The organism is Paenibacillus glycanilyticus, assembly GCF_030161375.1.
Lineage (GTDB): Bacteria > Bacillota > Bacilli > Paenibacillales > Paenibacillaceae > Pristimantibacillus > Pristimantibacillus glycanilyticus_B.
Genome location: NZ_BSSQ01000020.1, coordinates 1 through 57,671 on the forward strand (window position 1 = coordinate 1; position 57,671 = coordinate 57,671).

Annotated in this window: 52 protein-coding genes (1 of these 52 running past the window's edge); 41 read left to right on the forward strand and 11 right to left on the reverse strand. The window is 46.1% G+C overall.

Features of this window, described 5'->3' with window-relative positions:
* Positions 1-301: 301 nt before the first annotated feature.
* Together QQK89_RS25615 and QQK89_RS25620 are read left to right on the forward strand one after the other, a co-directional pair.
* Complete coding sequence (locus QQK89_RS25615; RefSeq protein WP_284241575.1) at positions 302-1,297, forward strand: S41 family peptidase; 996 nt, start codon at positions 302-304, stop codon at positions 1,295-1,297.
* A 431-nt stretch (positions 1,298-1,728) separates the two neighbouring features.
* Positions 1,729-1,920, forward strand: a complete 192-nt coding sequence (locus QQK89_RS25620; RefSeq protein ID WP_284241576.1) for a hypothetical protein — start codon at positions 1,729-1,731, stop codon at positions 1,918-1,920.
* Positions 1,921-2,527: 607 nt separating this feature from the next.
* Here QQK89_RS25620 and QQK89_RS25625 read toward each other — a convergent pair.
* Positions 2,528-2,992, reverse strand: a complete 465-nt coding sequence (locus QQK89_RS25625; RefSeq protein ID WP_284241577.1) for a TspO/MBR family protein — start codon at positions 2,990-2,992, stop codon at positions 2,528-2,530.
* 900 nt (positions 2,993-3,892) lie between these two features.
* Here QQK89_RS25625 and QQK89_RS25630 point away from each other — a divergent pair.
* The 9 genes from QQK89_RS25630 to QQK89_RS25670 all read left to right on the forward strand — a co-directional run bounded on the left by QQK89_RS25630 (position 3,893) and on the right by QQK89_RS25670 (position 14,798).
* Positions 3,893-4,774: a MerR family transcriptional regulator gene (locus tag QQK89_RS25630; protein WP_284241578.1), complete on the forward strand. Its 882-nt coding sequence runs from the start codon at positions 3,893-3,895 to the stop codon at positions 4,772-4,774.
* Positions 4,775-4,968: 194 nt separating this feature from the next.
* On the forward strand, positions 4,969-5,100 hold the full coding sequence (locus QQK89_RS25635) for a hypothetical protein (protein WP_284241579.1): 132 nt from the start codon (positions 4,969-4,971) through the stop codon (positions 5,098-5,100).
* A 198-nt stretch (positions 5,101-5,298) separates the two neighbouring features.
* Entirely contained in the window at positions 5,299-6,159 is an 861-nt protein-coding gene (locus tag QQK89_RS25640) for a phytoene/squalene synthase family protein (RefSeq protein ID WP_284241580.1), read from the forward strand.
* A 32-nt stretch (positions 6,160-6,191) separates the two neighbouring features.
* Positions 6,192-7,679 (forward strand): phytoene desaturase family protein, encoded by a 1,488-nt coding sequence (locus QQK89_RS25645; protein ID WP_284241621.1) that lies wholly within the window; start codon positions 6,192-6,194, stop codon positions 7,677-7,679.
* Complete coding sequence (locus QQK89_RS25650; RefSeq protein WP_284241581.1) at positions 7,672-9,069, forward strand: aldehyde dehydrogenase family protein; 1,398 nt, start codon at positions 7,672-7,674, stop codon at positions 9,067-9,069. The genes QQK89_RS25645 and QQK89_RS25650 overlap by 8 nt, the downstream gene beginning before the upstream one ends.
* Before the next feature lie 26 nt (positions 9,070-9,095).
* Positions 9,096-9,608: a glycosyl-4,4'-diaponeurosporenoate acyltransferase gene (locus QQK89_RS25655; RefSeq protein ID WP_284241582.1), complete on the forward strand. Its 513-nt coding sequence runs from the start codon at positions 9,096-9,098 to the stop codon at positions 9,606-9,608.
* Entirely contained in the window at positions 9,601-11,133 is a 1,533-nt protein-coding gene (locus QQK89_RS25660) for a phytoene desaturase family protein (protein WP_284241583.1), read from the forward strand. The genes QQK89_RS25655 and QQK89_RS25660 overlap by 8 nt, the downstream gene beginning before the upstream one ends.
* A gap of 13 nt (positions 11,134-11,146) precedes the next feature.
* Complete coding sequence (locus QQK89_RS25665; RefSeq protein ID WP_284241584.1) at positions 11,147-12,262, forward strand: glycosyltransferase family 2 protein; 1,116 nt, start codon at positions 11,147-11,149, stop codon at positions 12,260-12,262.
* Positions 12,263-13,085: 823 nt separating this feature from the next.
* Positions 13,086-14,798: a TniQ family protein gene (locus tag QQK89_RS25670; protein WP_284241585.1), complete on the forward strand. Its 1,713-nt coding sequence runs from the start codon at positions 13,086-13,088 to the stop codon at positions 14,796-14,798.
* Between the two features lie 68 nt (positions 14,799-14,866).
* On the opposite strand, the gene QQK89_RS25675 is transcribed toward QQK89_RS25670, so the two are convergent.
* On the reverse strand, positions 14,867-15,151 hold the full coding sequence (locus QQK89_RS25675; RefSeq protein ID WP_284241586.1) for a helix-turn-helix domain-containing protein: 285 nt from the start codon (positions 15,149-15,151) through the stop codon (positions 14,867-14,869).
* 495 nt (positions 15,152-15,646) lie between these two features.
* On the opposite strand from QQK89_RS25675, the gene QQK89_RS25680 reads away from it, so the two are divergent.
* From QQK89_RS25680 to QQK89_RS25695, 4 genes are all read left to right on the forward strand, one after another.
* Positions 15,647-16,252 (forward strand): TnsA endonuclease N-terminal domain-containing protein, encoded by a 606-nt coding sequence (locus QQK89_RS25680; RefSeq protein WP_284241587.1) that lies wholly within the window; start codon positions 15,647-15,649, stop codon positions 16,250-16,252.
* A gap of 2 nt (positions 16,253-16,254) precedes the next feature.
* Positions 16,255-18,309, forward strand: coding sequence for a Mu transposase C-terminal domain-containing protein (locus QQK89_RS25685; protein ID WP_284241588.1), 2,055 nt, complete (start codon positions 16,255-16,257; stop codon positions 18,307-18,309).
* Between the two features lie 3 nt (positions 18,310-18,312).
* Positions 18,313-19,281 (forward strand): TniB family NTP-binding protein, encoded by a 969-nt coding sequence (locus tag QQK89_RS25690; protein WP_284241589.1) that lies wholly within the window; start codon positions 18,313-18,315, stop codon positions 19,279-19,281.
* A 251-nt stretch (positions 19,282-19,532) separates the two neighbouring features.
* A complete protein-coding gene (locus tag QQK89_RS25695) occupies positions 19,533-20,471 on the forward strand; it encodes a magnesium transporter CorA family protein (protein WP_284241590.1) in 939 nt (312 codons plus the stop codon).
* A gap of 85 nt (positions 20,472-20,556) precedes the next feature.
* Here the strand turns inward: QQK89_RS25695 and QQK89_RS29765 are convergent, their stop codons facing one another.
* Together QQK89_RS29765 and QQK89_RS25700 are read right to left on the reverse strand one after the other, a co-directional pair.
* On the reverse strand, positions 20,557-20,814 hold the full coding sequence (locus tag QQK89_RS29765; RefSeq protein WP_434481769.1) for a hypothetical protein: 258 nt from the start codon (positions 20,812-20,814) through the stop codon (positions 20,557-20,559).
* Positions 20,815-20,833: 19 nt separating this feature from the next.
* Positions 20,834-21,595: a hypothetical protein gene (locus QQK89_RS25700; RefSeq protein WP_434481770.1), complete on the reverse strand. Its 762-nt coding sequence runs from the start codon at positions 21,593-21,595 to the stop codon at positions 20,834-20,836.
* A gap of 186 nt (positions 21,596-21,781) precedes the next feature.
* Here QQK89_RS25700 and QQK89_RS25705 point away from each other — a divergent pair, with 186 nt between their 5' ends.
* Both QQK89_RS25705 and QQK89_RS25710 read left to right on the forward strand, forming a co-directional pair.
* Positions 21,782-22,213, forward strand: coding sequence for a MarR family transcriptional regulator (locus QQK89_RS25705; RefSeq protein WP_284241622.1), 432 nt, complete (start codon positions 21,782-21,784; stop codon positions 22,211-22,213).
* Between the two features lie 19 nt (positions 22,214-22,232).
* Positions 22,233-22,667 carry a flavodoxin domain-containing protein gene (locus QQK89_RS25710; protein WP_284241591.1) on the forward strand — a complete coding sequence of 145 codons (435 nt, stop codon included), beginning with the start codon at positions 22,233-22,235 and terminating at the stop codon, positions 22,665-22,667.
* A 157-nt stretch (positions 22,668-22,824) separates the two neighbouring features.
* Here QQK89_RS25710 and QQK89_RS25715 read toward each other — a convergent pair whose 3' ends face one another.
* A complete protein-coding gene (locus tag QQK89_RS25715; RefSeq protein WP_284241592.1) occupies positions 22,825-23,724 on the reverse strand; it encodes a helix-turn-helix domain-containing protein in 900 nt (299 codons plus the stop codon).
* Positions 23,725-23,844: 120 nt separating this feature from the next.
* On the opposite strand from QQK89_RS25715, the gene QQK89_RS25720 reads away from it, so the two are divergent.
* The 5 genes from QQK89_RS25720 (at position 23,845) to QQK89_RS25740 (ending at position 28,445) form a co-directional block, all read left to right on the forward strand.
* Positions 23,845-24,444, forward strand: coding sequence for a maltose acetyltransferase domain-containing protein (locus tag QQK89_RS25720; RefSeq protein ID WP_284241593.1), 600 nt, complete (start codon positions 23,845-23,847; stop codon positions 24,442-24,444).
* A gap of 26 nt (positions 24,445-24,470) precedes the next feature.
* Positions 24,471-25,256, forward strand: a complete 786-nt coding sequence (locus QQK89_RS25725; RefSeq protein ID WP_284241594.1) for a nucleotidyltransferase domain-containing protein — start codon at positions 24,471-24,473, stop codon at positions 25,254-25,256.
* A gap of 374 nt (positions 25,257-25,630) precedes the next feature.
* The gene (locus QQK89_RS25730; protein ID WP_284241595.1) at positions 25,631-26,458 is read left to right on the forward strand and encodes a GDSL-type esterase/lipase family protein; all 828 of its coding nucleotides are present in this window, start codon (positions 25,631-25,633) and stop codon (positions 26,456-26,458) included.
* A gap of 12 nt (positions 26,459-26,470) precedes the next feature.
* Positions 26,471-27,466, forward strand: a complete 996-nt coding sequence (locus QQK89_RS25735) for an ABC transporter ATP-binding protein (RefSeq protein ID WP_284241596.1) — start codon at positions 26,471-26,473, stop codon at positions 27,464-27,466.
* The gene (locus QQK89_RS25740; RefSeq protein WP_284241597.1) at positions 27,459-28,445 is read left to right on the forward strand and encodes an ABC transporter permease; all 987 of its coding nucleotides are present in this window, start codon (positions 27,459-27,461) and stop codon (positions 28,443-28,445) included. The genes QQK89_RS25735 and QQK89_RS25740 overlap by 8 nt, the downstream gene beginning before the upstream one ends.
* 21 nt (positions 28,446-28,466) lie before the next feature.
* On the opposite strand, the gene QQK89_RS25745 is transcribed toward QQK89_RS25740, so the two are convergent.
* Together QQK89_RS25745 and QQK89_RS25750 are read right to left on the reverse strand one after the other, a co-directional pair.
* Positions 28,467-29,435 (reverse strand): aldo/keto reductase, encoded by a 969-nt coding sequence (locus QQK89_RS25745; protein WP_284241598.1) that lies wholly within the window; start codon positions 29,433-29,435, stop codon positions 28,467-28,469.
* Between the two features lie 22 nt (positions 29,436-29,457).
* The gene (locus tag QQK89_RS25750) at positions 29,458-29,892 is read right to left on the reverse strand and encodes a MarR family winged helix-turn-helix transcriptional regulator (protein WP_284241599.1); all 435 of its coding nucleotides are present in this window, start codon (positions 29,890-29,892) and stop codon (positions 29,458-29,460) included.
* Positions 29,893-30,100: 208 nt separating this feature from the next.
* Between QQK89_RS25750 and QQK89_RS25755 the strand changes: the two genes are divergently transcribed.
* The 3 genes from QQK89_RS25755 (at position 30,101) to QQK89_RS25765 (ending at position 32,967) form a co-directional block, all read left to right on the forward strand.
* Entirely contained in the window at positions 30,101-30,727 is a 627-nt protein-coding gene (locus QQK89_RS25755; RefSeq protein WP_434481772.1) for a methylated-DNA--[protein]-cysteine S-methyltransferase, read from the forward strand.
* A gap of 54 nt (positions 30,728-30,781) precedes the next feature.
* Positions 30,782-31,507, forward strand: a complete 726-nt coding sequence (locus QQK89_RS25760; protein WP_284241600.1) for an endonuclease/exonuclease/phosphatase family protein — start codon at positions 30,782-30,784, stop codon at positions 31,505-31,507.
* A 99-nt stretch (positions 31,508-31,606) separates the two neighbouring features.
* A protein-coding gene (locus tag QQK89_RS25765) for an IS3 family transposase (RefSeq protein ID WP_284241601.1) occupies positions 31,607-32,967 on the forward strand; the annotation gives its coding sequence in 2 pieces (ribosomal slippage) (positions 31,607-32,063 and positions 32,063-32,967; 1,362 coding nt in all).
* A 419-nt stretch (positions 32,968-33,386) separates the two neighbouring features.
* Here the strand turns inward: QQK89_RS25765 and QQK89_RS25770 are convergent.
* A complete protein-coding gene (locus QQK89_RS25770) occupies positions 33,387-34,235 on the reverse strand; it encodes an AraC family transcriptional regulator (RefSeq protein WP_284241602.1) in 849 nt (282 codons plus the stop codon).
* Positions 34,236-34,359: 124 nt separating this feature from the next.
* On the opposite strand from QQK89_RS25770, the gene QQK89_RS25775 reads away from it, so the two are divergent.
* Positions 34,360-37,389, forward strand: coding sequence for a glycoside hydrolase family 2 TIM barrel-domain containing protein (locus QQK89_RS25775; RefSeq protein WP_349816748.1), 3,030 nt, complete (start codon positions 34,360-34,362; stop codon positions 37,387-37,389).
* 95 nt (positions 37,390-37,484) lie between these two features.
* Here the strand turns inward: QQK89_RS25775 and QQK89_RS25780 are convergent, their stop codons facing one another.
* Positions 37,485-38,354, reverse strand: a complete 870-nt coding sequence (locus QQK89_RS25780; RefSeq protein WP_284241603.1) for an AraC family transcriptional regulator — start codon at positions 38,352-38,354, stop codon at positions 37,485-37,487.
* A 138-nt stretch (positions 38,355-38,492) separates the two neighbouring features.
* Here QQK89_RS25780 and QQK89_RS25785 point away from each other — a divergent pair, with 138 nt between their 5' ends.
* Positions 38,493-39,314, forward strand: coding sequence for a phytanoyl-CoA dioxygenase family protein (locus QQK89_RS25785; RefSeq protein WP_284241605.1), 822 nt, complete (start codon positions 38,493-38,495; stop codon positions 39,312-39,314).
* 114 nt (positions 39,315-39,428) lie between these two features.
* On the opposite strand, the gene QQK89_RS25790 is transcribed toward QQK89_RS25785, so the two are convergent.
* Positions 39,429-39,782 (reverse strand): hypothetical protein, encoded by a 354-nt coding sequence (locus tag QQK89_RS25790; RefSeq protein WP_284241606.1) that lies wholly within the window; start codon positions 39,780-39,782, stop codon positions 39,429-39,431.
* Positions 39,783-40,108: 326 nt separating this feature from the next.
* Between QQK89_RS25790 and QQK89_RS25795 the strand changes: the two genes are divergently transcribed.
* The 3 genes from QQK89_RS25795 to QQK89_RS25805 are packed head-to-tail and all read left to right on the forward strand — an operon-like array spanning position 40,109 to position 43,702.
* A complete protein-coding gene (locus tag QQK89_RS25795; protein WP_284241625.1) occupies positions 40,109-40,840 on the forward strand; it encodes a hypothetical protein in 732 nt (243 codons plus the stop codon).
* Positions 40,841-40,852: 12 nt separating this feature from the next.
* A complete protein-coding gene (locus QQK89_RS25800; RefSeq protein ID WP_284241607.1) occupies positions 40,853-42,541 on the forward strand; it encodes a vWA domain-containing protein in 1,689 nt (562 codons plus the stop codon).
* Between the two features lie 21 nt (positions 42,542-42,562).
* Positions 42,563-43,702, forward strand: coding sequence for a toxic anion resistance protein (locus tag QQK89_RS25805; protein WP_284241608.1), 1,140 nt, complete (start codon positions 42,563-42,565; stop codon positions 43,700-43,702).
* 84 nt (positions 43,703-43,786) lie between these two features.
* Here QQK89_RS25805 and QQK89_RS25810 read toward each other — a convergent pair whose 3' ends face one another.
* Positions 43,787-45,376, reverse strand: coding sequence for a phytoene desaturase family protein (locus QQK89_RS25810; RefSeq protein WP_284241609.1), 1,590 nt, complete (start codon positions 45,374-45,376; stop codon positions 43,787-43,789).
* A gap of 277 nt (positions 45,377-45,653) precedes the next feature.
* Here QQK89_RS25810 and QQK89_RS25815 point away from each other — a divergent pair, with 277 nt between their 5' ends.
* From QQK89_RS25815 to QQK89_RS25865, 11 genes are all read left to right on the forward strand, one after another.
* The gene (locus QQK89_RS25815; RefSeq protein WP_284241610.1) at positions 45,654-47,474 is read left to right on the forward strand and encodes a cache domain-containing sensor histidine kinase; all 1,821 of its coding nucleotides are present in this window, start codon (positions 45,654-45,656) and stop codon (positions 47,472-47,474) included.
* Positions 47,471-48,976, forward strand: coding sequence for a response regulator transcription factor (locus QQK89_RS25820; protein ID WP_284241611.1), 1,506 nt, complete (start codon positions 47,471-47,473; stop codon positions 48,974-48,976). Before QQK89_RS25815 ends, QQK89_RS25820 begins: the two co-directional genes overlap by 4 nt.
* A 204-nt stretch (positions 48,977-49,180) precedes the next feature.
* Positions 49,181-50,530: an ABC transporter substrate-binding protein gene (locus tag QQK89_RS25825; protein WP_284241612.1), complete on the forward strand. Its 1,350-nt coding sequence runs from the start codon at positions 49,181-49,183 to the stop codon at positions 50,528-50,530.
* A gap of 90 nt (positions 50,531-50,620) precedes the next feature.
* Entirely contained in the window at positions 50,621-51,487 is an 867-nt protein-coding gene (locus QQK89_RS25830) for a carbohydrate ABC transporter permease (RefSeq protein ID WP_284241613.1), read from the forward strand.
* 62 nt (positions 51,488-51,549) lie between these two features.
* Positions 51,550-52,383 carry a carbohydrate ABC transporter permease gene (locus QQK89_RS25835; protein WP_434481774.1) on the forward strand — a complete coding sequence of 278 codons (834 nt, stop codon included), beginning with the start codon at positions 51,550-51,552 and terminating at the stop codon, positions 52,381-52,383.
* A gap of 143 nt (positions 52,384-52,526) precedes the next feature.
* Positions 52,527-53,633, forward strand: a complete 1,107-nt coding sequence (locus tag QQK89_RS25840; RefSeq protein ID WP_284241626.1) for a Gfo/Idh/MocA family protein — start codon at positions 52,527-52,529, stop codon at positions 53,631-53,633.
* A 37-nt stretch (positions 53,634-53,670) separates the two neighbouring features.
* A complete protein-coding gene (locus tag QQK89_RS25845; protein WP_284241615.1) occupies positions 53,671-54,474 on the forward strand; it encodes a sugar phosphate isomerase/epimerase family protein in 804 nt (267 codons plus the stop codon).
* Positions 54,475-54,509: 35 nt separating this feature from the next.
* Positions 54,510-55,910, forward strand: a complete 1,401-nt coding sequence (locus QQK89_RS25850; RefSeq protein WP_284241616.1) for a sulfatase family protein — start codon at positions 54,510-54,512, stop codon at positions 55,908-55,910.
* Positions 55,907-56,911, forward strand: coding sequence for a Gfo/Idh/MocA family protein (locus QQK89_RS25855; RefSeq protein WP_284241617.1), 1,005 nt, complete (start codon positions 55,907-55,909; stop codon positions 56,909-56,911). The genes QQK89_RS25850 and QQK89_RS25855 overlap by 4 nt, the downstream gene beginning before the upstream one ends.
* Positions 56,908-57,495 carry an adenylyl-sulfate kinase gene (cysC, locus tag QQK89_RS25860; protein WP_284241627.1) on the forward strand — a complete coding sequence of 196 codons (588 nt, stop codon included), beginning with the start codon at positions 56,908-56,910 and terminating at the stop codon, positions 57,493-57,495. The genes QQK89_RS25855 and cysC overlap by 4 nt, the downstream gene beginning before the upstream one ends.
* 56 nt (positions 57,496-57,551) lie before the next feature.
* Positions 57,552-57,671: the 5' portion of a sulfatase family protein gene (locus tag QQK89_RS25865; protein ID WP_284241618.1), read on the forward strand. The gene runs 1,317 nt beyond the window's last position; only the first 120 of its 1,437 coding nucleotides appear in the window; the start codon lies at positions 57,552-57,554; its stop codon lies off the right edge, out of view.

A 57,671-nucleotide genomic window follows, 5' to 3' on the forward strand; every position in this document is an offset into this window, starting at 1 on the left:
GGATCAACCAGAAAGAAATGGTTGATCTCATAATACGATGGGCAGTTTAGCGTAACGGCATCATTTCATTGCTGTGTATGGTAAATATAATTACTTCTATGTAGCTATCACTCTGTACCTATTCTGTTTTACTAATTTAGACAACCTGTTTTAATACAGAATATCAATTAAAACAAAGAACACTACATAAAATTTCCATTCTGTTATATACATTTTTTAATCTGTATCATATAGTTAAACAGGGAAATATAGGAATTTAAGAGGGTTAATAAAACTGCCGTGGCGGAAAGGAAGATACAGATTGACCTCATTTAGACTGGATGATGTTTTTATTGAAACTACTGTTGAATCTCTTGGTGCCCTACTACTCGATTATTACATTTTCCCAAACACCGCCGAAGTCATAAAGACTTCGCTGCTTAAAAAGCTATCTGAAGGGGATTATTACAAGGATGAAACTGGCTTCACCTTAGCGGAGAAAATTACGACAGACCTGCAAAAGATAAGTAATGACAAACATTTGGATTTTGCTTTTAGTGAATCTGCCTTACCTCTTCAACAGCACGATCCGATAAATGATGAAAACTTACTATTTCGTCAAAAATTGAATAATTATGGATTTAAACGAGCAGAGAGATTACCAGGTAATATAGGATATCTTGTCATAAACGAGTTTGTGTATCCGGAACATGCTGGTAGAATGGCAGCACACACGATGAGCTTTATTTCGGGTACAGATGGATTAATCATTGATCTCAGAAATAATTACGGTGGTTCTTCAATAATGAGTGCATTTATCGCAAGTTACTTGTTAGATGGCAACTCACCAGTACATTTAAATGATATTTATTGGCGATTCTACGATAAAACTCAGTCCATTTGGAGTTTGCCGTTTGTACCTGGAGAAAAATTTGGTGCAAAAAAGCCTGTTTATATCCTAACGAGTCAGAATACGGGATCCTGCGCTGAAGAGTTCGCATACAGTCTACAAGCAATTCAAAGAGTGAAAATTATCGGCGAAAAGACAGCTGGCAAAGCAAATGCCGGAAGTGTTCATCGCGTAAATGACCATTTTCAAGCCTTTATTCCAAATGCTTACCCGATTAATCCAATAACAAAAGGTAATTGGAATGACATAGGAGTTTTACCCGATATCGAATGTAATAGTAATGAATCTTATGAAATGGCATATCATTTGCTTCTCGAACAGCTTTTGCAGCAATATAGTGAGTCAATGGAGCCTGGACGAGAGCCTTTAATTGCTGATATTAAAAGATTATTAAAAATTAACATTTAGTATGATAGGTTTGAAGATGAAGGAATTATCGATGTCATCTCAACTAATTGATCGTCTTTATTTAAACTAACGAGGAACTAACACAACAGCAGCCGGCATATAATCTTGGCATCATGAAAGGTAGAGTTTAGGCGTCAGAGTATTTTAACCCAATGAAGAGTCTACAAGATAATGAATGTATAGCAAATGTAATTATTTATTGTCCCATCATTTTTGGAGGCTTGTTAATTGTGTTAGGCCTAATTATTTTTACTATAGTTTTTAATAATTGGACAAAGAAGTACCTTTGAATTTATTTCACTAGCATAATACCTAATAATACGGCAACCGGCCTACGTTCGGTTGCCGTTTTTCAACTAAAAGGTAGGATTGTTCCAATATGTGGTAGAATAATTAGATGCTACCGTTTCATTTTTAAAGGAGTGAAATTAATGTTTCGTTTATCAAGCGTTTTTACTTTTTGGGTACTTATTCTAATCGTTGAGCTTGTAATATTTAAACAAAAAATTTTTGATGTTTTGAATAAAAATCAGGAATTATTTTATCTGGCACTGATTTTTGCTACATTGGTAGTTGGTTCAGTGGGCTCAGTTTTAGCATTTCTTAATTCTAAAAGGAAATGATTTTTAACTAAACATGCGAACTGAAACTGGGGAATTTAAGGAGAGTTATTAGTGGAGAATTATAATTATCTAGAGAATTATTTTGAGCATTACATTGTTAGTTTTTCCACAACAGGATAAATTGCAGATGAAGATGGATTTGAAAAATTAGCTAGACAATACATTGATATTGAAGGGTTCGATACTTTTTCAGAATTAATAAAAGAAATAAAGTAATTGATGTTAGTGATGATTGGACTTACTTTGAGCATGTCATTGAAGACTTTGAAATCGAAGGATTGGATATTGAAAAGCTTAAAGAAATGGCTAACATTGCATTAAAGGTATATCAAAATTTTTAAAAGCTTATTGGTAAGCTATTGGGAAATGAGAGTCAATCATATAACGAAAATGATAAGAAGGCGGCTATAAAGAAGACCATTTTGTAGAAGTTATTATGTGCCGTCATTATACGAGGGGGATTAAGTCGTTCTAGACATCATAAATTACTTTTTATAGTCCATGTATTGATGTATCAATATGGTTTTAATTACACTTTTGTAGATGCGATTCAATTAAATTTGTTACCTTTCCGAAATAGCAAAAAGTCTCCATTAGAATAATACGTTTATTCATTAAGCTTAAAAATGGTATGCGCTAAGACTGTGGCAAAACAAGACCAAAGTAAATATGGCACCAAGAGCCAAGCAGCAAGTGTAGAATAAGGCACTGTAAAGTAAATGAGCAAAGCTGTTGTTACAGCTACAATTGCTGTATCTAGAAACGCCAGAGAAGGATTTTTGAGTTTGAATTCGATGAAGACAAACGCTTGATTAGCTACATAATTAATTAACAAGATAACAAGATAAAATATAGAAGCTTCTTTAAACCCAGAAGTATCTAAATAAACTATTGCTACAGAGAGTGAAATAAGCGCATAAATAATTCCCCATACAATGCCAAATAATTGTTTTGGTGGATTCCAATCCGGTTTTTTGAGGTCAGCATAATAGGCAAGGTCGGTAGGAAACAAGATTCCTGAGAGTGAAAACAGTACATAGGTGATTAAAAAAACAGATATAAACGCCAGCAATCAACTATACCTCCTCTAAATGGTTGGCCACCTTTTAATCTATATTAATGATGAAGCTATAACAGAACAGAAGGTTTAGCAAGGAACGTAAATTTAGAAATAAAAAGTATCAGAGTAAGTGTTGTAAGTTTACCATCTCTTTTTTTTTTCTGAACCAGAAATTGAAATGACAAGAATTTCACTCTGTTAAACGGGCAAATAGTCAAAAGTAAAAAGTATTTTTTAACAACGCAGATTCTTATATCTCTAGGGTATTATAAACCAGTCGAGTGGTAGTGGAATTTGATTACTGGAGTTAAGAAAATCGATGATTCAAACATTGATGTATATTTTGTGGTTGAATCTTACTCTTTGTTTAGATACATTACGGTGAACCGTATCATAAGTGACGGCAAAGTTTTGTCACCGTTATCGAGAAATTTTTACGGATGTTATTGGGTTGAAATAGAGGAGTATGGGCACCTTCCCTAAGCTTCCGAGCTTCCTGGAGGTGCCGTTTTTATTGTCGCTCACGTCTTCAATTTAGGATCAGCTTAATTTCATTTGCTTTACCGTCCAGCCTATGAACTGTCTCCGCGACGACATGGAAGGCTTCGATGGCTTGTTGAAGCCGTATTTGGCTTTCGTGCATATCGATTAGATCATGGTAAGGGAACTTTCAATGCTTACATACGGCGAGAAGCTTGGATTCCCATTAGTGCTCTTTCAAAACCGTAGGTTGTTGCCTGTTTATAGGAATAAGCTCCTCAATTATGTGTAGGTTTTTGAAAGCAACTATACGTAATCTATACATAATAAGCAAGAGATTTTAGCAACGGGATAAAAAAGTATAAATTCTCGCGAATAACCCTCCTCATTTTGTATCGATTATGTATAATTGCAATGAGGAGGGAACGAAGAATGTATAGCATGAAGAGGGCATCCGAACTTCTGGACATTCCGGTGGTTACGATCCGTGCCTGGGAGAATCGTTACGGTGTAATCTCCCCTAAACGAAGCAGCGGCGGTCACCGCCTGCTTAGCGAGGAAGATCTTGCCAAGCTCCGTTATCTAAAAGACCATATCGAAAATAAAGGCTTGAAAATCAGCGAAGCGGTGATGCTGCTGCAGCAAAGAGAGTCTGTCCCTCCGGACGAGGCTGAAGAGCAGCAGGTAATCGATCGGTCGTACGACCGATTGGTCGATAAGCTATACAGCGAGTTAATCCATTTCAATTCAGCGCAAGCGGATCAAACCATTGATCTTGCGTTTGCCTTGTACGATTTCCAGGAAACGTTCCGGCAAATCATCGTTCCTGTTCTCTATCGAGTCGGGGCGGAGTGGGAGGCAGGGAAAGTCACCGTAGTCCAGGAGCATTTCGCTTCGGAAACGATATTGCGGAGATTATCGGCTTTGTTTCGGGTCTTTCCCGTCAATCCGAGCCTGCCGGTCGTGCTCGCTTTCTGCCCGGAAGGAGAACGCCACCATCTCGGACTGATGTCTTTCAGCCTGTTCTTGCGCCAACGAGGCGCGAATGTCTTGTATTCCGGCCCGGATACTCCATTACAGGAGCTTGATGGGATTATCGAACGCCAGAATGTTTCGTTCATCGCGGTTTCCGTGACGGACACGCGCTATATAGACAAGCTTATGAATTGGATCGAAAAAGCCGCGCGGAATAATCACGGATTGCGGTTCCTGTTAGGAGGCGCGGCTTTCGACGACCCAGCTGCCAGGCGTAACGTTAAAGCTAACGTGCGCTATCTGACCGCGGATCAATGGGAAGATTGGTACAATGCATAAGCGAATTACCCTCTCATTGCAGGAGAGGGTAATTTTTTTTGGGCAGAGGACTAAATCGATAGACAATCTATACAAAATTAGCTATTATTAACATAAATCTATACATAATCTATACAAAATGAATCTGGAATAAGTGGGATGCGCATTGGAGATGGTACAGGTCTTAACAGATTAGTTGAGGGGAATAATAACTGATGACGACCGCCAACAACGACGTACATACGGATGAAGCCAGCACGAGCAAGCGCAAAGACGAACACCTGGATCTTTGTCTGCAACAGGATGTTCAGGGATTATATTTGCCGGGATCGGAAGCAGTCTGGTAGAGACGGCCGATGGATCGGAAGAGAAGCTGGCATTTGTGTTTCCAACAAGCCGAGCTGGTGCTTAGGCTCGCCATGTTCGGACTCGGTGCCGCCAATATCCGGGAGATTAAGGTTCGAAGAACGTCTCGTTATGCTAAATTAGCCAATCTCAAGCGCATGAAAGAATACGGGAACCCAGAGGGTCGGGAGAGGATCTTAATGAACGCAGGGCAAACGAAAGCTGATTTTGCTTACTGTGAAGCCATTATCAAGAAGCATTCCAAAAGTTTTTACTATGCTTTTTCCCAGCTTCCGCCGGATAAAGCCAATGCCGTCTACGCCATATATGCTTTTTGCAGAACGGCGGACGATTGCGCGGATTCCAACCAACCGCATACGGAAAGGTTCGAGTCTTTGCGCCAGTTGAAACAAGAGCTCGATTTATTCAGGGACCGGGCTGATGTGGATCATCCCTTGTGGCGCGCCCTCAGAAGAGTCTTTACGGACTACGAGATGGACATCCAGCCCTTCTATGATCAACTAGCAGGGCAGTTGGCCGATTTGAATTTTGCCATTCCGAGAACGATGCATGAGCTTGAGAACTATAGTTACTATGTTGCCGGCTCTGTAGGTTTAATGCTATTGCCCGTTCTGGCATCCGAAGCATCTGGCGATTTGCGTCCATCGGCGATTGAGCTGGGCATCGCTATGCAAATAACGAATATCCTGCGCGACGTGGGCGAAGATTTCTATAAAAAGCAGCGCATCTATTTGCCCGAAGAGGAGATGGAGCGCTTCCGATATACACAGGCGGATTTACGCGAGGGTCTCATCAATGAGAACTTCATGAACCTGTGGGAGCGGTTGGCTAAACATGCGGAAGCCTTATACGACCGGTTCTATAGCAGCATCCATCTCTTTGATGCGGATAGCAGGCTGCCGCTCGCTCTGTCCGCAGGCTTGTACAGAGGCATATTGGATGCCGTAAGAGGCAGCGATTATGACTGTTTCTCCAAGCGCGGCTATGTAACCAAGGACACAATGACCAAGATTAACTCTGCCATCGGCAACTGCTCCTAAATCGCTGAAAGGTGTTGTTTGTATTGTCGGATATGAAAAGCGTAGTGATTATCGGCGGCGGGCTTGGCGGCCTGTCCGCGGCTATATCCTTGAGACAAAGCGGCTATCACGTAGCCCTGTATGAACAGAATCGCCATATCGGCGGCAAACTGAATCGGCTCGAGCAAGATGGCTTCGGATTTGATCTGGGGCCTTCTATTCTGACGATGCCACATATCTTCGAACGATTGTTTGCTGCGAGCGGCAGAAGGATGAGCGATTACGTCCCCGCCATCAAATTGAACCATCAGTGGCGATCTTTTTTCCCAAGCGGCAATATTATCGATCTCTATGAAGATATCGAAGATATGAAAGCCAACAATTCCTCGCTGAATGACCGCGATATATTCGAATACAGGCAATTGCTTCAATACTCTAAAAAGCTATACGAGATGACGGAGCAAGGATACTTTAAGCACGGTGCCGACAACACCAAGGATATCGCGCAATATAACGGGGTATTCAACGCTTTGATGAACTTCGACTTGTTCTCTACGGTACATAAGTCCATCGCCAAACGAATTAGTAATCGGGAGCTGCGCGACATGCTCTCTTATTACATCAAATACGTCGGCTCTTCTCCTTATGAAGCGCCGGCCGTATTGAATATGATGATCTACATGCAGCATAAGCAAGGCCTATGGTATGTCCCTGGCGGGATGCACTTGCTCGCCCGCGGATTGGTGAAGCTGGCGGAGGAAATCGGCGTGGAGTTACATATGGGCAAACGGATTGTCCGGATTAACAAGAACGATAGCCGAATAACCCATGCTGTATTGGAGGACGGGACGGAGTTATCAGCAGATTACTATATCTCCAATATGGAAGTCATCCCGTTCTATGAACAGCTGCTGCAGGAAGAGAAGACGTTCGTCCATAAGTTGAAAAAGAAGTACGAGCCGGCTAGCTCGGGTCTTGTCATCCATTTGGGCGTGAAGAAAACGTACCCTCAGCTGGCGCACCACAACTTTTTCTTTGCGGACAATATGAAGCAGCAAATGGATGCGATCTTTCGACGGCATAAGCTGCCCGATGATCCCATCATCTATCTAGTGAATGTGAACAAATCGGATCCATCGCAGACTCGGGAAGGATACGAGAATTTAAAAGTATTGCCTCATATTCCTTACATTCAAGATCAACCTTTGACGCAGCAAGATTATGATCGGTTTACCGAACGGGTGTTGATCAAATTGGAAAAAATGGGGCTCGACGGCTTGCGCGATCATATCGTAACCAAAGACGTATGGACGCCGGAAGATATTAGACGGGTCTATGGATCCGATCGCGGGGCTATCTACGGTACCGTGTCCGATCGCAACAAAAATAGAGGGTTTAAGCATCCGAAGCAAAGCACCCGATATGACAATCTTTACTTTGTCGGCGGTACGGTAAATCCGGGAGGCGGCATGCCCATGGTAACTTTAAGCGGCCAGCAGGTGCGGGACAAAATCGTGCAAAGGGATTCGAACCATGGATGATCGGGAGTTTAGCGAGCTGCGCGAGTTATTGGAAAAGCAACAAACCTATCGTCTACGGCGCTCCGTCCCTTCCGTGAAGGAGCGAAAGCAAACGCTGCTGCAACTAAAACGGATGCTTGTGGACCATGAAAAGGCATGGGTAGAAGCGATTGTGTCGGATATGCGCAGACCGACGTTTGAAGCCTTTTCCTTCGAAGTCGCGCTCTTGTTGAATGAGATTGAGTACGTATGCAAGTCGCTGGCGAGCTGGACGAAACCCGAGCGCTCCAGACAGTTCAAATTCGGATACATAGAAATGATACGTACGAAGAGAAGCCCGTACGGAACCGTACTTATTATCAGCCCCTGGAATTATCCGCTTCAGCTCGCGTTAATGCCGGCCATTAGCGCGATCGCCGCAGGTAACCGTTGCGTGATCAAACCTTCGGAATACGCGCCAGCAACGAGCAAGCTGCTCCGCGAGTTGGTCAGCCTAACGTTTCCGCCGGAAATATTAACCGTGGTGACGGGAGATAGGGATACGGCCAAGCAATTGACGGCACTGCCGTTCGATATGATCTTCTTTACGGGGAGCCAAGAGACCGGAAAGGCTGTATCGCAGCAGGCGGCAAAGCAGCTCACCCCTGTCCTATTAGAGCTTGGAGGGAAAAACCCATGCATCATGGATGAAACGGGTTTTTCGCCCGAGGCCGTTCGGGAAATCGTCTGGGGTAAATTTCTTAACGCAGGCCAGACCTGCATTGCTCCCGACACGTTATTCGTGCATGAATCAGTGTACGAGTCGACGCTATCGGAAATCTCCGCGGCGCTATCTGAGTTTTACGGGGAAATGCCCAAGGAGAGCAAAGACTACGCCCGCATCTGCCATGCCGGACATTTTCAGAAGCTGCTGCGGCTACTCGCGCAAGGCAAAGCTCGGATTGGGGGGGCATACGATGCCGATGATTTATACATTGCTCCGACCGTGCTAACGGATATTCAATCGGGAAGCCCCTTGTTGGAGGAGGAGATTTTTGGTCCTGTTCTTCCCGTCATTGCCTACCGCGACCTGGAATCCCTATTGGATCAAGGGACGATTCAGCGCGATGCATTGGTCGCTTATCTATTCAGCAAGAACAAGCAGCACATAAGGCTGGTCGGCAGCTATATGCGATCGACAACTCTAAGCGTCAATCAAGTCATCCATCATGGCGCCAATCCCCGCGTTGCCTTCGGCGGCGTAGGGCGCAGCGGACATGGTGCTTATCACGGCAAAGCGGGATTTCTGGCTTTTGGTTATGAGAAGACCGATTACAGAGCTTATCGCTTCCTGCATGTTTCCGACAAATATTCGCCTTATACCGATCAGGACATGCGGATCGTGCGAAGGTTTAGAAAATGGTTGTTGTAATTAGAGAATCGATAAGGAGGATTGCCGTGCCGCCCATATCGTTACCTAACTATTGGATCGTGCTGATCGATATCTTCGCTTGGGCATTTTTTCATACCACGATCTCTTTCTTTTGCTTGAAGCTTCCTTCGTCTTCCTTTCTGAAAGAAAGCTTCTGGTTTCGGATTTTTGCATGGGAACAGTCCGGCAAGCTATGGCAGCGATTATTTTACGTGAAGAAATGGAAAGGACGCCTGATAGACGGAACCGTGATTCTGAGATCGGGGTATGCCAAAAAGAGATTGCATGGAACCCGCATTGGCGACCTGAATGGGTTTGCCGCCGAAACTAAACGCGCGGAGCTGACCCACTGGCTGTCGATCATTCCTGCCCCTTTATTTTTTATTTGGAATCCCTTATGGGTCGGATGGATCATGATTATGTACGCCTTATTGTTCAACTTGCCATTCATTATTGTGCAGCGTTACAATCGCGGGCGAATCGTTACGATTACGTCGGCGATGGATGAATTGGGAGCGAGGTCATTCACTTATGAATAAGAAAGTCATCGTTATCGGAGCGGGCGTCGCAGGACTTGCCAGCGCCATAAGATTGCAACATGCCGGATACCAGGTCGAAATCTACGAGAAGGAAGCCTTGCCGGGCGGGAAAATGAACCGTATCCAAACGGGCGGTTATGCATTCGATCTGGGTCCGACGATCGTCATGATGCCGGAATTGTACAGGGAGATCTTCCAGTTTTGCGGCCGCAATCCGGACGATTATATCCCCATGGAGAGATTGGACCCGATGTACCGGGTATATTACAGCGATAAGCCCCACGAACCTTACGATATTACTTCCGATTTTGTGGAATTTACGAAGACGGTCGAGCAAATCAGCGAAGCCGATGTGGAGGGCTTTTTTCTCTATCTGCATGAAATTTATAAACGCTTTATGGTTGCCAAGCACAACATCATCCAGAGACCCTTCCGTAAACCCCGCGATTTCTACAACTTCTCCATGTTGAAGAAAGCGCTGAAGCTAAAGACTTTCGACACGGCCGATCGTTTCATGAGCAAATATATAAAGAACGAACGGCTTAAGCAGATGATCAGCTTTCAGACCTTGTACATCGGGATATCGCCTTTCAGGAGTCCGTCGTTCTATACGATGATTCCTATGCTTCAATTCCTGTACGGGGTATGGTTTATCAAGGGCGGAATGTATACGATGGCTACGGCAATGGAGAGGCTTTTCAAAGAACTGGGCGGGACGGTTCACTATAACGCGAATGTGCAGGAAATCGTCGTGCATAACCGCAAAGCGGAGGGCATTATCGTAGACGGGCGGAGAGTGCCGGCTGATCTCGTGGTTTGCAACGCAGACTTCCCATACGCCATAAAAAACCTAGTGAAAGACAGGGCAACGAAAGGGAAATACACGGATAAGAAGATCGATAAAATGAAATACTCCTGCTCGTGTTTCCTCCTCTATCTGGGCATGGACCGGAAATACGAGGAAATCGAACACGTTCATAATTTTATTTTTACGGACGATCTGAAGAAAAATCTGAATGACATCTTTGCCGGTAATAAATTGACCAACGGGTCGTTCTACGTTTATATTGCATCCAAGATGGACGCGTCGCTTGCTCCGGAAGGCAAAGACGGGCTGTACATTCTAATGCCGGTGTCCCATGCGGCCTCGGCGAAATATGAATGGAACGAACAGACGATTGCGGAATATCGGTCCTACATTCTTAACACCTTAAGGAAGATCCGAGGCTTTGAGAATATCGACCGGGAGATCGTCTCCGAAACTTGCATCACGCCGCGCGACTTCGAGTCGAAATTCAACGCCTATAACGGGGCCACCTTCGGGCTGATGCCGATCTTGTCCCAAAGCAACCACATGCGTCCTCAGAGTAAAGCTAAGCATTGCGACAATCTTTACTTTACCGGCAGCAGCACGCACCCTGGAGCGGGCGTTCCGATCGTGTTGTTATCGGCCAAAATTGCAGTTCAAGAGCTGCTGCAGGACGATCAGGGAATGATATACGACTATTCCGGGAAGCGAAGTTGAGGAGGGAAGACTAATGCTCTTGTCCGAAGGAATCCATCTTATGCTCGGCATAATGGCTCTTCTCGTCGGGGTCTTCATGTTCTGGTCTTTGCCGGTTGTGACGAATACGGAGAGCAAGATTCGTCTCCCCTTCGTATCCATCATTATCCCGGCAAGGAACGAAGAGCGCCGGATTTATCCGTTGCTGCGTTCCTTGCAAGAGCAGCGTTACCGTTCGTTCGAGGTTCTGGTTGTGGACGATCACTCGACCGACCGGACGGCGGCGATTGCTGCAAGCTTCGGGGCGAAGGTGCTCTGCAACGATGCAGTGGAATCAGGATCGGGGAAATCCGCCGCCTGTTGGCGCGGAGCGAAGCACGCAAATGGACAATGGCTCATGTTCTTGGATGCGGACACGTCTCTTGCCGATGCTGACAGCCTATATAGAATACTTGGCTTCTACAAACGGCAAGGCGCCAGAGGCATTTTATCCCTGCAGCCCTATCATACGGTGCATCGGTTATATGAGAATTTATCAGCTATATTTAACGTGATCGTGATTGTCGGGATGAATGTATTCAACAGGTGGGGAGCTCGGTTCAAAACCGCGGGTTCTTTCGGTCCTTGCATTCTATGCGACAAAGACGAATACTTCTCGACAGGAGGCCATCGCAAAATCTTGGGCGCCGTCTTGGACGATCTAGCGCTAGGGCAGGCCTTTATGGACAAAAGTCTTCCTGTCAGCTGCATGGGCGGGAGCGGGGTAATTCATTTCCGCATGTACCCGGAAGGTACGCGAAGCCTCATAGAGGGCTGGTGTAAAAGCTTTGCCGTCGGTTCAAAGTCCACCCATCCGATCGTTATGTTGATGACCATCCTTTGGATTTCCGGAAGTTTTATAAGCGCAGGAGCGCTCCTGTCTTCCGTAGCGTCAATAAATCCCGTTGGCTTGGCGCTTAGCTTTTTATTGTATGCGGCTTATGCTTTGCAAACGATGCTATTCTCCCGAAGATGCGGCAATTTCAGAAGGTGGATATTTGTGTTCTACCCGCTTTTGTTTTTGTTTTTCACGGCCATTCACGCGTACTCCCTATTTCGCGCACGCATCTTACGCTCGGTGAGATGGAAGGATCGTAAAATACAGGTGTAACCGAACGGGCAAGCATTTCGCAGCCTAGGAGAACTGAAGGGGGAGGTAGCCTTCTTAAGTTACTTTCATGCAGCAGCGGTATAACTCTGGAAAATGTAACCTGGTTTAAAAAGGTACAATAAACCCCCGATCTGTAGGATTAGGGGTTTATTGTGGTTTCGTGTATAAATATTCAGACTACCCAATGCGGATATTATCAGTAATTATGAAAATCGGGCCTTAATAAGGTTCTTCAGAAGAAGTCTTCTCATTATTTATGAAAGCGACCCTTGATAAATCTAGCTTTTTCCTTAGTCTTTTCTCATCAATTCTGACGTCACTCATTTACCCGTCTCAAATTGTTTTTTTTTTGCTTCGAATGAGATTAACGGATTAATGACGATGGTTATATACTGGTGCTCATCCAGAAACTGAGCAACAGGACTATGATAATGTCCTGTAGCCTCCATAACCATGGAGGGACGTATTCCTGCAGCAGACTCTACGTCTCTGATATAGTTTTCAAGAAAGGATGACCATACCAAAAGAGGTCAACCAGTAAAAACTGGCTGACCTCATAATACGATGGGAGACGTTAGTTAAATGCTTTTAAAAAAGCACAATAAGAACTTGAAAGCTAATCGAAACAGCCATTCTCCTTGAGTAAGTGGTACTTTTGATTGTTTTATTTTCTGAGAAAAAATGTTTCTTCGTTTCTTACACATAAAAGTAGAATACTTAGTCGCGTAAGCATCCACTGTTTCTATATAACAATAGATACATGTATATAAACAGTTGGAACAAGGGGATAATTACTTTTAAAAAACGAAAGTAGTAGGTTAAGATGCAATTACTCATTAGACCAAGGCCATTTCCAGATGAAAGTTTAAGGGGCTATATAGTTAGACTCTCCGAAGCTAATGGTTACAATGACTCCAAAATGCTTTTCCGATATTTAGGTCTGCAGAAATATAATAAGTTCGAAAATTTGTTAATTCCGAAAAAGAGCTTAGATCTGACGAGATTAAGCATTTTATGTTCGCATCCAATAAGTGTTTTGCAGAAACTTACTCTATATCACAGTTTGTTTGATGACTATGAAAATGAAATTGAAGAGAATATTAAACATATGATTTGGCGTCGTGGTACTTGCGCTCATAAACAGAGAATTTGTCCATTATGTTTAAAAGAGACAAGGTATCATAAAAATAGTTGGGAGTTATCGCTTTTCACTATTTGTAACATCCACAAATGTTTATTAATAGATGAATGTCAAGTATGTCATAAAATAATCGATCCGTATCGAGACAGTCTAAGCAGTTGTAAATGTGGTTTTAATTATGCAGATTCAAAAGTAGTTATTGTAGAATCAGATGATCAACAATTCTTGCATAAGATATTTTACAGAAAAGTAAATCTGGTAAAAGAAAACCTATTAATTAAACTACCACTTAGTCATTCTGTCTATGTGATGATCACTCTTGCAGTACTGATTAGGGGTCAGAGAAGAAAAGACCAGATTAATAAACTTGATGAAATAGTAGAGGTATTCCAAGATTGGCCAAATAGTTTCTTTCAGTTTGTTGATAAGGTACGCATCCAAAAGGGGAATCCAATTGTTTTTTCAAAACTTAAGACTTTCTTTGAAGAACATTATTATAATAAAAAGTTGAAGTTTATTGTTAAGGCCTTTGAAACTTACCTAGAGCAATACTGGAAAACAGGATACTCTAATAAAATACTCATTAGTGACTTTGCCTATAGCAAGGTATCTTCTAAAATAACAGCTACATTAAAACGCCAAAATGCTATTTTGAATAAAACAGGGTTAAACAGGAGAGAGGTTGCACGGAGCTTAGGGATAGGACTAGATCAAATTGAAATGTTACAGGAAAGAGGGGTACTTAAACCTATAGGTGGTGTTCATTTAGATGGGAATCCTAATTGGCTATATGCAGAGGATATGGTGATATCAATTATTGAGGCTTTTGATAACAACATAAGAACGCAGAGTGATGCAAAAGAGGAAATAAACTTCTATAACACGTTAAGTTGGTTTATGAAGTATGGGTTAAAATTGGCCGATCTCGTGGAGAGTGTACTAAATAGCAAATTAGCTGCTTGTAAGAAGTCAACTGGTATAGGGTTAAATCAATACTACTTTGACAAAAATGAAGTCCTTAATTTCTTAAAGAATGGAATGCTGACGATTGAGGATATCTCTAATATATTGAGAATAAAGAGATCCTCTGTAGAGCGATGGGTGAAGTTTGGTTATATTAAAGGGACAAAGACTCTTCGTTCAGGCAACTTCACATTAATATCTCATCAGCATTTTTCGAATTTCAGGGAAGAATATATTGCGGCTGTAGAGATTGTAAGGTTACACCCTTATATTCGTTCAACAGAAAAGTTGTTACGTGAACTGGGGAGGTTTGGTATTACTCCATGTAACGAAAAAATAATACCAGGGGATGTGTATCTCCTTAAGAAATCAGGAGAATTATTAAAGATACTTGAGAGCCAACTTGGGAATTTAGCGAAGCGCCTATTCTAAATAGGCGCTTTTTTGTTATTAGCTACTTTGAAGCTATGACTTAGTGTAACACCGCAAGATCACATTAATTATAGTGAATTGTCAACAATACTATCATTAATTCTCTTCTTTTTATTTCTTCCAACACTTTCGGGGAGCAAGTCATATATAGAAACATTCAATGCCATTCCAATCTGGTATAGAGATATCAGAGAAACTTTTTGAATACCGTTTTCGATGTTAGTTACTGATGGTCTAGATAATTGTATCCTTTTGCTAAATTCAAGCTGTGTAAGTCCCCTAGCTAGTCTAATTGTTCTTATTCTTTTACCAATATTATCATAGAGCATTTCCTCAAGGCTTTGAGAAATCATGTTGACGCCTCCTCATTAATTCAAGCTTTGACGACAATGAATAGCCTCAGCCGTTTCAGCATGACACATTCTTTTAAGACATCAATTATGTAAACCAATATATTAGTATATATATTTACTAATATATATACTAATATATTGCAATCTCATGACTGCTATTTAATAGAGGTTGACAGTTAGAGTGATGATGTTAGTCTCATAAACACATAATAGAAGAAGCTACTGAGAGATATTCTTTTGCAATTAAGAGTTATTTATAACAAAAGGGATTTGTTTGCTTTTCTGGAGGTTTAATCTCCCAAGCATCAGGATATGATTAATTATAAAAGGTAAGTAACATCAACATCTGGTGAGTTGTATGAAGTGGAGATCTCTAGAAGCTTGTATGTAAAAGCAGGGGATGATTACAAGAAATCTTGAATATCTAGAAAAAGAGGTGGGGTTATTCCAGTAAGAAAGATTGGCCCTAAGAAGGGTATAAATAGAAGGTGTCTAGTGGCACGAAGAACAAGCGATGAATCAATGGTTTTCGGAGAAAGTCTTCTTGAACGAGACTTTGTTCGTTTTTGTAACTTTCAACCTGAGATCTTAAAAATCGAGTACCAACCTTTGCGTCTTAAATATAACTATAAAAGGCGTGCCCGAAGCTATACACCAGACTTTCTTCTAACTGATGTCGAAGGGGAGATGACAATTGTGGAAGTAAAGCCCTCACATGAAGTGAATAACCCTGAGAATGTCATTAAATTTGAAGTAGCTAAAATATACTGCCAAGAAAAGGGATGGAGATTCAAGGTAGTAACCGAGCTTGATCTTCGTAAAGGGTGTTTTAGTACCAATATCAATCTCCTTCTAGACGTCATGCGCTTAGAAATTGCTGCTCAAGATATGGTGATTGTGTACGATCAGTTGAAGAAAGTAGCTCCATGCTCAATCAAAGAGTTACGACAACTAATAAACGAAGATGATGGGATTGGTCTGGCGTTGTTCACAGCGATTGTGTATAAATTGCTATTAGATCGTTACATTTATACGGACTTGGTAAGTCAAAGGATTGCTGATCAGTCCGTCCTCTATATTAATGTAGAGAAGGTGTTTTAACCATGTCCCAACATGATTTCTCTCACGGAACAAAGTTCTTGTTATATGGGCTTGAAGTTGTTGTGAAACGTTCCGGACATCGACAAGTTACTGTTGAAAGTGTCAATTACAAAAAACTGGAAACCTATAAGGTTGAGGAACTTCTTCAAGCTTGGATGGATGGCAATTTGGAGTTTCAAATCGATGAGTCGCAGCCGGTTATAGAAACAGATTTTGAATCTTTTCCGCCGGATAAGAAAAAAGAAGCAGAAAGGCGATATGAAATAATTCGTCCTTTCATTAAAAGAGAAAAAAGATTTGCAGATTTGGAGAAGCATCTTGAGGTAAATCAGGTCTCACAAGGAACATTCTATAACTGGATGCGTAAGTGGTTAAGATACAGGGACATTCGATACCTGATATCTAACTATGAAATGAGGGGACCTCGAAGTCGTTTGTCTGACGAAAAAGTCATTGAAATAGCCAAACAGGTAATTAACGACCTAGCTTACGAGGACATCATTCCTAGTGTTAGAGAAATGTTTGATGAGCTCAAGGCTCGAGTTAAAGAAGCCAACGATTTTAGAGAAGCAAGCCAAGAGCTCAAGTGCTTATCCTTAACAACTTTTTGGAGAGTGTACCGTGATGAGCAGGATAAATACAAACAAGATGTAATTCGTCATGGACTCCAAAAAGCAAGGCTATTACGAAAAGGTTCTCGTGGCCGATTATTTTGCGATCGTATATTAGAACGAGTTGAAATTGATTGGACTCAAGTAGATCTGCTTCTAGTTAATCCACGGACTCTCCAAAGGCAACGTCCTTGGCTCATTTATGCGATTGATGTATTCTCTGGTGAACCTATGGGTTTTCATGTTTGTTTCAATCAACCGGATAGTGGTGAGCTAAAACAGTGTTTGCTACACTGCTTTCTGCCTAAAACATATGTGGGTCAGTTGTACCCATTGGTACAAAAAGAGTGGACAGCATATGGCATTCCAAGAGAAATTGTTCTCGATAATGCCAAGGTTAACGAATCGTATGACTTACGAGACGTCTGTCAGACTTATGGTATTGATATCCAGTACTGTAGCATCGCCTCTGGCCATCAAAAAGGAGCAATTGAAAGAGCATTTCGAGCATTGAATCAGAAACTGATTCATCGTTCCCCAGGTACAACTTTCTCAAATCCTTTTGAAAGATCGCAATATGACTCTGAAGGGGAAGCATGCATTACCTTGCAAGCTTTTAACTATCTCGTGCATATCGCATTGGTTGATATGATATCTCACGACTGGAGACATTCGGTCACGAGAGCAGGCGTTCCTCATGATCTTTGGCATAAGAGCCTTAATGAGAACCCGCATCTCAGATTAGCTGTTCCTCGAAATCTTAAGGAGCTGAAAATTGTCATGGGTGCAGGATTAGAATTTAGAAAATTACAAGCCCAGGGAATTAAGCTCGAAAGTTTTTACTTTCAAAGTGCCGCTTTGCAAGATCTTCGTTATGAAATGGATCGGTTAAACCGTAACGATGAATTGCGTATTCGATATGATGTTGATGATTTGCGAGTAATCTATGTTCGGGATCCTCTAAACGAAACTTATATTGAAGCTTATCCGGATATAGAGATTGTTTCTGATCGAAAAATAAGATCGGATCTTCCTATTCCCTATTACGAAGTGCAATTGAGGTCAGTTGAACTAAGTAGTGCCAAGACAAGGCATGAAGACAGTCATGTAGGACAAGCACGTCGTAATGTTAAAGAAATAACTAAGCAGCAGCAAGATGATCAAAAACAAGAGTATGCAGACACATTGGCATCGATGGAGTTGCAAACTCTGAGATTTGAGAATATGGGTTATGAGTTGGATAAGCTCTCTCTACCAGAAGATATATCTGAGATTAATTCGGTCCAACAAGGAGAGCCTGTAAAACCCAGAAAACCTACGGGTCAAAATAAGAAGGGCGTAGAAGTTGTCTCTGATCAAAAAGCACAGGAGACTTCTGAATATGATATGGAAAATGACATGGATGATGACCTGCCTTCTTATCAAACAGGGATAAAAGGAGTGTAAGACTTGTCGAATAATAATGACAATTTCTTTAGTGAAAGCTTCGGATTGGATCCGGAAGTTCTAAGCAAACAAAAAAATGCAGTTGATCAAGTGAAAGAAATCGTTATTCACCACCCTAGTTTCCAAGTAATTCTCCAGGAGATTTATAAATGCCACATGATGTCTCAAGACTCTTCAAAACCAGATTGTATGTGCATATTTGGGGATTCTGGAACAGGCAAGACAACGGTTTTGGAGTATTATCGAGATAAATTTCCTCGCAGGAAAGAGGAAGAGAGGGACATCATTCCTGTTCTTCTAGTAGAACTTCCTTCCGGAGCAAAGCCTAAGGATGTTGCATCGAAGATTCTATTTTCTATGAAAGATCCATTGTTCGACATTGGAACAGAAAAGACAATGAAGGCAAGAATATTCCACTTAGTAGAAAAATGTGATGTCAAATTATTGGTTCTAGATGAGTTCCAACACGTCAATGATAGTGAAAATAAACGCGTCAAGTCTAATGTTGCGGACTGGATAAAGGGGCTAGTTAATGAGATTAAAATTCCTGTGATTTTAAGTGGTATTCCGACAGCCGAATCACTCCTCAAGATTAACGAACAGCTGGATACTCGATTTACAAATCGCCAGAGATTTAGTACTTTCAGCTACGATAAATCCTTTCGTGGATTCTTAAAGACTGTCGACGAAAAGCTGCCATTCCCGGTTCGTTCTCAATTGGCTTCCCCTGAGCTCTCTCAGAAGCTGTTTTATGCTTCCGCTGGAAACCTCAGGGTACTGATGCGTACAATCGAACGGGCAGTTTGTGAGGCTGTTGCCGCGGATAGAGAGCATGTTGCTGAGGATGATTTGTTCGTTGCTTTCAGTCAAATCGATTTGTCCTCACGACCGCATGTTGTAAACCCGTTTAATGATGACAAGTTCAATTTTAAAGTTGCAATGATTGAAGAAAAGAAGAAATTGAAAAAGTAGTGGACGACCACTCAGTGGTCATGAAAGGAGGCTGTCGCCAACGTGCGGCAGTCTTTTTTTATTGTATAATTATACATTTTATACATAGGCTCTAAATTGCACTACATTTTATCCTGAAATATAGGTGGCTTATACTCAGTAAATAAGGTTAATCATGAAACAGTCATAACGTAGCCATGCGGGTTTTCAGGCGCAGACTTACAACTATTTATGAAAAATAACAGATAATAAATGAGGAGTGATACTACAGGATGCTTAATATTTATAAAACTTCCGCTGATGGAATTCTAGAACCAATAGAACAGTTCGAAAAGAACAGCTGGATACATATAACCGCACCTTCAAAGGAAGAACTTAGAGAGGTATCTCACCGTTGTAATATCCCCATGGAATTTCTGGAGGATCCATTAGATTTAGAAGAAAGCGCAAGGATTGAATATGATGAAGAGACGAAATGCACATTAATTATTAATGATTTTCCGATTATTGATGTCAGTAATCTTCAGTTTGATTCTTATATTACGATCCCTATTGGAATCATCTTAGGAACGGATTACATTGTTACGGTATGTAACCAATCGACTAACTCTTTAGATCATTTAATTAAGAAAAATGTGAACACCTCAATGAAAAATCGTGTTGCATTAGAGATGTTATTGTTATTTTCAACGCAGTACATAGAAAAATTAAAACTGCTCAACAAGCAGCGTCTTAAAATAGAGAGTCATTTACGTGATTCCTTAACGAACAAGCAGCTTTATGACTTAATGGAAATTGAAAAAAGTTTAGTTTATTTTCTCACCTCTTTAAAGGCTAATGCGGATGTTATAACCAAGCTCTTTCGTACCAATTCCTTAACCTTATACGACGATGACAAAGATCTTCTAGAAGATCTGAAGATTGAAAATGATCAAGGAATTGAAACGACAGAATTATATACAAGAATTTTGAACAGCATAACGGGTTCGTATTCTTCACTCATATCCAATGAATTAAATAAAACAATGAAGACACTTACGTTGTTTACCGTTTTTTTAACGTTGCCTACGCTTGTATTCAGTTTCTTTGGGATGAATGTTACCTTGCCTATTGCCGACAAGAACCCCTTCTCATGGATCATAACATTAATCATCGCATTCATTTTTGTCGGTTGGATCGGATTGGCCTTATGGAGAAGGAGGATGTTTTGATTCGGGAGGAGGAGGAGTCCTGTCAAGGAGCCGATTAGTGAGACGCTGTGTATTCTTCCATTTCGGAGGCCGGATCGAACGTTTCTCAGAAAGCTGCAGCAAGCGCAATGACCGCCGGAATGCTCGCCCAAGCGAAGGTCTGAACCAGCGACGAGGTTAACGCTTCCGTAATCTTCTCTAGAACGGGCTGGGAGATATGATCCCGCATCTGCGGGGTCAGGATGTTGCTTGGATCGTTAAGATCAATTTCGTTCGTCTGCTGTCCGCCGCTGAATGCGGTCGTCAATTTATTGGAGAACAAATGACTCTGAATAATGCCGAAAACCGTGATGCCTAACGTCATTCCGAGCTCCCTATTGAAGTTAAGCGTCGAACTCGCGGATCCGCGCTGCCGTGCGGTGAAGCCGTGTATTGCCGCATTGCTTAATACGGAGAACGAAGAACCGATGCCTAGACCGACGAGAATCATGAAGATCGTGACCATGAGGCGTGAAGTATCCGCCGTCAGAGTAGTCAGGAGTGCTATGCCGATAACTAGCAGCATCGTTGTTGGAATCATGATGGAACGGTACTTGAATTTCGCAAGGAATGCTCCGCCGCCTGCCGCAGTAATAACCGAGCCGAGCATCATCGGAAGCAAGACAAGCCCCGAATTCGTAGCCGATCCGCCAAGGACACCTTGAATGAACACCTTGAATGAACACCGGAATGTAGATGGATGCCGTTATAAACGCCGCTCCGCTGAATATCGCCATGATATTGCTCGTTGAATAGAGACGGTTCTTAAACATGCCGAAGGCGATGATCGGTTCCTCCGCGCGCCGTTCGATATAGACAAAGGCAAGGAAGAGTACCGCGAACAACCCGAACAATCCGATAATCATGCCGGAATCCCAAGCATATTCCTTACCGCCGAGTTCAAGCGCGAACATGAGACTAACGATCGAAGCAACAAGCGTTATCGCGCCGAGATAGTCAATCTTTTGCTTGGAATGCTCAACGGACTCTTTGTAGAAAAACGCAATCATAACGAAGGCAATGAGCCCGATCGGCAAGTATCGGATAGTTTGCCGAATATAGGCATACCGGCCATCTCCGCGACCATATACGCTGAAGTTACCCACATCAATTTGTCGAATCCGCCTTTCTGTTTGCCTCCCTTTAAAACTTGATTTATAACGCGCCATCAAGTATATTGATTGTAAAGTATCTTGATTATCAAGATATTATGATTTTAAGAGGAGAGTTGCCATTTGTCAACTGATCAACCCATACAAATTACGGAACAGCAGGAGAATCTCACGTTGCGCATGCGAGGTTTAGGAACCCGAACCGTACTATATCAGCAGAGCGTAGCTACTGCTCTAGGACTATACAATAATGATTTCTTATCCATCGATATTTTGCACGAGAAAGGCCCAATCACGGCAGGAGAGCTCTCGAAGCTAACCGGACTTACGACGGGGAGCGTTACCGCTTTAATCGATCGGCTGGAAAAGAACGGATTCGTTCAAAGACAGCATGACCCAAATGACCGCCGCAAGGTGATTATCGTCCCGCTTTATGAGGATAAAGAAGATGTTAGTCAAACGTATCTCCAGCTTCACGAGGAGATGGTGAAGCTGGCTTCTTCCTATACGGAGGAAGAACTAGAGCTCATTAACCAATTTCTTGGTCGAGCCAGCTCGGTCCTGGAGAATCAAATTCATCTACTTCATTCTAATGCGCGCAACAAATCATGACGGGATAGGTGGTAAGAATATGGCAATACTCGTTCTATTCGCAACAAAGACCGGGGCAACGGCCCAATGCATAAAAGTATTGTCGGAGCAGCTATCGGATTGTACGACATGCAACTTGGAGTCGGACAAGCCAGCTATAGGGGAATATGATCGCATTATCCTAGGGGCAGGAGTCAGATATGGGAAAATATACAAACCGATTCGGGACTTTATCAAAAAAAATCACGACGAGCTTTTGAGTAAGGATATGGGATACTTTATTTGCAATGAGAAGCAAAAAGAGACGGCTGAGATCATCGAGAAGAATATCCCATCCGACTTAAGAGAAGCAGCAGTCTGCATCGAATCGTTCGGCGGATATAAAGCCTACAAAGCGCCCAAGGAAGGCACCGATCAATTGCAGGGGATTTTCGTTGATAAAATTATAGCTTTCGCCGAGAAGTTCAGACATTAATAAAGCCCCCAAACAGTTCGACCATAAGCTAAACGGAGACGATAGCTCAATAAAACAGCAGCAGTCTAGGACTTTATTTACGTCCATGGCTGCTGCTGTTCCGTTTTTGGGAGAAGTTTATATAATTCCATTTTTATCTATGAGGCGTCAAATATTTTTATTTGGGTATTCCCTTTAATAATTTCCTATAGGCAAGAGGGGTGAGACGCGTCTTCTTTTTGAACGATTCAATAAAATAACTCTGGCTGCTGAATCCAACTGTCTCAGAGATTTCGGAAATGGATCTATCAGCGGATTCCAGAAGTTCAATTGCTTTTGAAACCCGATACTCCATGAGATAATCAGAGATTGTCATGTGCATCATTTTCTTGAAGTAGCGGCAGCATTCTCCACGGCTAACATTGGATTGTGCCGCCATATCGCTTAAAGAGAACTTCGAAGAATAATGATTATGCAAATATTCGATCATTATCAAGATTCGCGTATTGTGTTGCTTGCGATCCCCTTCTTCTTCCTTGGACAAAAGATTGTTCCACAAGATGATCCAAACATCTTGTACAATTCGCTGTACGTTTAATTGGAACGAAGGGCGATCTGTAGCTTCTTGCTCATAGACCCATTTCATCTGCTCAAATATGGGGTGTGTCCAGTTATCCTGAATATTGAACTTATAAAAGGCTTCTTTCTTGCTTAATGCCGGAAAATAAAAGGCATGTTCAAAAAAACTTCCTTTAAATCCGGTTAATAAGACGGGTTCAAAAATGAAAGTAAAGTATCTTGCCACTTTAGAGCCTTTGCTTGGCTTTAAGGTATGCAAACGTTCGGGCAAGATTAGAAATCCATCCCCAACTTCCATCGTTTCCTCGCGTTCTAGGACGGTTACATTAATCCTTCCTTCTACAACAATAGCAATTTCTATAGCAGTTTGTTTATGCCAGTTCACGAATCCGCCTACATAGTCACTTAAATCATCTCGGGAGAGTACAAAAGGAAATATCGGATTCAACTTAAAAGTGCTGTTCAGGTCCTTGTCGACAGGGACAATGCGATTCTTCAAATGAGCTCACCACATTCGGTTAATATAATGATATTTTTAATCAATAATTATATATAATACGATAACTGACATCAATAAAATAGAATTTAACGAAAAGTTAAAGTGAAGGGGATATTAAAATTGACACAACGTGAAAATATAAAGAATGGTTTGTTGTTCACCGATATGGGAGAAGGTCTGCCCGAAGAACGGCTTAAGGGAAAAGAGCTCGTTTTCGATTTTAACCATACGAGACCGTCCGAGGTGGCCAAAAGAGAAGAACTGGCTAAACAGCTATTTGGAAGTTGGGGCAACAATTGCTGGATCGAACCTCCGATTCATTTTGCCTACGGCTCGAATACGTTTATCGGCAATAATGTCTATGCGAATTTCAATCTTACCATCGTGGACGATACAACGGTCACAATCGGGAATGGCGTCTTGTTTGCTCCTAATGTTACGATTTCGACTACCGGACATCCCATTGACGGTGAATTGCGTGCAACTGGCCAAATGTACGCATTCCCGGTTGTCATTGAGGACAACGTTTGGATTGGGAGCGGCGCAGTCATTAATCCCGGCGTTACGATAGGCAAGAACAGTGTAATAGGCGCAGGAAGCATCGTGACGAAGGATATTCCGCCGAATGTGGTCGCAGTGGGCAGTCCTTGTAAAGTGCTGCGGGAAATTACGGAGGAAGACAAAGTATACTACTATAAGAACCGGAAGGTGCAACTCTAATTCCAATTAGAAGGAGACATTCACAAATGTATCCGCATCATAAAACAGCCATTGAAAAGATTACAAACAAGCTCAAGGAAAAAGAAGAGATTTTAGCTGTTATTGTCGGGGGTTCCGTTGCGCATGGCTTTGCCCAAGAAGATTCGGATATCGACCTTATGCTCGTGGTATCGGATGAGGATTATCTTTCTTTATTAGAAAGAGGGGATATTCATTACCATGAAACGGAGTCAACGCCCTATGATGGCGGGTATGTAGATGGGAAATATACCTCGGTTTCGTATATGAACAAGGTAGCCGAATCCGGCAGCGAGCCCGCTAGGTTTGCCTTCAAGGACGCAATAGTAAGTTATAGTGAAATAATCGGCCTGCAAGAGATGGTACAAGCGGCTTCCAACTATCCCACTGAACTGAAAAATGAGAAATTGGAAAAATTCCATGCTCAATTTGAAGGTTGGCGTTGGATGTTCTACGAAGGCTTAAAGAAGAACGAGCGCTACGTCATTGAATTCTCTACGACTAATTTCGTTTTATTCGCTGGGCGGCTTATTTTGGCATATAATGAAGTTCTTTATCCCTATCATAAGTGGTTTATGAAAGTGCTGGATGGGGTAACCTGCAAACCGAATAACCTTGTATGGATGATGAATAATGTTTTGCAGCATAAATCGAAGGAAAGCGTTGAAGCTCTGTATGAATGCGTGACGCAATTTCATCAGTGGCCTAAGTCGGAGAAGGGATGGCACATACGATTCATGCTTGATAGTGAATTGAACTGGATGACAGGTCATGTGCCGGTAGCTGATATGTAATTAAAGAATGGCCCCGATCATGCAGCGAATGAAATCGTGCGTAGAGAGTTAAATAGATGAAATGTAGAGGTGACACCAACAGGTGTTGCCTTTTTTTGTTTTGTGAAGTCTGCCTCGTGTTCATAGCAGCAGCTTATTTCAGACAATGAACAAGTTTCCCAGCAGAAAGGCTACAGAGGACGAGCTGTCCGCATTCGAAATACACACCACGGTAGATATGACACAAGACGAGTATGATTTTCAGCTTTAGCTGTAAATGTTTCAACTTAGCTGGAAAGAAACGAATAAAAAAAAGGATGGAAGGAAATATTTGGTCTAACGATTCTAATCGGAGAGAGCATTGATTTTTGAGAGATCAAGGAGAGACCACCCAGATGAGACCGATATCCTCCGGAAACTTATGGAAAATTATTGGCATTTCCTCCGTTTTGTCGACACTGCTGCTGATTGCGGGAGTTGGATTTGCCGTGAAGGATACGCTTTATCCGAAAGGCGAGGCGTTCTCGGAGAGTGCGAAGGTGTCGGTGCTGCCGGCGGGAGGCGAGCTGAGCGAAGGTAATGACATTGTGATTACGGCCATCGGCGATTCTCTGACGAAAGGCACAGGCGACGCGTCTGGCGAAGGTTACGTTAAGCAGGTCGTCGCGCTGCTGAAGCAGAAATATCCGGGCAAGTCCGTCCGGCTCAACAACAACCTGGCAGTTAACGGTTTGAAATCCGATCGGCTTGAGCAGCTGCTGGAAACCGATAAAGGCTACAGCTTTGCGCTTAAGCAGGCGAACGTAATCGTCTTTACCATCGGCGGAAACGATCTGTTCCAGATCCTCTCTGGCAAGAGTTTGGGCAATTTGGCGAACGAATTGAATTTGGATAAGCTTAAGGCCGAGATGCCTCAAGGTTTGAACCGGCTGGCGCAAGTCGTAAAACGGCTTCATCTGATTAATCCCAATGCGCAAGTCGTATACGTGGGCTTGTACAATCCGTTCTATGATATCGAGGAATTTAGGAGCGGTTCGCTCCAGATTCAGCAGTGGAACGAACGGGTATACACGCTGCTTCACGAATACCCCAATATGACGATGGTCCCGACGTTCGATTTATTCGAGAACACGATTGACCGTTACCTATCGTCGGATCATTTTCATCCCAATCATGCTGGGTACCAGCAAATCGCCACTCGCATCGTGCAGTCATTAGAGTAGGAGGGAACGAGCATGCGTCACGCAAGACGAGAGTCTGGGCAGTTGGACGATCAGGACAGCGACAGCGTGCTGTCTGTCCGCAATGTCAAGAAACAAATCGGCGGTAAGCCAATCATTAAGGACATCACGTTCGAGGTCCGCGCCGGTGAAATCTTCGGCTTTCTCGGACCTAATGGCGCCGGAAAAACGACGACAATCCGTATGCTCGTCGATCTGATCAAGCCGACTTCGGGCGAGATTATGATCTGCGGCGAAGACATTAGCCGCCATCCCGAAGCTGCAATGCGCCATGTCGGCTGCATTGTTGAAAATCCCGAAGCCTATCCCTATCTGACGGGATGGGAAAATCTAGAGCATTTCGCACGTATGCAGAGCGGCGTCGATCATGCGCGAATTCGCGAGGTCGCTGCCATCGTCGGCCTTGATGCGCGCATTCATGATAAAGTAAAAACTTATTCGCTTGGCATGCGGCAGCGACTCGGCATCGCGCAGGCGCTGCTCGGTCGGCCGAAGCTGCTCATCCTGGACGAACCAACGAACGGGCTCGATCCAAAAGGCATCAAGGAGCTGCGGGAATTCGTCCGCATGCTGGCGAATCAGGGCATGAGTTTGTTCATCTCGAGTCATCTGCTGAGCGAGATCCAACTGATGTGCGATCGCGTCGCGATCATCAGCCAAGGCAAGGTACTGGCTGTCGGCACGGTAGACGAGCTGATCCACGGCTCTGACAATTACGTCGTCTGGCAATTCGAACAGCAGGAGGCGGGGCGCCGTCTGCTCGCGGGCGAGAGCGACGTCGTGCTCGTGCTGGAGCAAGAGCACAGGATCGACGAGAGCTTGCTCGCGGGGATGAGGGAGGGGCTCATCACGGCGATGAACCCGGAGCGGATCTCGTCTCTGGTTGAGAAGGCGGTGCTCGCCGGCATTGGCATTGTGTCTGTGCACAGCATAGCTCCGACGCTGGAGCAGTTATTTTTACGGATGACGGAAGGTGAAAGCATTGGTTAGATTGCTCCCGCTCATACAAAACGAAACCCTCAAGATATGGAAGAAGAAGCGATTTCTCGTCATCGTGCTCGTGCTGCTGATCCTCATTCCGATCTTTACGTATGCGCAGTATCGCATCAAAGAGACGAACGAGATGAATTTCAAGGATTGGCGCAATCAGCTCGTGCAGCAAATCAGCGAATACCAGAACACGCTCTCGAGTGACAGGATACCAGACGAATGGAAGCGTTCGCAGCGAATCGCCGTGCAGCAGCTACAATATTATTTGGATCATGACGTCAATCCGAACTCGCCGGACGGCGTCACGTTCACTCGTAGCTTCCTGTCGAACGCGGTAACGCTGTTCTTCCCATTGCTTATACTTGCGCTTGCTTCCGACCTCGTTTCGGGCGAACGCACGTCGGGCACGATCAAGATGCTACTGACACGGCCTGTGTGCCGTTGGAAGATCTTGTTCAGCAAACTAGTTGCGCTGAGTCTTTACGTATCATTGACCGTTGTAGTCAGTGCGGTACTCTGTTATCTTATATCAGGCGCGGTGTTCGGCTACAAGGGGTGGGAATTACCTGTTTTTACAGGTTTCGTAATCAAGGGTTCAGCAGTCGAAAGCGGCTTTGTACACGCGATTCCGCAATGGCATTATCTGCTGATGGAAGCCGGACTAATCTGGGTGTCGGCCATGACGGTGGCCTTGCTTGCGCTGATGGTGTCTGTGCTAGTGCGCAGCACGGCCGCGAGCATCGTAACGATGATGGCAGCCGTTATTTCCGGAACGCTCTTATCAAACATGGCTTCTTCCTGGCACAGTGCTAAATTCATCTTCTCGGTTAATCTGCAGCTAACCGATTATTTGGCTGGCTCGCCACCGCCGATCACGGGCATGACGCTTGGCTTCTCGCTTGTTATATTGGTCAGTTGGGGAATTGCTTCGCTAGCCGTTTCCTTCTTCGTCTTTACGAAACAGGATATTTTGAATTAGAAAGAGTAGAAAAGGCTGCATTTACACAGCTGCCACGCCATTTCTAAATTTCATATTAGGGAAGCTGTTGCCCGCTATCTTTTCTGGGGATACGGCTGTTTCAATTTTTTGAATATCATCGGCGCTTAATTTCACATTTACAGCTTTTAATGAATCTTGAAGAGTAGTCCGTCTTGAAGCACCAATTATAGTAATCAGGTCTTCGCCTTTCGTTAACATCCACGCAAGAGCCAGTTGTGGGACGGTTACATGCTTCTCATCAGCGATGGTACGCAATTGCTCTACAAGCTCAAGATTCCTGTCTATGTTTTGTTCAAAGAATAAAGGAACCCAAGGGCTGTGTGTCTCTGAGTCCTTTGAACAAGTACCGCTAAGCAACCCATGGGCAAGAGCGCCAAATGCGACCACGCCAATCCCCAGCTCTCTTGCCGTTGGCATAATGTCATGTTCGATGCTTCTATTAAATAAGGAATATTCCATCTCTACGAAGCTGATCGGGTGAACCGAATTTGCTTTTCTCAGTGTATCAGCATCCACTTGTGAAACCCCGATCTGCCGGACATAACCAGCCTTAACCAGGTCGGCAACCGCTCCAATTGTTTCTTCTACCGGTATGCCCAGATCGATTCGTGCTGGCTGATACAGGTCAATATAGTCCAAATTTAATCTTTTAAGAGTATAGGTAAGATAGTTTTTAATGGCTAGCGGTCTAACATCAAGCCCATACATTCCGCCATTCGGCGCAGTCAACATCCCAAACTTAACAGACACATAAGCCTGTTCCCTCTTTTGACCCTTCAGGGCTTCGCCAATAATCAATTCACTTTTCCCTGAGCCATAAAAGTCTGCTGTATTCAGATGATTAATGCCATATTCCAGCGCTTCATGGATTGTCGCTATTTTTTCTTCCTTATTATGGTCATTGCTCATTCTTCCACCGCAGCCTAAACCAAGCTTATGAAGCTGTACATCATTATTCTTATATAACATATGGGATCTCTCCTCTGCATGATTATCTTAACTTTTGGGTGCTATCATAAATCTTCTTTAAAGATTTCATCGTAATTAGCAGATCTTCTTCGGTTAAGTCCTCCGTAAATAAACCAACCATTCCCTGAACCTTTTCATGAATGACAGGCAATATTTGCTTCGCTTTTTCCGTTAGATACAGCCTATAGGCCCTGCTGTTTTTTTCGTGCTGCTCTTTATACAAATAATCCAGTTGAATTAATTTGCTAATCGTTCTTGCAGACATCGCCTTATCATTGCCAATTTCTTCACTCAATTTATTTTGACTGATTCCTTCGTTCTTATCTAGAAAAAGCAAGTAGGGCAGGGATCCGCTGCTGAGCTCATACTCTTTAATGATTCTGTCCAGGTAAATTTGAGTGTTTCTAAAAATTTTACTGTTGAGCATAATAAAATGCATGGTTTCTGTTTCTTGCAAAGTGATCACTACTTTCTTGATTGTTGACTAGTCAACACATATATTAATGCTTCGTTGTTGAGTAGTCAACTAAATTAATAAAGCGATAAGCAACTTACTTTTTCGTTTCGGACAGATCTATTCAGAATCGGAATTCGACCATTTAGCGATTGCATGGGAGAATATTGAAAATGACATCTGCAAAAAGCTCCGATTCGGGGCTTTTTCTGTGGCAAAATATAATACATTGAAGCATGGCGGACGTGGCGCAGTTACGCTACAATTAATCTTTGAAACACGCTATAAGGAGGACAAAATGTATTATTCAACAAACTACCCGTCGCCCTTAGGAACGATTACGCTTTCTTGTGACAAGGACAACCTTGTAGGTTTATGGTTAGAGGGGCAAAAATATCACGGTAACTCCATACCCGAAGAGATGATAGAAAATAACGATATGCCGGTATTCGACGCTGCAAAAAAATGGTTAGACAGATATTTTGCAGGTGAGAAACCTGCTATTGCTGATCTGCCTTTAGCTCCCATTGGAGGAGAATTTCGTAGGGCAGTATGGGATATCTTGTGTAAAATTCCATACGGAGAATATATCACGTACGGGGATATTGCAAAGGCTGTGGCCGTGCAAATGGGTAAAACAAGCATGTCCAGTCAAGCAGTTGGCGGAGCAGTAGGGCATAATCCCATCTCTATTATTATTCCCTGCCATCGGGTTGTAGGGGGAAATGGCAGCTTGACAGGGTATGCCGGAGGCATCAGTAAAAAAATCAAATTGCTTGAACACGAAGGTGTAGATATGTCCAAGTTATTTGTACCTACCAAGGGCACAGCGCTTTAATATACATGACATGATGGCGGATACGTTATGTAATTCTGAACCGGGAGAAAAATAATGAATATTGTCTCATGGAATTGCAGTCAAGTATTAAGACAGAAATATGTACGTCTTAAACCCATCATGCCTGATTTTGCTATTATTCCTGAATGTGAATCGCTCGAGAAGTTGGGGGATGCGTATAAAGAATTGTTTCCCAAAGCCATTTGGTATGGAGACAATCCATGGAAAGGCTTAGGCGTGTTCGCTACTAGTCAATATGAACTATCCGTACATCCAGCATATGATGATCAGTATAAGTGGATTGTTCCGATCAGTGTCAGCGGTGGGACAGAGAACTTGACCATTATAGCTGTATGGACAAAGAATCATAAGATTCGTAATCTCAGTTATATAGGCCAGCTGTATATGGCATTGCAACAATATAAGTCTTTGCTTCAAACTGAACAATGTATTGTTGTAGGTGATTTAAATAGTAATGCGATCTGGGATTATTATTCACGAGTGGGCAACCATACTGCTGTAGTTGATCTGTTAAGAGGATACGGTATAGAAAGCGCCTATCACCACTTTTACGGTGAACCACACGGACAAGAGACGCGACCAACCCATTATTTCCGTTATGATCAGAAGAAGCCGTTTCATATTGACTATGTCTTCGCGCCAATAAATTGGCTGTCTAGGATGCAGACGGTTGAAGTAGGTACATATGATGATTGGCGTGATGCTCCAAGTGATCATGTACCATTGATTGTAAAATTCCTTTCAGAAAGAGTGGATTGATCAAACAATAGCGAATTTGATACCTACACGACAGCAGCCGGTAACTTGTGAACTGCACCCCATTTGTTAGACACGACTAACAATGGAGGTGCAGTTTTTTTGCCTAAATTCAGTTTAGATGAGAAATTGAAGGCGATTCACAGGTATCAGAATGGTGCTGAAGGGATCAGAAGCATTGCAGAATCAATAGGGATAAATTATGAAGTTTTACGCATGTGGATTAAGCAATACGAATATCACGGAGAAAACGCCTTTCAAAAGAGCTATACAGCTTACTCCATGACATATAAACTAGACGTACTCAACTTTATGAACGACAATGGGACGTCTCCAAATGAAGCTGCAGTCATTTTCAATATCTCATCTCCTGGGATAATTCGAGAATGGCGTAGTCTATTCAATGAACATGGGATCGATGCCCTAAAACCAAGAAAAAAGGGGCGTCGCAGTATGACAGATAAGGATAACAAAGGAACGAAGAAGCAAGAACCTACAGAGGGATCGGTTGAAGCGTTACGAGCTGAAGTGGAACGTCTGCGCATGGAAAATGCCTATCTAAAAAAGTTGAATGCCTTAGTTCAAAACAAGGAAAAATCACCAAACAAGACAAAGCGAAAGTAGTCTATGAATTAAGGCATGACTTCCCGGTGGTTGCATTGTTAAAGCTTGCTGGAGTCAAGCGTAGCACCTTCTATTATCAGGTGAAACAATTTGACCAGCCTGATCAAGACGCAGAGCTGAAACGCCTTATACAATCCATTTACGAGGAACATCAGGGACGTTATGGCTATCGTCGTATTCGTGATGAGTTATTTAATCGAGGGCACCAAATTAATCATAAAAAAGTACAGCGTATTATGAAAGAATTAGGTTTGAAGTCCGTCGTACGTATGAAGAAATATCGTTCATTTAAAGGGACAGTAGGCAAAATTGCATCTAACGTACTTGAACGTAATTTTCATGCGGAGAAACCAAATGAGAAGTGGGTTACGGATATTACGGAATTTAAGTTATTTGGAGAAAAACTGTATTTGTCACCAGTTCTAGACTTGTTTAACGGAGAAATCATCACTTACACAATAGCTTCTCGCCCTACCTACTCCTTAGTCTCTGAGATGCTAAACAAGGCTTTTAAACGCCTATCCGACGAGGATAAGCTCCTCCTACATTCCGATCAAGGGTGGCACTACCAGATGAAGCAATATCAACACGCTTTGAAGAAGCAAGGGATAACCCAGAGCATGTCACGCAAAGGGAATTGTTACGATAACGCGGTCATTGAAAACTTCTTTGGCATTATGAAATCGGAGTTTCTCTATCTTAATGAGTTTGAAAGTATAGATCATTTTAAGCAAGAGCTGGCTCGATACATTGATTACTACAATTACAAACGCATTAAATCAAAACTAAAAGGCATGAGCCCGGTACAATACCGGAATCATGCCCAACAGGTTGCATAATAATATTGTCTAACTTTTAGGGGTCACTTCACTTGTGCCGGCTGCTGTTTTTATTAATCCATGGGTGGCACAGAAGAATATCCCAATTACAAGAAACCCGCAAAGCACAAGGCTTTGCGGGTTTTGCATTGTAGCATAATAATTAACGATTAGGCCTTGTGAAAATACACCCACGTGTTATCCCGGCTGTGAAGCTAACAAATCATAAACTCGCACTAAGTCTTCGTGAACTCCGCCAAGCGAGCCCGTCACTTCCAGCTTGCGAGTCACAAATAGTGCCGTATTAACTGTGGCCTCGGTCACCGGCTAGAGCCGCAATACGAATGAAATCGTGAGCCAATCAAGTTTTATCAAACGGAAGCGTGCGCTGAGAGTTAAATAGAAGAAATGTGGAATGTATCGGTTATTTCTGTAATGGACTACTCCAAATCAAAGTCACTAGAAATATTCTTAAACTCAATCGGGGCAACCCCGAATTTGATGCGAAACGCGCGGGAGAAATACACAGGTTCCATGCCGACTTGCCTTGCGATTTCGGTTGCTGTCCGTTCAGGATGGGCTTTTAATAGTCTCGCTGCCCCAATAAGCCGCTGATGCTTTAAATATTGGAGAGGAGTCGTATGATAGGTGCTAATAAAAAGACGAGTTAGTTGTTTGCGAGAATACCCGAGCTGCTCGGCAAGTTCAGTTATCGTGGTGTTCGAACGATTAACATGATCTCTTAAGAATCTGGCAGCTGCATGGGCGACAGCATTCGAGCCATAAAATATACGATCAGTAGAACTGATATAACGCTGTTTGGTTATTTCGGACAAGAAAGCAAGGAAGAGCTCCGACGAGGTCCAATAATCGTGGTCTGCACCGGACTTAGTCCATATTTGTTCAATGAGCTCAAATAGCCGGCTGGTATTCTGCACGGCAAGCAGCGTGGGCACGTCGGCAAGTTTCCAGGCATGGAGCGCATTAGCTTCTGCCGAGAAGCTGACGAAGCCGACCTTCCATGGCTCATAACCTTCCGCAATATATTCATGCGGAATATCCGAAGGTATGAACAGGATTTGGCGATTGCTGACAATGTCCCATTTGGACTGTCCTAGCAGCCTGAACCTGCCCTTTCCGGAGAAAGTGACGATGAACTGGTAAGCAGAATATCCTTTCATGCGCGTCATCGGTTGCTGTTCCTCGGTTCCGACGGTATAGACGGAGAACGGGAGCCGTGCCTCACCATGCTTGGACAATACATTTGTTCGAAGTGTAAGCCGTTTCATTGTCGTCTCCCCGTCCCTTTACAATGTCCCTTTTGTACTAGTAAATGTCGCTTTTGGTTTCTATTACGACAAGTATATCAGAATTTATACTAGAGGATAATAACTGACGAAAAAGGGGCGCAAGATGATGATTGATATACCAAAACTGTGGGAAAATCTTGAGGTTATGCATCTTAATAGAGAAGCGGCGAGAGCGGCTTATGTGCCGTACGCGGATGCTGAAGCGGCGAATTCGGGTAAACGCGGACGTTCGCCGTTTTACCGGACTTTGAATGGCAATTGGGCATTTCGTTACTTCTCAAGCGTGTATGACGTGAAAGAACCGTTCTATGAAACAGAAGCGGATGTTGAAAGTTGGGATCGTCTGCTTGTTCCGTCCTGCTGGCAAGCAAATGGCTACGATCAGATGCAGTATACCAATATCAATTATCCCATTCCTTGTGATCCGCCGTTCGTTCCGGAGGAGAATCCAGCAGGCGCGTATGTACGGGAATTCCATGTTCCTGAATCTTGGAACGGCAAAGCAACTCATATCGTGTTCGAAGGGGTTAATTCTTGCTTCTATTTATGGGCCAACGGCCAATTTGTTGGATACAGCCAAGGTAGCCGCGTTCCATCCGAATTCGATCTTTCTCCGTTTGTGAAACCGGGAGCAAACAAGCTTGCCGTTCTCGTGCTCAAATGGTGTGACGGGACTTACATCGAGGATCAAGACTGTTGGCGTTACACCGGCATTTTCCGTGATGTCTATTTGCTTGCGAGGGACGAGAAACGAATCCGCGACATTGAATTGAAGCAGGAATTAAATAAAGACTTCACAAATGCGATACTCCAAGCGGCCATCGAGACGACAGGCGGAGCTCTGCAGATCAAATTAGAGTTGAAGAACGCGGAAGGTCAAGTTGTGGCCGCAGGAGAAGGGAGTATTGAAGGCTCGGATACGATTAGGCTTGAGATTGCGAATCCTCTGTTGTGGAATGCAGAGAAGCCTTATTTATACAGGCTGGAAGTGCATGCTGGGCAGGAAGTATTGTCTTTCCAGATAGGGTTCCGCCGCATTGAAATTGAGGATGGCGTCTTCCGCATTAACGGAGCAGCGGTAAAGCTGAAGGGCGTGAACCGTCATGATTCGCATCCGGTGCTTGGACAGACGATTCCAATCAATCATATGATCAAAGACCTTAATCTGATGAAACGTCACAACATCAATACGATCCGTACCTCCCATTATCCAAATGATCCAAGATTTCTTGATCTATGCGATGAATACGGCTTTTACGTTATTGATGAAGCGGATCTGGAATGCCATGGCATATCGAGTGCAGAGCATTGGAAACCCGAGGCTTTCCACAGACTGTCGACCAACGAGGCATGGCGCGAGGCATTTGTGGACCGTGCGGTTCGGATGGTGGAGCGGGACAAGAACCATGCTTGTATCGTAATGTGGTCGATGGGGAACGAATCAGGCTATGGGGAGAATCATATAGCTATGCAGGAATGGACACGCCGGCGCGATCCTTCGCGTCCTGTTCATTATGAGGGAGCCGCGCATGTGTACAAAGGCGATCCAAATACAGAATCGCTTGATGTGAACAGCAGAATGTACGCGTCGGTGGAAGAGGTTCAACAATATGGTGCTGACCCTGCTAACAAGAAACCGCTGTTCCTATGCGAATACAGTCATGCGATGGGCAACGGTCCTGGCGATCTTAAGGAATATTGGGATGCTTTCTATGCTTATCCGAATCTGATGGGCGGTTGCGTGTGGGAATGGAATGACCATGGAGCATTCACGCATACAGCTGAGGGAACGCCGTTCTATGCTTATGGAGGTGACTTCGGCGATAAGCCGAACGACGGCAACTTCTGCATTGATGGCTTGGTGACACCAGACCGGAAGCCGCATGTCGGCCTGTTGGAGTTGAAGCAGGTCATTGCGCCTGTTGCTATTGAGGAAGAGGACCAGCAGCAAGGGTTGTATAAAATAACGAATCTGTATGATTTTATAGATCTGTCAGGCGTAGCCCTTTATTGGAAGATAGAAGACTATACGGGCCGTATTGTGAGACAAGGTCAGATTGCGGAGCTTGCCATCCAGCCTCAACAGAGCGGAATCATTCAGATTAATGCGGGAGCAATCTACGATGAAGCAGCGATTCTAACCTTCTCCGTAAGACAGAAGGAGGAGACCGTATGGGCAGAAGCGGGCTATGAATTGTCGTTTTATCAGTTCGAATACGGCGGAGTGCAGCCAAACGCTGCCCTGCGTCCACAGTTGTCAGCTATACGAGCCCAAGAAATAGAAGACGTGCTGATATTGGAAGGAGAAAACTTCCGCCATATTTTCGATCTGCGCAAAGGGACATTAAAGGGTATGTCTAAGCAGGGCATCGAGATGTTGACCGCGCCAGCATCATTTGCCATCTGGAGAGCTCCAACGGACAACGACCGGAATGTGAAAGCCCAATGGATCTCGGAAGGTTATGACCGCGCTGGAATGAAAGTGTACAGTACTGCCTGGTCGCAGCCGGAAGTTTCCATCGTTGAAGTGAAAGTAAACTTCTCATTAAGCGGCTATCAGTTGTATCCGATCCTAAAGGGTGAAGCGGTATGGCGTTTCGACGCAAGCGGTGCGGCGGAGCTGTCCGTATCGGTTAATGTTCGGGAAGAACTTATGTTTCTTCCGCGCTTCGGATTGCGTCTTGAAATGGCGGAGACGACAGACGAGATCGAATACGCCGGTTATGGCCCGCATGAGAGCTATGTCGATAAACGTCGCAGTGCGAGAAAAGGCGTATACTTGACCACGGTAGAAGACATGTTCGAGAACTACATTTTTCCGCAAGAAAACGGCTCGAGATATGGCACGGATTGGATGGTTTCATCCAATCGGCTCGGAATGGGCCTGCGTTTCGAGAAGATGAGCAGAGCGTTCTCGTTTAATGCTAGCCAATATACGCCGGAGGAACTAACAGAGAAGTCGCATTCGCATTTGCTGCGGAAGAGCGGTAAGACAATCGTGCATGTCGACTACAAAATGAGCGGCGTTGGCTCGAACTCCTGTGGTCCGGAGCTGCTCCAGCAATATCGCCTAGATGAGAAATCGTTCACCTTCGATATCCATATTATTCCTGTGTTTAAAGAAGATGAATAAATAAAAGAACAGTAATTATTGTGAAAGGCGGAGATCTCAGCTGGGACCTCCGCCTTTTTTGTGCTTTTCAATTAGTCCATTCCATTTGAGTTTTATCATTTATTTTCTCTGAACAGACCCGGCGGTGTCCCAACCTTTGCCTTAAACACATGCGTAAAATGACTCACGTCGGAAAATCCGCAATATTCGGCGATTTGGGAGATGGAGTAGGTGCTTGATGCCAGCAAGTCTTTGGCGTGCTCAAGCCTGGTTTGCATAAGATATTGATGAGGAGGCATGCCAAAACGTTCACGGAACACAGCTCTGAAGCGTGATGGAGATAAATGGGCGCGTTTTGACAGATCATCCAAATTAAGCGGCTCTGCTAGATGAAACGAAAAGTAAGAAGGGATCCAGTCCAAATCATATTGTGCAGCAGATGAAACGAATTTGGAATGATCCTCAATAATGTGCTGAAGAAGTTGCGTGGCGAATGCTTGGGCTTTGAGCTTGGCAAGGGGGCTAGGCTCCAGCCAGGATTTTATCATTCCGAACATTAAATTGCGGTAGATATGAGGATTTGTAGGCACTAATTTTATGGGAATGGACATTTGATCGAATTCGTTTAATTTAGGCTGCATCAATTCCGTGTGCCCGCTAAGATCAACTTGTCCAGGCTTGGTGGGAAAGCTTGACTCGCGATGTCTATTAAAAAAGAAGTCTAAATGGGCGAAGGGAGTCTCGTTCTCTTCGAAGGCTTGCAAATCATGAATGGTTCCAGGTTGCAAAAGGCAAAATTCACCTTCATGGAACAGTAACTCTGCCTCATCGGCCACAACCTTTAAGGTTCCTCTCTTGACATAAATAATTAAATAGTCTAGTAATTTCCTGAATGGGAAGTAATAAGCGGTTCGAAAAGCATAATCGTCCGCCTCGCGAATATAAGGTACGATGGGGAAGTCATTCGTATACGTAAGTAGGTTCATGGGTTCTCCTTGTCCTTGCAATAGTCATTTTAGACAATTGGAATCGTCATTGCGTACAAATACGAAATCGCATATGACCTCTATAATCATGATTGTAACCGATTGCAATATGATTATAAAGCAAAGGGGCTGCTAAGGATGAGCAAATTGAACAACCTACCGGATATGAATGATACGATTGTGATTTCTCAGGAACAACAACAAAGCTATCGAAGAGATGGCCATGCGATGATTAGAGGTTTGATGAGGCAGGATGAGGTCTCCTCTTACAGGAACCTGATTAGCGATATCGTAAGAGAGCATAATTATCATACCAAACCGCTCCATGAACGCGACACATACGGGAAAGCGTTTATCCAAGTCGGCAACCTCTGGAAATTGAATCCTATAGCTGAAAAGTTCGTGCTTGCGCGCAGATTCGCCAAAGTTGCTGCCGATTTAATGGGGGTATCCGGCGTTCGCATTTATCATGACCAGGCGCTCTTCAAAGAACCGGGAGGCGGTCACACGCCTTGGCATCAGGACCAAATTTACTGGCCGCTGAATACGAATCATACGATCACGCTTTGGATGCCTCTGGTACCCGTTCCGGCTGAAGTGGGCTCAATGAGATTTGTATCGGGCACGCATCATAACGGTTATATTTCAAAGCAGGAAATATCCGACGAGTCCCATAAGACTTTCAAGGACTACATTGAAGGCAAGGGACTAGAACAGATTGATTACGGCGCATTGGATGCGGGCGATGCAACTTTCCATTCCGGATGGACTTTGCATAGTGCCCCGGGAAATCCAACCGCTAACATGCGAGAAGTAATGACCATTATCTATGTTGCCGACGGTACTATCATTTCGGAACCGGACAGCAATGCGCGAAAGAACGATTTGGCGCAATGGCTTCCCGGGTTGCGTCCAGGCGACATAGCTGCAAGTCCTCTTAATCCGTTAGTGTATCCTTAAGATAAGATCAACTACGCGCGTTCTCGCTTTGACAGAGAAGGAAATGAAAGAAGGGTTGTCCCATCAGTCATGCAAATGACCATGGGACAACCCTTTTTTCATTTTAATAATGATTTACAGCTGTTGCATGGCGAGCATTTCGTACCAAGCGGCAGCTTGTTTTTTTTGTTTTTCAAGGAATGTCGGATAGTTCAAACCGAAATCTTCCGGTGCGAGTTTGAATGGATCTCCGTCTCCGTCGTTGTAGATGAAAGAGTTCGGATTGCTGGCTTCATAGACGACCCAGTTACAGTCACTCCAATTAAAAGGGACATCGAATGTTTCTTTAATGAAGTTCTGAAGATGAGTAAAGTTGGGACGAAGTTTATCATTGCCGGTTTGGTTATCAAGAACATGCACAAGCTTGTTCTCATAATCGAGGAAAATACGGACATCAAAAACTAGGTCTGTTGTAACGATAATTCTCATTTGAGCACCTCGTCAGTTCATTTTAGTGGTATAAAATACCTATATCCCTAATCAAGTTATACCACAAAAATAACATTATGTGGGATATGAAATAGATAAATAGATTTATGAATATATGAAAACGTAATCTACGGGGGAACAAGCGGTTAGTGGATTCTCCTGAAAAAGGAAACGTCAACCGCTGTATAATCGTATATGCCCCATTATGGATACTTCTTCCTATCTTTCAAACTAGCATCCATAAATTTCTATGCCCAATATTTAACAGTGTTGTACAATGATGATGAGACGAGAAATTTTTTGGGCAGAGGGGTGTTCAATTGAGCATGGCCAGATACATCAAACTATTTGGTTTGACACTTGGTGTCGTGGCGCTAAATATTGTTGTTTTCTCCCCCGGATTTATCGGGATCGAGATTGGGGACAACGCGCTTTCTTCGGCAATCGGCGTGACTTTTCTTGCAGCCAGCGCCATCACGCTGACCTTTGCGTGTTACTTCCTCCTATTTAAAGCCCCCGTTGCTCTGCCGGTGAAGGAGATTAAGACGCATGATGATTATATCGAGGCATTATCTCGCTTCAAGCGGATTAAGGTTTTAGAAGGGGATATCGGTTTGGCTTTGCGTCAGTTAGAACGCATGCAGAAGAAAAAGAACACGCTACTCGAGGTTTTGAAGCAACGATTCGATCCCGCGGAACTGAGTTATAAGAAGTTTTCTTCCGTCATCTACGAGGTGGAGAAGCTTTTCTACCTGAACGTGAGGAGCATCCTCAACCGGCTGCATACGTTCGACGCGTCGGAGTTCGAGAGCGTGTCGGGCCGGAAGGCGTTGCCCTTATCGCAGGAGCTGTTGCAAGCCAGAAAAAACGTGTACGGCGAATACCTTTCCTTCACCAAGCAATCGCTCGGCACTAACGAGGAAATTTTGTTAAAGCTGGATCAGCTCATGCTCGAGATCTCCCGTCTGGATAGCCTGGAGCCAGGCGACATTGACAGCATGCCGTGCATGCAGGAAATCGACACGTTGATCAAACAAACCCAATACTACAAGAATTAAGAGGTGGCCTGGATGAAAAAAAAGAGTACTTTATTCCTGATTTCCGCTATTCTTCTGGCGGTCGTCTTTGGGCTTGTGTATGCAGGGGTAACCCTGACTTCCAATCTGGGCAAATCGAAAGCGGAGGTGACGGCCGAGAATGCCGGTGATCGCTTGAACAAACTGTTCAAAAAGATTTCCCCGTCCGTCGAGACGCCCGTGAAAGGCCAAATCGACCTGGACCCCGTCGATGTCGCCGCGACCTTGCCCGATATTGGAAAGTTTCCCGTTACGGTGAACAATACGAACGACAATTTCGTCGAGATTTTCTCATCCACGGAAAAGTCGGGAACGGGCGTCGACGGATGGCTGACGGACGTGGCGACCGAGTTCAACAAGGCAAATATAACCGTGGACGGAAAGCCGGTGTCGGTCAAGATTCGCAATATCGCCTCAGGCACGGCAGCGGATTACATCAAATCCGGCAAGTACATTCCGGATGCGTACACGCCATCGAATGAACTTTGGGGCGAAATGGTTGAAGCAAGCGGGGTTAAAACGCAGCTCGTGGCCAAACGGTTAGTCGGCAATGTTCCCGGAATCGTCATTGCCAAATCGAAGTACGATGCCATGATCGACAAGTACGGCTCCGTCAATATTCAATCCGTCACCGAAGCTATCGCTAATAACGAACTCTCCATGGGGTATACCGATCCATTCGCGAGCTCCACGGGCCTGAATTTCCTCGTAACGGCACTTCATACCTTCGATAATACCAACATGTTGAGCGATAAAGCGGTGCAAGAGTTTGAAAAGTTCCAGTCCAATGTGCCGTTCATCGCCTCCACGACCATTCAGATGCGAGATGCGGCCAAGTCAGGCGCTCTGGACGGTTTCGTCCTTGAATACCAGACGTACGTCAACGCCGCGGAGTTGAAGAGCGGGTATGTGTTTACGCCTTTTGGTTTTAGACACGATAGTCCGCTCTATGCCTTAGGCGATTTGCCGCAGGAGAAGATGGAAATTCTCAAGAAATTCGCCGAGTTCGTGACGCAGGACAAATATATGAAAACCGCGCAGGACAAAGGATTTAACGGTCTTGACACCTACAAGTCTGAACTTGCCCCCGTGGATGGCGACACGCTTATATCCGCGCAGAAGGTATGGAAAGAGAAGAAGAACGGCAGTAAGCCAATCACGGCGGTATTCGTCACCGACGTATCCGGCAGCATGGACGGCGAGCCGCTTAACCGTTTGAAAGAATCACTCTTGAAGGGACAGAAATACTTGGGCAGGGACAACAGCATCGGATTGGTCTCGTATTCGGACGGCGTCACCATCAAGCTGCCTATCGCGAAGTACGACACGAATCAGCAGTCTCTATTCGTCGGAGCGGTGGATAGTCTGCAGTCCGGCGGCGGGACGGCCACTTTCGACGGAATCGTGGTAGCGTTAAAGCTGCTCGAAGATCATATGGCCATCGACGCCAACACAAAGCCGGTCATATTCGTCCTAAGCGACGGTGAGACGAACCAGGGTTATACGCTTCAGGACATCAAGGGATTGATCGAGACGTACAAGATTCCGATCTACACAATCGGCTACAATGCCAATATCCAAGCGCTGCAAAATATATCCAGCATTAACGAAGCCGCTAGCATTAACGCGGATACGGATGATGTCGTGTACAAGATCGGCAATTTGTTCAATGTACAAATGTAACTATATCGAGGGGGAATTTTAATGGCATTTTCGATGAAGGTATCTAGTACAGAGGAACTTACGGCCGAGATTGAGCCTACCATTCGGCCATTGCCGGAAGAAGAGGCAAAGCTGAAGGAAGAAGCAGATTCGAACGTCCAGATGATTATGGCGATGGATACCGAGTCCTTGGAACAACGCAAAGAGATTCTTCAATCGATTGACGCCTACGGCCTAAACACCATGAAGCGATCTTCCGACAAAAACACCTTGCTGCAGGTATCGGTCGGCAATCTTGCGAAATCCGGCGAGGAAGGCGGTCCGGTTGCGAAGGGACTGGCCGAATTGCACACGCAGCTGAAGGATCTGGATCCAAGCATGATCGACTTCGCCAAGAAGGGATTTCTCGGCAAGCTATTTAATCCGCTGCGGTCGTATTTCCTAAGATTCGAGAAGGCTGACGATGTGATTGCCGATATTGTGGTATCGCTGGATAAAGGCGGTGCCGTGCTCAGAAACGACAATACGACGCTGGAACTCGAGCAGCATGAAATCCGCAAGCTGACCAAGACGCTCAAGAAAGAAATTCAGCTCGGGATGCTCATGGATGAATCTATTGAATCCCAGATCGAAGCAGGCAAAAGCCGCGGCGAAGACCCCGAGAAAATTCGGTTCATAACCGAGGAAATCCTATTCCCGATGCGACAACGCGTCATGGATTTGCAACAAATGCTAGTCGTCAATCAACAGGGGATCTTGGCATACGAAGTTGTCATTAGAAATAATAAGGAGCTCATTCGAGGCGTGGACCGGGCGAAGACCGTCACGATCTCTGCATTAAAAATAGCAGTTACGGTAGCGAGCGCCTTGTATAACCAGGGCATCGTACTCAAGAAGATTGAGCTTTTGAATCAGACCACTACGAACCTGATCGCCGGTACGTCCCGGATGCTTAAGGACCAAGGAGTCGGCATTCAACAGCAAGCAATTGAAGCCACGGTATCGGTAGATACCTTGAAACAAGCTTTTGCCGATGTGTTGTCCGCGTTCGATTCTATCAGCTCGTACAAACAGCAAGCACTTCCGAAAATGAGGGATACCATCAACCAGTTCAGGACGTTGGCCGACGATGGCGAGAAGCATATTCTACGCCTTGAGAAGGGAAATGCTATGGGGCTGTAACAATAAATGAACAGAACCAAAAACCGTTTTCCTCAGGAAAACGGTTTTTGCATGACTAATTAAATAGGAGTATCGAAAATGAAGCTAATTATCGCGAGATAGAAGTTGTTGTGCCACGATATAGCCAGATCCGCCGTTAATGCCGTGTCCGGGCCATGTGGCGGCACCAAGCATGAAAAGATTTGCAATCTCCGTTTGGTGTCCCGGCTGGGAAGGCAAAGGTCGGAACAAATAGCTCTGCGCGAAGTCATGCGATCCGCCGTAGGGGTCGCCGGGACCGGAATTTGGGTTGAAGCGGGCAATGGTGTCTGGCGTGACGACGGACTTGCCGATGATAGCGCTTGGAATATTCGGTATATGCTTTCCTGCAACGGCGATCACGCGTTCTGCAAATCGCTCGGTCAGTTCTGTCGTCCAGGTACCGACACCAACGTTGATCTGGCCGGCAGCATCGCCGCGCGGACGGCAAGGAACTTCGAGGACTTGGAGCCGCATGATCGCTTTGCCTGCCGGTGCTCGGGTCGGATCGAGATTGGTAGAGCAATCGACTGTAAAAGTTGGATTGGCTGGCAGAAGATCGGCCATCCCTTGCGCGATAGCTTGGGTGAAGCCGTCCAGCCCGTCGGTTAGATGCGGCTGCCCGACTGTGGCAAACCGCGCATCAGGCCAATTTGGAGCTTCGCTCAGGGCGAGATGAATCTGGAAGCAGCCTCTGCCATAGCGGAATTCCTTCGCTTGGCCGCGAATAACAGGATTGACTTGCTCATCCGCCAAGAGCGATAAGTACAATTGATCCGGGCCGGTTGAAGCTATGACAGCATGCTTCGCGCGGTATTCGTTGCCCTCCGCTGTGCGAACGGCAACGGCCTTTCCGTTTTTGAGGAGAATCCGCTCGGCTCGCGTATTCGTTACGATCGTACCGCCTTGGTCCTGTACCAACCGAGACAAGGCCTGTGCAAGCTTTTCGCTGCCTCCTTCGGGAATAGGCATCCCGCCGCCCATCAGCGCCATTGCGGTGAGCGGTACCCAGATGCCGCTGCCGACTTCGTCCGGCGTACGGCCCAGATGCGTTACCCAAGAGGCAAGCATCGCGCGCATGACCGGGGACTGCAATTCGCTCACCGCATTGCGGGCAGTGGAGAAGAGAGAAGCGGCGAATGCCGAGTAGCCTTTGCCTCCAGCACGCTTGTCATGGAGTAGCTGTTGGATAATCTCGGAAGCTTTGCGGCCCGATAAGTCGAGGTTGAACAACTCGAATACGTCCCCCGCATAAGGCATAAACGCATCGAACATCCTTCCTAGTGCCGCCCCGTCACCGGGGGCCAAATGTTCGGCTTGGGCGGTTAATTCCTCGACCGAGCGTCCGAAGACGGCTGTCTCGCCGTTTTCCATCGAAACGCCGGTTGGCAGATCCGTGTTGAGGTAACGAAGACCCCGTGCCTCAAGCGCTTCCCTGAAATCCGCGTAAGCAGGACCGGTCAGGAACAAAGGATGGGCAGCGGCATAGACGTCATGTTTGAAGCCGGGCAGGGTCAATTCTTCCGTGCGCAAAAATCCGCCTGGGCGGTCGTTCTTCTCCAAGATCAGAACGTTTCTCCCCGCGCGCGTCAAATAAGCGGCTGCTATTAACGCGTTGTGGCCACTTCCAATAATAACTACGTCGTAATGGTTCACCGTCAATTCCCCCTTCGTGCCTATGAAACAGATCCAGTGTAATGCAAGCGTGAAGCGAGGGATGGCGCATGCTGTCGACCATTTCAAAACTTTTCGTGAAAGAATTCTTAATCAGCGTGGGGAAAACGTCTTATATCTTCAACTCCTTCAGCTATGATATTATTTTTACAGAATTTACTCCCCGCCATTGTCATCACAACATGGGATCCTGGTTATGCAGGGATAACTGCGCCTGTTTTAGGTACCGCTTACGACTCACGCCAGAGGAGTATCCTAAATGAAAAGTTGGAACAACTACCTTCTGAAGAGTAAGATGTTCATCGTATTCTCCGCAGTGTCGCTGTTTATCGTCATGCTGACATGCATTATTTTCTATTATAAAAATGTAAGCGATATCAAAAATCAAACCCTCTCTCTTTCCGATACGATTACCCGGCAGTTCAGCCGGACTTTCGAGCTGTATATGCAAGACGTGGAGAAACTCTCCGTCTCCATTATTGGAGATCCGATCATTCAGCAAAGCTTGATTGACCATTACAGAGTTACGGATTCGGTCGCGCAGAACGAAATCGAACTAACGATCAACAAAAGACTGTTCACTCATCTTCAGCCGCGCCCTCAGCTGCAGAGCATCTATATCTTTACGACGGATGATATCGCTTACTTTGTATCGAAGGGAGGCGGACCCAAGGTAAGCTTCAAGCTGCGGGAGGAGAACTGGTATGAGAAACGGCTGGAGATGCCCGGAATTAAATTTCTGCTTCAGCCCGTCACGACAGAGAGCACGGGCGGCGAACATGAAGCCAAGGTTATCTCCTTTGTGCGGAACATCAACCGCATTCCCTATCGGGATGTTCTGGCGTATATGAAAATCAATATTAACGTAAATGTCTTCAAGGACATGCTAGTTAATTCGGACAGCAATGAAATTGAACGGAACATGAGAGCATTCATCATAACCGATGAAGGCAGCGTGATCTATGACGACAGGAACGAGCTAACGGGCAGCGAAGATTCGGGAATCGATCTTTCGATCTTCCAGGGCAGCGGCCAATCCGGCGAATTAATATGGAACGGCGAGAATTATCTCTATACGATGTCGAAGTCCTCCTATACGAAATGGAACACGTTGATACTGATTCCAAGTGAATTCCTGCTGAAGAAGCAGCAACATACCGCCTATATTCTCATACTCGTTGGCTTGCTTGCGATGGGACTGATTGCCTTCGTTTCCTATACGCTGTCCTATCAGATTACGCTTCCGCTCCGAAATCTGATGAAGAAGATGGCGCGTGTCGAGCAGGGGGATTTAAGCCAGAGAATGGAGGTAGCCGGCAACAATGAGTTTAGCCGTCTGAGCCGTATTTACAACCGTATGCTGGACAGTATTACCAGGTTGATCGGTGAAGTATATACATCCAAATTAGCGGAGAAGAATGCGCAGATATCGGCGCTGCAGGCGCAGATCAATCCTCATTTTCTGTACAACACGCTTAACATCATGAAGTCAATCAGCCGGGTTCGAGGCATCGAAGAAGTTGCCGAGATGGCAGAATCGCTGGCGGAGCTGTTCAAATACAGCATGAAAAATCTTCAACGTCCCATTCCGCTGCGCGACGAGATGGATCATATCAGCCATTACATGAATATCCAGCAGCACCGGTTCGGCAGTCGATTCGAGTTCAGCATGGACGTACCGGAGGCATTGCAGGATGCTTCGATACTGAAGCTTACCGTGCAGCCGTTGATTGAGAACGCTATCGTTCACGGACTCGGCAAGGTTAAGTCCGGCGGACGAATCGTCATTGCAGTCAGGAGGCTTGGCGACGATCTGATTATCGAGGTATCGGATAACGGCTGCGGGATCGAGGAGGAACGCCTCCACATGCTGCGCAAGAGGATTATGGGCATCCAAGCGGCGGACGTTCTGGAAGAGGACGGGCTTGGCATAGGCCTGTCCAATATCGCGCTGCGGATCAAGCTATTCCACGGCGTCAAATACGGAGCTGAGCTGATAAGCGCTAATGGCCGCGGAACGACCGTCAGGCTAACGTTCCCGTATGAACGTTTTGTCAAAGTGAAGGGAGAGGCTGGATGATGAATATATTCCTGGTTGAAGACGAACGGTGGGCACTGGCCGAGCTCGTGAGTCTCTTCAAGCGATACGAACCGCAGCATCGCGTGCTTGCGTTCGAGAACGGGGAAGATGCACTCAAAGCCGCGAAATCCGTAGACCCGCACCTCGTACTAACAGACATCACCATGCCAGGCATTGACGGAGTGGAGCTGCTGGTCGAGCTAAGCCGCTGCCATCCTGAAGCGAGAGGGATCATTCTCAGTGTCCATGACGATTTTGCTTATGCGCAGCGGGGGATGCAAACGGGCGTGACGGACTACTTGCTGAAGCCTGTCAGGAAAGAGCTTCTATTCAGCGCGGTGGACCGCATGCTTGCGCGTATTGAAGACGAATCGCGTAACCGGAGCGACCGCACCCAGTGGTCTATTCTGCAGCGGCTGCTAGCCGTGGACACGCTGGAGAGCGGGAAGCTAGAAGTAGCCGAGCAACAGCGGATGTTCATGGCGCTGATGCTTCTCGAGAACTGGGCATCGCCGTTCACTTGGAAGGAAGCAGGGCTTGACGCTTCGGACATTCTCGCGCATATAAGGAGCGGTTTGAAGGGAGAGCCGGGATGTCACTGCGTTACGATAGACAGCCGCCGTAGAGTGCTGATGGTGCCCGCTGACAATGAGGCATGTACGCTTTCGATCATGACAAGGCTTCAGTCTCTCTTCCAAGCTGTGGAGGCCCGCGGCATTCTGTTGCATATGAGCTTTGGTATGAAAAGCGAGAGCGAAAGCTTGAATCGAAGCTTCGTTCGTCTCGGCAAGCAATTGGAAGAACAGCTGCGGATCGGCGTACCAACCTGGGCAGCGCCCAATATGAAGCTGGCTGTGCCCGATATCAGCGGCATTTGGATAAAGGTGCGCGCACTGCAAGCACAGATCAAAGCAGGGGATATGGCCAGAGGACGCGAGACGGTATCGCATATCGTTGCGAGCCTGCAGTGCAAAGAGGTTACCCATAAGCAATTGAAGCAGTTCGTCGGCGATCTGTTCTACTCGCTCAAGTTCAATTTGCAATCTGAGACCCCTACTCGGCTGGAGGAGGACATGAGCTTGCTGAATGAAGCGATCGACTATGAGTCGATAACAGAATGGCTCACATCAGCCGTATTCGGGATGGCTAGGAAATGCGATAGCAAGGAGCAGAAGCCGAAAGGTCTCGTACCCGTGGTAATGAACTGGATCCACGATAGTTATCAAGAGGACCTTTCCCTTCAGCAATTTGCTTTGGAGCATCATGTCAGTCTTGGTCATTTATCCAGATTGTTCAAAAGCCAGACCGGCTATACGTTCTCGGACTATGTGATCGGCTACCGGATTGGCAAAGCGAAGGAGTTGCTTGCCGACGGCACGTCGCGTCCATCGGAAATCGGTGAATTGGTCGGATACGAGGATGCCAAGCATTTCTGCCACTTGTTTAAGAGAATAACGGGTGAAACGCCGACCGCCTACGCAAAACGCAAAAGGAGCCAATAAAACGAAGTAATCGCCGTATTTGTGTCCTAAAAGGAAAAACTACCCCCCTAAAAAAAGCAAAATAGCAGGTAGGTTTCAAAATCCGAAACCCTTAGACTGAAATTACGAGGGAATCCGGAGCCCTTAATAGAATGCGAATAGGGGCAAACGGACGGCTGCCGAAGTTAGCGCGGTCCATGCCTACAAAGGGAGGCTGCACAAGCGATGAAACGAACGAATGCCAGAACACTCGCATTGTTGACAAGCATGATGATCGTGGTGCTGCTCGCTGGCTGCGGCGGCAATAATTCGCCTACAACAAACGGGCCAAGCGGTAATACGAACGCGAACGCCGCTACCAATGAACCTACAGAGAAAACGACGTTAACCCTGATGGTTGGCAACACTGGTACTACGCTTGAAGCGCTCAAAGCTGTTGCCACGGAAGCAGAGAAAAAGCTGAATATTGCCATTGAGTACGACATCAAGCCGGATGGCACGGAAGGCGACAACCTTGTGAAGACGCGCTTAGCAACAGGAGATATGGCCGATCTGCTCGTTTATAACACGGGTTCGCTGCTGAAGGCCGTTAATCCGGTGGATAATTTCCTGGACGTGACGAATGAGCCGTTCATGGCTGACGTGCTTGATTCCTTCAAGTCCGTCGTAACGGTTGACGGCAAGGTGTACGGTGCGCCCGTCGGCTCAAGTTCCGCTGGTGCGATTTTGTACAACAAGAAGGTGTACGGCGAGCTCGGATTGACCGTTCCGCGAACGTGGGACGAATTCATGGCTAACAACGAGAAGATCAAAGCTGCGGGCAAGACGGCCGTTATCGCTTCCTATAAAGATACCTGGACGTCCCAGCTTTTTGTACTCGGCGATTATTACAATGTACAGGCGAAGGTCCCTAATTTCGCGGACAATTACACGAACAACAAAGCAAAATACGCGACGACGCCAGAGGCACTGCGCAGCTTTGAGAAGACAGAGGAGCCGTTCAAAGCCGGCTATATGAATAAGGACTTCCTGGCCACGACGTATGATGTTGCCTTAAAGATGCTGGCCGAGGGTACGGGCGTGCACTATCCGATGCTGACAAGCGCTTTGGATTCCATCCTGCAAAATAACCCGGACAAGATCAATGACATCGGCGTGTTCCCGATCCCAAGCGACAGCGCGGACGTCAACGGTCTGACGGTATGGATGCCTAGCGGAATGTATATCAACAAGAACAGCAAGAAAGTAGAAGCCGCCAAAAAATTCGTGGACTACTTCGTTTCCAAGGAAGGCCAAGCGATATTCTCCTCCAAAGTCAAAGCGGCCGGGCCTTATGTCATCAAAGGAATCGAGCTTCCCGACGATGCTTACGAAGGCGTCAAAGAAATGCAGAAATACTTTGATGAGGGCAAGACGGCACCTGCGCTTGAGTTCGTATCGCCCGTCAAAGGACCGAACCTGGAGAATCTTACCGTCGCTGTCGGCAGCGGCATCACTTCCGCTCAGAAGGGTGCCGAGGACTATGACAAGGATATTCTGAAACAGGCACAGCAATTGAATCTGCCGGGCTGGTAAATCGCCTGCCGCATGCAGGAATTTTAGTTGGAGACGGGGCTCCGCGCATGGCGCTGCGGGGCCTGTTTCTCCGGAAAGAAGGAGAGAGCCATGACCAAGCTGACCATTCGAACCTACTCGTATTTGTTTCTTGTGCCCGCGTTTCTAATCTACTTCGTCTTCTATTTGCTGCCAACCGCATTATCGTTGTTTTTCAGTATGACAAGGTGGACACTCACCGATTGGGATTATATCGGCTTTGATAACTATGTCACCTTTTTCTCGGAGACGGCGCTTAGCATCGGCTTCCGGAACACGTTGATTTACGCGGTTGTAACCTGCGGCCTCAAGGTCATTCTCGGGCTATTGCTCGGTGCATTCCTTACCTCTACCGCTTTGTTCAAGAATTATCTGCGTTCCGTCATTTTCTTCCCAACCCTCCTAAGCACGATTGCAGTCGGAATCGCGTTCTCCATTATGATGCATCCTTCGTCGGGACTGATTAATACAAGTCTAGCCGCTCTTGGCATTAACGGGCCGGATTGGCTCGGCAATACGAAGATCGCGTTGCTGTCAGTTGCCTTAGTAGACGTATGGAAAGGGGTCGGAGTCGCTACCGTCATCTATATCGCGGGAATTTCGGGCATTCCGGCCGAGTATTACGAAGCGCTCAAAATCGACGGCGGGAGCAGCATGAACGCATTCCGGTACATCACGGTTCCGTTAAGCAGACCGGCGATGAATTCAGTCATTATACTGGCATTTATCGGAGGGCTTCGTTCCTTCGACCTCATCTGGGCCATGACGAAGGGAGGGCCTGGTTTCACGACTGACCTGATCGCTTCGATCATATACAAGCAGTATCAGGCAGGCTTCTATGGCCTGGCGACTGCGGGCAACGTGATCCTGTTTGTCGGCGTATCGCTGCTGGCGTTCCCCTTGTATAAGTACCTGACGAAAAGCGAGGTGTACTTATGAGCCGCGATATAAGCAGAATGTTGGTGGAGAGAGTGGACAGGAGCCGCAGCGAAAACATGGGAATTAGCAAACAGGCCAGAAGGGTTATTGTTGCCGTGATCGCTCTGGTGCTCAGCACCGTCATCTTTTGGATTCCGTTCTATTTCGTTATTATCAATTCCTTCAAGAATCAGGCCGAATCTGCCCTCATGAATATGTCTTGGCCGAAATCCTTTCATATTTTGGAAAACTACAAGGCTGTGTTGACTGCTTCCGATCATATGCTTGTCCGTGCCTTCTATAACAGCATGCTGCTGACCGTCCTGTCGATCGGTGTACTCATCATCGTCAGCGCAATGGCCGGCTTTGTTTTGCAACGCCGCGACGGAGGACGCTTTTCTTCCGTCTTTAACTTTCTTGTTTTGGCCGGTCTGATGATCCCGCCTGCTATTGTGCCAACGATCTGGGTACTTGATTCGATCAACCTGTTCAAAACCTTGTCCGGCATCACCTTCGTGGAGGTGGCGCTTCATTTTCCGTTCGCGGCCATTCTATACAAAGCGTTTGTTGCAACGCTACCGCGCGAAATCGATGAAAGCGCGCTGATCGATGGCGCAGGCGGCGGGCGGTTGTTTTTCAATATCCTCTTTCCTCTTCTCAAGCCCGTCACTTCAACCATCATTGTGCTGGAATCGATAAATGTGTTCAACGACTTTGTTAATCCGCTTTACTTCTTCCCAGGTTCGAACAATGCTACGGTGCAACTGACGCTGTACAACTTCATGAGCCGGTTCACGACATCATGGAATTTGCTGTTCGCCGATATTGTTCTGATCTCAATTCCGATGCTCATTTTATTCATTTTTTTCAATAAGCAAATAGTAGCCGGCATGACGGCAGGCGCCGTTAAGGGTTAACGGATCATGCCCGTCTTTCTAAAAGTGGTCCCGAACGGATAGGTTTTTGTCCCGAACGACCATGATTCGGATGGAAAGAGACCGTATGATGGAATCATAAAGCGTTTACAACACCCTATTCCAAGGAAGAAAGGACGTTGAACATGGCAGTCAAAATCGGAATCGTAGGCATGAACGGGATCGGCAACAACCATGCGAACTGTTACAAAGAGGATGAATTGGCGGATGTCGTGGCGGTATGCGACGTCATCAAGGAGCGCGCCGATGCGGCAGCCGAGCGTCATGGCGTCAAGGCGTACTATACGCTAAAGGATATGATCGAGAACGAGCCCGACCTTGAGGTCGTGGACGTGACGACGGGCGGCATTGACAACGGCAGCTGGCATTTTGAACCGGCAATGGAAGCAATGTCCTATGGGAAGCATGTGCTGGTGGAGAAGCCGCTCTGCAACGATGTGCGCGAAGGCCGCCAGATGGTAGCTTTTGCCGAGAAGCAGAAGGTATATCTAGGCTGCAACCTGAACCATTATTTCACGCCGCCGGCCGAGAAGGCGAAGCAATATATGGATAGCGGCGAGGTGGGCGAACTGATCTATTGCATGGCCAAAATGGGCTTCAACGGCGGCGAGCTCAACTATGCGCTTGCCGGCTCGGACAAAGTCAAAGGCCATCCCTACTTTCATATGCGCGCGTTTCTGACCCACCCATTTAGCGTCATGCGGCATTTCTGCGGCGATATCACGCATATCCAGACGTTTTCCGACCGTCCTGGCTTTAGACGTAGCGCCGGCGACGTAATGGTGTCCATCAACAGCATCCACATGAAGTTCGCAAACGGTGGCGTCGGCTATTTAATGAGTCAGCGCGGCGATGCGGTCTATGGATTAGGCGGTTGGTGGAGTCTGGAAGTTGCGGGTTCGAAGGGGACCTTCACGATTGAGAACTGCGTCGAGAAAGTATCGTTCTGGAAAGCAAATAAAGGCATTCCGGCCATCAGCGTTCAGCCTGAGCCTGAAGTGACGGATTTTGGCACAAACGATTTCAACCGGACGTTCAATAATCGGCTGCACGCTTTTCTGGAGGATGTGAACAACAAGGTATCTCCGGATGCGCTTCGCGCCAGCGGACGGGATGCGCTTGCCGTGCTCGAGTATGTGCATGCGGTGCAGGAGTCGTATGAACGCGGCGGTGAAGTCGTACGGCCGCAGCCGCTGCCGCCGCTGCACGGCGATCCGTTTTATCTGAAATAATCGTGAGTTTCTATCAATCATTCAGGAGGACTCTTACATGATTAAATTAGGTGTCAATTCGGTGTTGTTCAAAGAATTCGATTTTGCCGTAGCGGCAAAGCATATTGCGGCTTGCGGCTATGACGGCGTAGAGATCGCCGCGATAGAGGGAATGTGCGAGCATCTGGATCTGAGCCGCTGGAAGCAGCAGAAAAGCGAGCTGCAGGCGATAGTGCAGGAGGCCGGTCTGACATTTCTCTCCACGGAGGTTGCGTCGCTCAAAGAGGAACGGCTGCTGCCGGCGTTTGAAGCTGCGGCTGAGATTGGCATTCCTATCGTTAACGTTGGTCCTGGCGGGAAGCTGGGTGTCGAAGAAGATTTGCAGGCGTCGATTGAGACGCTTGCTAGGATGGCGGAGAGGGCCGCATCGTTTGGCATTACGCTTTGCGTGAAAGCACATGTCGGCAATGCCATTCACAACACGCCAACCACGCTGCGGGCGATGGAGGCGATCGGCTCCCCGGCGTTTGGCATTGACATGGACCCTAGCCATATCCACCGCGCCGGCGAGAATGCGGAAAAGGCGCTGCCTGCCGTCATTAGCCGTGTGAAGCACGTGCACATCCGTGACTGCAAGGGCCGCGAGCAGGGCCCCGGACCGATCGCCCTTCAGGCTTGCGGTCGCGGCGACATCGATCTGTACGGCTACTGCAAAGCGATGGTGGACGGAGGTTACGAAGGTCCGGTCGTCGTTGAGGTCATCGGCTCTTCGCCGGAGCATACGCTTGCGCAAGTATCCATCGTGGCCGCCGAGTCTTACGGCTATCTTAATGCCGTCCTTAAGCAGCTGGGAGCAAGATAAAAGCAAGTGTTCCATCCAAAAGGAGGATTACAAATATGGCAGGCAAGAAACCGAATATTTTACTGTTTGGCATAGATAGCCTTCGTCGGGATCATATGAGCGCTTACGGCTATTCCAAGCTGACTACCCCGCATCTTGACAGAATTGCGGCTCAAGGCGTGTTATACGAGAAGCATTTCAGCCCGGGCATTCCAACAACGCCGGCTTACGCATCCATGCTGACAGGCATGGACATTTTTGGAACCGACGTCGTGGCGCTGCGCCATGAAGGACCGCTCGGAAGCCATGTTAGGACACTGCCGGAGGTTCTTGCCGAGAACGGCTATAACACTTCGTGCGTTGGCTTCTCGGGCAATCCGTCATCGCGAGGTTTCCAAACGTATCTCGATTATGAATCTTGGGTTCCCGATGAAACGGGGCGCACGCCAAAGGCGCAAAACCTGAACGACATCGCCATTCCGGAGCTGGAGAGGTTAGCGGCTGACGATAAGCCGTTCCTGCTGTTCATGCGGCATATGGATCCGCATTCGCCGTATTTGCCGCCTGCGCCGTTCGATCGGATGTTCTATGGCAAGGACGAGAAGGACCCCGCCAACGATTCAATGGAACCGGTGTACAATTTCAAACCGTTCGCCGATTTTCTGAAGTCATGGATTCCGGAGGGCGTCACCGATGAAGCCTACGTCAGCGCGCAATATGACGGCGCAATCGCTTATATGGACGCTTGCATCCAAAGTATTGTCGAGAAGATCTCCGCGCTAGGACTAGAGGAAGAGACGCTTGTCGTGATCACTTCTGATCATGGCGAAACGCTATACGAGCACGACTGCTATTTTGATCATCATGGACTTTATGATTGTACGCTTGTTGTGCCGCTCATCATCAAATTCCCTGGACGCGTCCCTGAGGGAACACGGATCCAGGATGTGTCGGTGATCTCGGATATTATGCCGACGCTGCTGGACCTGATTGGAATCGACAGCGGCATTTCCTTTGACGGCCGCAGCTTGACGAATCCGGTCGCAAGCGAAGGCGCGGATCGGAACAGGAATAAGGAGCTGTATTTGACGGAATGCACATGGATGCGCAAACACGGCTGGCGGACACCGGAATGGAAGCTGATTCGCGCGCTTGAGCCGGATTTTCATTTCAAGCCGGAGGTAGAACTCTACAATTTGATCGAAGATCCTGAAGAGAACAATAATGTTGCGGAGCAGGAGCCAGAGATCGTAGCACAGCTGACGAAACAAATGGAAGACTATATCGCAAGGCGCGAGGAGCAGACGGGCCGTACGAATCCGATGTATACGAATCTGAACTGGCACGGCAAAGGGGTGACGTTCACCTCGTCCGAGCAGGCGTACAATTCGCTGCATATCGGCAATATTATCGGCGCACGATCTCTTCAATCCAAGGAGGAGGCGGCGTCCAAATGATTCGGGTTGCGGTCGTCGGAGTTAACCATATCGGTAAAATTCATTGTAGCGCCTATCGGCAGCATCCGGATACGGAGCTTGCGGCTGTCTGCGATTTGATGCCGGAACGCGCGGAAGCGGCAGGTCTTGAATATGGCGTTCCCGCCTATACCGATTTGAGAGAGCTGCTTGCCAAAGAACAGATTGATGTAGTGGCGGTTGCAACGGCGGGCGTGGAGAAGGGCAGCCATCATTTCGAACCCGCGATGATCGCGATCGACGCGGGCAAGGACGTCCTTGTGGAGAAACCGATCTCCAATCGGATCGAAGAAGCAAGGACGCTTGTCGCGGTCGCCAGGGAACGGGGCGTTCGGCTCGCGTGCAACCTAAATCACCGCTTTACGCCGGCTGCTTATAAGGCGAAAGAATTACTGGAAGCGGGTAAATTAGGCTCGTTGCTATTCCTTAATATGCGGCTCACCATTCAGAACCCGCAAGAAGATACGGAGTGGCTGCATATGCGTGCTCTGCATCCCCACTCCATCGACGTCATGCGTTATTTTGCCGGCGACGTAAAGCGTGTGCAGGCGTTTATGACGAAGGCGCCGGGCCGTCAGAGCTGGTCGACCGCATCTGTCAATTTGGAATTTGTCTCCGGCGCGGTTGGCCATTTGACCGGCAGCTATGACATGTCGATGCGCCATCCGATCGAATATTGCGAGGTGGCAGGCCATGAAGGCCGGTTCGTTATCGACAACTTGTACGAAAGCATGACGTATTATCCGCATCAATCCGACGAGTTGACCGTAGTCCGCAATTCGCTGTTTGGCGGGATGCAGGGTTTCAATGATACGTTTACGCATCGAATCAATCGTTTCATCGGGCAGATCAAGGCAGGCGATGCACCGGAATTGATTGAGGCGTCCGGAGCGGATGCGCTAGCCGCGCAGGAAGTTATCGAAGCGGCGATCCGTTCGCATCAGTCCGGTGGAATACCCATCGACGTACCCGGAAGCGGATAAGCGAAAGTACTCAGCGAGAGGAGTCGATCAACATGGACGGACAACACGGCCCCGTATTATGGTTCATGGGATTGTCGGGAGCGGGCAAAACGACGACGGCCCGTCATGTAGCGGCTGAGCTGCGGAAGCAAGGACGGCGCGTGGAGCTGTTGGACGGCGATGAGCTTAGAGAGACGGTCTGCAAAGGGCTTGGATACTCCCGCGAGGAGCGGATGGAAAATATTAAACGGATCGTCTACGTGGCTAAGCTTCTCTCCCGTAACAATGTGGAGGTGCTTGTCTCCGCCATTACTCCTTACCGGGAAATGCGGGACTATGCAAGGTCGCAGTTGCCCGGATTCATGGAAATTTATGTGAAGTGCCCTCTCGACGAGTGTGAACGCCGCGATGTGAAAGGCTTGTATGCCAAGGCGAGAAACGGCGATTTGCGCCAATTTACCGGCGTTTCCGATCCGTTTGAGGTGCCGCAATCCCCGGATATCGTGATTGATACGGCTTCCGCCTCGCTGCACGATAACAGCGATGCCGTACTCGGCTGGCTGCATACCCACTTGCGGTTTATGCAAGCCGCGCAGAGAGCGTAACCTTAAGAGGTAATGGATCACCGGATCACCGGATATCCGAAAAGGAGAAGGCATAAATGAAGATCATACTCATATCTCTGGATACGGTACGTGCCTCAAGGCTGAGCGGGTACGGCTATCCGAAACCGACAAGTCCCTATTTGGACCAAATCGCCAACCAAGGCGTACTGTTCGAG

Excerpts from the sequence above, each read along its gene's own strand:
- QQK89_RS25620 (WP_284241576.1), top strand. The coding sequence starts at position 1,729 with ATGTTTCGTTTATCAAGCGTTTTTACTTTTTGGGTACTTATTCTAATC.
- QQK89_RS25630 (WP_284241578.1), top strand. The coding sequence starts at position 3,893 with ATGTATAGCATGAAGAGGGCATCCGAACTTCTGGACATTCCGGTGGTT.
- QQK89_RS25635 (WP_284241579.1), top strand. The coding sequence starts at position 4,969 with ATGACGACCGCCAACAACGACGTACATACGGATGAAGCCAGCACGAGC.
- QQK89_RS25640 (WP_284241580.1), top strand. The coding sequence starts at position 5,299 with ATGAACGCAGGGCAAACGAAAGCTGATTTTGCTTACTGTGAAGCCATT.
- QQK89_RS25645 (WP_284241621.1), top strand. The coding sequence starts at position 6,192 with ATGAAAAGCGTAGTGATTATCGGCGGCGGGCTTGGCGGCCTGTCCGCG.
- QQK89_RS25650 (WP_284241581.1), top strand. The coding sequence starts at position 7,672 with ATGGATGATCGGGAGTTTAGCGAGCTGCGCGAGTTATTGGAAAAGCAA.
- QQK89_RS25660 (WP_284241583.1), top strand. The coding sequence starts at position 9,601 with ATGAATAAGAAAGTCATCGTTATCGGAGCGGGCGTCGCAGGACTTGCC.
- QQK89_RS25665 (WP_284241584.1), top strand. The coding sequence starts at position 11,147 with ATGCTCTTGTCCGAAGGAATCCATCTTATGCTCGGCATAATGGCTCTT.
- QQK89_RS25670 (WP_284241585.1), top strand. The coding sequence starts at position 13,086 with ATGCAATTACTCATTAGACCAAGGCCATTTCCAGATGAAAGTTTAAGG.
- QQK89_RS25675 (WP_284241586.1), bottom strand. The coding sequence starts at position 15,151 with ATGATTTCTCAAAGCCTTGAGGAAATGCTCTATGATAATATTGGTAAA.
- QQK89_RS25685 (WP_284241588.1), top strand. The coding sequence starts at position 16,255 with ATGTCCCAACATGATTTCTCTCACGGAACAAAGTTCTTGTTATATGGG.
- QQK89_RS25695 (WP_284241590.1), top strand. The coding sequence starts at position 19,533 with ATGCTTAATATTTATAAAACTTCCGCTGATGGAATTCTAGAACCAATA.
- QQK89_RS29765 (WP_434481769.1), bottom strand. The coding sequence starts at position 20,814 with ATGACGTTAGGCATCACGGTTTTCGGCATTATTCAGAGTCATTTGTTC.
- QQK89_RS25705 (WP_284241622.1), top strand. The coding sequence starts at position 21,782 with ATGCGAGGTTTAGGAACCCGAACCGTACTATATCAGCAGAGCGTAGCT.
- QQK89_RS25710 (WP_284241591.1), top strand. The coding sequence starts at position 22,233 with ATGGCAATACTCGTTCTATTCGCAACAAAGACCGGGGCAACGGCCCAA.
- QQK89_RS25725 (WP_284241594.1), top strand. The coding sequence starts at position 24,471 with ATGTATCCGCATCATAAAACAGCCATTGAAAAGATTACAAACAAGCTC.
- QQK89_RS25730 (WP_284241595.1), top strand. The coding sequence starts at position 25,631 with ATGAGACCGATATCCTCCGGAAACTTATGGAAAATTATTGGCATTTCC.
- QQK89_RS25735 (WP_284241596.1), top strand. The coding sequence starts at position 26,471 with ATGCGTCACGCAAGACGAGAGTCTGGGCAGTTGGACGATCAGGACAGC.
- QQK89_RS25745 (WP_284241598.1), bottom strand. The coding sequence starts at position 29,435 with ATGTTATATAAGAATAATGATGTACAGCTTCATAAGCTTGGTTTAGGC.
- QQK89_RS25760 (WP_284241600.1), top strand. The coding sequence starts at position 30,782 with ATGAATATTGTCTCATGGAATTGCAGTCAAGTATTAAGACAGAAATAT.
- QQK89_RS25770 (WP_284241602.1), bottom strand. The coding sequence starts at position 34,235 with ATGAAACGGCTTACACTTCGAACAAATGTATTGTCCAAGCATGGTGAG.
- QQK89_RS25775 (WP_349816748.1), top strand. The coding sequence starts at position 34,360 with ATGATGATTGATATACCAAAACTGTGGGAAAATCTTGAGGTTATGCAT.
- QQK89_RS25780 (WP_284241603.1), bottom strand. The coding sequence starts at position 38,354 with ATGAACCTACTTACGTATACGAATGACTTCCCCATCGTACCTTATATT.
- QQK89_RS25785 (WP_284241605.1), top strand. The coding sequence starts at position 38,493 with ATGAGCAAATTGAACAACCTACCGGATATGAATGATACGATTGTGATT.
- QQK89_RS25790 (WP_284241606.1), bottom strand. The coding sequence starts at position 39,782 with ATGAGAATTATCGTTACAACAGACCTAGTTTTTGATGTCCGTATTTTC.
- QQK89_RS25795 (WP_284241625.1), top strand. The coding sequence starts at position 40,109 with ATGGCCAGATACATCAAACTATTTGGTTTGACACTTGGTGTCGTGGCG.
- QQK89_RS25800 (WP_284241607.1), top strand. The coding sequence starts at position 40,853 with ATGAAAAAAAAGAGTACTTTATTCCTGATTTCCGCTATTCTTCTGGCG.
- QQK89_RS25805 (WP_284241608.1), top strand. The coding sequence starts at position 42,563 with ATGGCATTTTCGATGAAGGTATCTAGTACAGAGGAACTTACGGCCGAG.
- QQK89_RS25815 (WP_284241610.1), top strand. The coding sequence starts at position 45,654 with ATGAAAAGTTGGAACAACTACCTTCTGAAGAGTAAGATGTTCATCGTA.
- QQK89_RS25820 (WP_284241611.1), top strand. The coding sequence starts at position 47,471 with ATGATGAATATATTCCTGGTTGAAGACGAACGGTGGGCACTGGCCGAG.
- QQK89_RS25825 (WP_284241612.1), top strand. The coding sequence starts at position 49,181 with ATGAAACGAACGAATGCCAGAACACTCGCATTGTTGACAAGCATGATG.
- QQK89_RS25830 (WP_284241613.1), top strand. The coding sequence starts at position 50,621 with ATGACCAAGCTGACCATTCGAACCTACTCGTATTTGTTTCTTGTGCCC.
- QQK89_RS25840 (WP_284241626.1), top strand. The coding sequence starts at position 52,527 with ATGGCAGTCAAAATCGGAATCGTAGGCATGAACGGGATCGGCAACAAC.
- QQK89_RS25845 (WP_284241615.1), top strand. The coding sequence starts at position 53,671 with ATGATTAAATTAGGTGTCAATTCGGTGTTGTTCAAAGAATTCGATTTT.
- QQK89_RS25850 (WP_284241616.1), top strand. The coding sequence starts at position 54,510 with ATGGCAGGCAAGAAACCGAATATTTTACTGTTTGGCATAGATAGCCTT.
- QQK89_RS25855 (WP_284241617.1), top strand. The coding sequence starts at position 55,907 with ATGATTCGGGTTGCGGTCGTCGGAGTTAACCATATCGGTAAAATTCAT.